The sequence below is a fragment of the Thiobacillus sp. SCUT-2 genome (assembly GCF_035621355.1).
Classification (GTDB): Bacteria; Pseudomonadota; Gammaproteobacteria; order Burkholderiales; family Thiobacillaceae; genus Thiobacillus; species Thiobacillus sedimenti.
In genome coordinates, this window is the sequence record NZ_CP141769.1 from 1,177,313 (window position 1) to 1,233,656 (window position 56,344).

At 66.6% G+C, this 56,344-nt stretch carries 53 protein-coding genes (1 of these 53 only partly in view); 22 read left to right on the forward strand and 31 right to left on the reverse strand.

Annotation, left to right across the window (positions count from 1 at the left end; genetic code table 11):
- Positions 1–147 precede the first annotated feature (147 nt).
- On the forward strand, positions 148–396 hold the full coding sequence (locus VA613_RS05810; RefSeq protein ID WP_324780916.1) for a hypothetical protein: 249 nt from the start codon (positions 148–150) through the stop codon (positions 394–396).
- Positions 397–560: 164 nt separating this feature from the next.
- On the opposite strand, the gene VA613_RS05815 is transcribed toward VA613_RS05810, so the two are convergent.
- The 4 genes from VA613_RS05815 to VA613_RS05830 form a co-directional block, all read right to left on the reverse strand.
- Positions 561–2,780 carry a S8 family peptidase gene (locus VA613_RS05815; RefSeq protein WP_324780917.1) on the reverse strand — a complete coding sequence of 740 codons (2,220 nt, stop codon included), beginning with the start codon at positions 2,778–2,780 and terminating at the stop codon, positions 561–563.
- On the reverse strand, positions 2,781–3,965 hold the full coding sequence (locus tag VA613_RS05820; RefSeq protein ID WP_324780918.1) for an AAA family ATPase: 1,185 nt from the start codon (positions 3,963–3,965) through the stop codon (positions 2,781–2,783). It lies immediately after the preceding gene.
- A gap of 301 nt (positions 3,966–4,266) precedes the next feature.
- Positions 4,267–5,763, reverse strand: a complete 1,497-nt coding sequence (locus VA613_RS05825; protein ID WP_324780919.1) for an LA2681 family HEPN domain-containing protein — start codon at positions 5,761–5,763, stop codon at positions 4,267–4,269.
- 234 nt (positions 5,764–5,997) lie between these two features.
- Entirely contained in the window at positions 5,998–6,933 is a 936-nt protein-coding gene (locus tag VA613_RS05830; protein WP_324780920.1) for a diacylglycerol kinase catalytic domain-containing protein, read from the reverse strand.
- A gap of 387 nt (positions 6,934–7,320) precedes the next feature.
- Between VA613_RS05830 and VA613_RS05835 the strand changes: the two genes are divergently transcribed.
- The 4 genes from VA613_RS05835 (at position 7,321) to VA613_RS05850 (ending at position 10,871) form a co-directional block, all read left to right on the forward strand.
- Complete coding sequence (locus tag VA613_RS05835) at positions 7,321–8,010, forward strand: OmpA family protein (RefSeq protein ID WP_324780921.1); 690 nt, start codon at positions 7,321–7,323, stop codon at positions 8,008–8,010.
- 28 nt (positions 8,011–8,038) lie between these two features.
- On the forward strand, positions 8,039–9,046 hold the full coding sequence (locus VA613_RS05840; protein WP_324780922.1) for a glycosyltransferase family 2 protein: 1,008 nt from the start codon (positions 8,039–8,041) through the stop codon (positions 9,044–9,046).
- Between the two features lie 114 nt (positions 9,047–9,160).
- Positions 9,161–10,168, forward strand: a complete 1,008-nt coding sequence (locus tag VA613_RS05845; RefSeq protein WP_324780923.1) for an SGNH/GDSL hydrolase family protein — start codon at positions 9,161–9,163, stop codon at positions 10,166–10,168.
- 7 nt (positions 10,169–10,175) lie between these two features.
- The gene (locus VA613_RS05850) at positions 10,176–10,871 is read left to right on the forward strand and encodes an SDR family oxidoreductase (RefSeq protein WP_324780924.1); all 696 of its coding nucleotides are present in this window, start codon (positions 10,176–10,178) and stop codon (positions 10,869–10,871) included.
- Between the two features lie 33 nt (positions 10,872–10,904).
- On the opposite strand, the gene VA613_RS05855 is transcribed toward VA613_RS05850, so the two are convergent.
- The 4 genes from VA613_RS05855 to VA613_RS05870 form a co-directional block, all read right to left on the reverse strand.
- Entirely contained in the window at positions 10,905–11,477 is a 573-nt protein-coding gene (locus VA613_RS05855; RefSeq protein ID WP_324780925.1) for a Spy/CpxP family protein refolding chaperone, read from the reverse strand.
- A 57-nt stretch (positions 11,478–11,534) separates the two neighbouring features.
- The gene (locus tag VA613_RS05860) at positions 11,535–11,777 is read right to left on the reverse strand and encodes an SHOCT domain-containing protein (protein WP_324780926.1); all 243 of its coding nucleotides are present in this window, start codon (positions 11,775–11,777) and stop codon (positions 11,535–11,537) included.
- A 139-nt stretch (positions 11,778–11,916) separates the two neighbouring features.
- Positions 11,917–13,125, reverse strand: a complete 1,209-nt coding sequence (locus tag VA613_RS05865) for an alkaline phosphatase family protein (RefSeq protein WP_324780927.1) — start codon at positions 13,123–13,125, stop codon at positions 11,917–11,919.
- 153 nt (positions 13,126–13,278) lie between these two features.
- On the reverse strand, positions 13,279–13,617 hold the full coding sequence (locus VA613_RS05870; RefSeq protein ID WP_324780928.1) for a hypothetical protein: 339 nt from the start codon (positions 13,615–13,617) through the stop codon (positions 13,279–13,281).
- 99 nt (positions 13,618–13,716) lie between these two features.
- Between VA613_RS05870 and VA613_RS05875 the strand changes: the two genes are divergently transcribed.
- Positions 13,717–14,088: a diacylglycerol kinase family protein gene (locus VA613_RS05875; protein ID WP_324780929.1), complete on the forward strand. Its 372-nt coding sequence runs from the start codon at positions 13,717–13,719 to the stop codon at positions 14,086–14,088.
- A gap of 15 nt (positions 14,089–14,103) precedes the next feature.
- Here VA613_RS05875 and VA613_RS05880 read toward each other — a convergent pair whose 3' ends face one another.
- From VA613_RS05880 to VA613_RS05890, 3 genes are read right to left on the reverse strand one after another with little or no spacing between them, the layout of a single operon-like run.
- On the reverse strand, positions 14,104–14,646 hold the full coding sequence (locus VA613_RS05880) for a YcbK family protein (RefSeq protein ID WP_324780930.1): 543 nt from the start codon (positions 14,644–14,646) through the stop codon (positions 14,104–14,106).
- Entirely contained in the window at positions 14,643–15,569 is a 927-nt protein-coding gene (locus tag VA613_RS05885) for a L,D-transpeptidase family protein (RefSeq protein WP_324780931.1), read from the reverse strand. Before VA613_RS05885 ends, VA613_RS05880 begins: the two co-directional genes overlap by 4 nt.
- The gene (locus VA613_RS05890) at positions 15,569–16,663 is read right to left on the reverse strand and encodes a mechanosensitive ion channel family protein (RefSeq protein WP_324780932.1); all 1,095 of its coding nucleotides are present in this window, start codon (positions 16,661–16,663) and stop codon (positions 15,569–15,571) included. Before VA613_RS05890 ends, VA613_RS05885 begins: the two co-directional genes overlap by 1 nt.
- Positions 16,664–16,870: 207 nt before the next feature.
- On the opposite strand from VA613_RS05890, the gene VA613_RS05895 reads away from it, so the two are divergent.
- The 9 genes from VA613_RS05895 (at position 16,871) to VA613_RS05935 (ending at position 28,988) form a co-directional block, all read left to right on the forward strand.
- Positions 16,871–20,149, forward strand: a complete 3,279-nt coding sequence (locus tag VA613_RS05895) for an EAL domain-containing protein (protein ID WP_324780933.1) — start codon at positions 16,871–16,873, stop codon at positions 20,147–20,149.
- A gap of 78 nt (positions 20,150–20,227) precedes the next feature.
- Positions 20,228–20,497: a type II toxin-antitoxin system HicA family toxin gene (locus VA613_RS05900; RefSeq protein ID WP_324780934.1), complete on the forward strand. Its 270-nt coding sequence runs from the start codon at positions 20,228–20,230 to the stop codon at positions 20,495–20,497.
- Positions 20,494–20,817, forward strand: a complete 324-nt coding sequence (locus tag VA613_RS05905; protein WP_324780935.1) for a hypothetical protein — start codon at positions 20,494–20,496, stop codon at positions 20,815–20,817. Before VA613_RS05900 ends, VA613_RS05905 begins: the two co-directional genes overlap by 4 nt.
- A 125-nt stretch (positions 20,818–20,942) precedes the next feature.
- Positions 20,943–24,005 carry a formate dehydrogenase-N subunit alpha gene (gene fdnG, locus VA613_RS05910; RefSeq protein ID WP_324780936.1) on the forward strand — a complete coding sequence of 1,021 codons (3,063 nt, stop codon included), beginning with the start codon at positions 20,943–20,945 and terminating at the stop codon, positions 24,003–24,005.
- Between the two features lie 280 nt (positions 24,006–24,285).
- A complete protein-coding gene (gene fdxH, locus VA613_RS05915) occupies positions 24,286–25,152 on the forward strand; it encodes a formate dehydrogenase subunit beta (RefSeq protein ID WP_324780937.1) in 867 nt (288 codons plus the stop codon).
- Between the two features lie 47 nt (positions 25,153–25,199).
- Positions 25,200–25,817, forward strand: a complete 618-nt coding sequence (locus VA613_RS05920) for a formate dehydrogenase subunit gamma (protein ID WP_324780938.1) — start codon at positions 25,200–25,202, stop codon at positions 25,815–25,817.
- Positions 25,818–25,846: 29 nt separating this feature from the next.
- On the forward strand, positions 25,847–26,761 hold the full coding sequence (gene fdhE / locus VA613_RS05925; protein WP_324780939.1) for a formate dehydrogenase accessory protein FdhE: 915 nt from the start codon (positions 25,847–25,849) through the stop codon (positions 26,759–26,761).
- Positions 26,762–27,029: 268 nt separating this feature from the next.
- Positions 27,030–28,532 carry an esterase/lipase family protein gene (locus VA613_RS05930; RefSeq protein WP_324780940.1) on the forward strand — a complete coding sequence of 501 codons (1,503 nt, stop codon included), beginning with the start codon at positions 27,030–27,032 and terminating at the stop codon, positions 28,530–28,532.
- Positions 28,533–28,571: 39 nt separating this feature from the next.
- Positions 28,572–28,988 (forward strand): GFA family protein, encoded by a 417-nt coding sequence (locus tag VA613_RS05935; RefSeq protein ID WP_324780941.1) that lies wholly within the window; start codon positions 28,572–28,574, stop codon positions 28,986–28,988.
- A 184-nt stretch (positions 28,989–29,172) separates the two neighbouring features.
- Here VA613_RS05935 and VA613_RS05940 read toward each other — a convergent pair whose 3' ends face one another.
- The 16 genes from VA613_RS05940 to VA613_RS06015 all read right to left on the reverse strand — a co-directional run bounded on the left by VA613_RS05940 (position 29,173) and on the right by VA613_RS06015 (position 45,139).
- Positions 29,173–31,530, reverse strand: a complete 2,358-nt coding sequence (locus tag VA613_RS05940; protein WP_324780942.1) for a tetratricopeptide repeat protein — start codon at positions 31,528–31,530, stop codon at positions 29,173–29,175.
- Positions 31,527–33,344: a tetratricopeptide repeat protein gene (locus tag VA613_RS05945; RefSeq protein WP_324780943.1), complete on the reverse strand. Its 1,818-nt coding sequence runs from the start codon at positions 33,342–33,344 to the stop codon at positions 31,527–31,529. The genes VA613_RS05940 and VA613_RS05945 overlap by 4 nt, the downstream gene beginning before the upstream one ends.
- Complete coding sequence (locus tag VA613_RS05950; RefSeq protein ID WP_324780944.1) at positions 33,341–34,213, reverse strand: hypothetical protein; 873 nt, start codon at positions 34,211–34,213, stop codon at positions 33,341–33,343. Before VA613_RS05950 ends, VA613_RS05945 begins: the two co-directional genes overlap by 4 nt.
- 760 nt (positions 34,214–34,973) lie before the next feature.
- Positions 34,974–35,630: an OmpA family protein gene (locus VA613_RS05955; protein ID WP_324780945.1), complete on the reverse strand. Its 657-nt coding sequence runs from the start codon at positions 35,628–35,630 to the stop codon at positions 34,974–34,976.
- Positions 35,631–35,829: 199 nt separating this feature from the next.
- On the reverse strand, positions 35,830–37,356 hold the full coding sequence (locus tag VA613_RS05960) for a bifunctional aminoglycoside phosphotransferase/ATP-binding protein (protein WP_324780946.1): 1,527 nt from the start codon (positions 37,354–37,356) through the stop codon (positions 35,830–35,832).
- 29 nt (positions 37,357–37,385) lie between these two features.
- A complete protein-coding gene (locus VA613_RS05965) occupies positions 37,386–37,691 on the reverse strand; it encodes an HPF/RaiA family ribosome-associated protein (protein WP_324780947.1) in 306 nt (101 codons plus the stop codon).
- Between the two features lie 43 nt (positions 37,692–37,734).
- Entirely contained in the window at positions 37,735–38,133 is a 399-nt protein-coding gene (locus tag VA613_RS05970; protein ID WP_324780948.1) for a TraR/DksA family transcriptional regulator, read from the reverse strand.
- Positions 38,134–38,198: 65 nt separating this feature from the next.
- The gene (locus VA613_RS05975) at positions 38,199–38,915 is read right to left on the reverse strand and encodes an N-formylglutamate amidohydrolase (protein WP_324780949.1); all 717 of its coding nucleotides are present in this window, start codon (positions 38,913–38,915) and stop codon (positions 38,199–38,201) included.
- Positions 38,916–38,919: 4 nt separating this feature from the next.
- Positions 38,920–40,131 (reverse strand): carboxylate-amine ligase, encoded by a 1,212-nt coding sequence (locus tag VA613_RS05980; protein WP_324780950.1) that lies wholly within the window; start codon positions 40,129–40,131, stop codon positions 38,920–38,922.
- A 1-nt stretch (position 40,132) separates the two neighbouring features.
- Positions 40,133–41,602, reverse strand: coding sequence for a RimK family protein (locus VA613_RS05985; protein WP_324780951.1), 1,470 nt, complete (start codon positions 41,600–41,602; stop codon positions 40,133–40,135).
- Entirely contained in the window at positions 41,599–42,333 is a 735-nt protein-coding gene (locus tag VA613_RS05990) for a cysteine peptidase family C39 domain-containing protein (protein ID WP_324780952.1), read from the reverse strand. The genes VA613_RS05985 and VA613_RS05990 overlap by 4 nt, the downstream gene beginning before the upstream one ends.
- Before the next feature lie 43 nt (positions 42,334–42,376).
- Positions 42,377–42,871 (reverse strand): BCAM0308 family protein, encoded by a 495-nt coding sequence (locus tag VA613_RS05995; protein ID WP_324780953.1) that lies wholly within the window; start codon positions 42,869–42,871, stop codon positions 42,377–42,379.
- Positions 42,872–42,903: 32 nt separating this feature from the next.
- On the reverse strand, positions 42,904–43,800 hold the full coding sequence (locus tag VA613_RS06000; RefSeq protein WP_324780954.1) for a diaminopimelate dehydrogenase: 897 nt from the start codon (positions 43,798–43,800) through the stop codon (positions 42,904–42,906).
- A gap of 87 nt (positions 43,801–43,887) precedes the next feature.
- Entirely contained in the window at positions 43,888–44,397 is a 510-nt protein-coding gene (locus tag VA613_RS06005; RefSeq protein ID WP_324780955.1) for a type 1 glutamine amidotransferase domain-containing protein, read from the reverse strand.
- 52 nt (positions 44,398–44,449) lie between these two features.
- On the reverse strand, positions 44,450–44,611 hold the full coding sequence (locus VA613_RS06010) for a hypothetical protein (RefSeq protein WP_324780956.1): 162 nt from the start codon (positions 44,609–44,611) through the stop codon (positions 44,450–44,452).
- A 27-nt stretch (positions 44,612–44,638) separates the two neighbouring features.
- The gene (locus VA613_RS06015; protein ID WP_324780957.1) at positions 44,639–45,139 is read right to left on the reverse strand and encodes a hypothetical protein; all 501 of its coding nucleotides are present in this window, start codon (positions 45,137–45,139) and stop codon (positions 44,639–44,641) included.
- A 75-nt stretch (positions 45,140–45,214) separates the two neighbouring features.
- Between VA613_RS06015 and VA613_RS06020 the strand changes: the two genes are divergently transcribed.
- Complete coding sequence (locus tag VA613_RS06020; RefSeq protein WP_324780958.1) at positions 45,215–46,318, forward strand: hypothetical protein; 1,104 nt, start codon at positions 45,215–45,217, stop codon at positions 46,316–46,318.
- 6 nt (positions 46,319–46,324) lie between these two features.
- Here the strand turns inward: VA613_RS06020 and VA613_RS06025 are convergent, their stop codons facing one another.
- The gene (locus tag VA613_RS06025) at positions 46,325–47,311 is read right to left on the reverse strand and encodes a ribose-phosphate diphosphokinase (RefSeq protein ID WP_324780959.1); all 987 of its coding nucleotides are present in this window, start codon (positions 47,309–47,311) and stop codon (positions 46,325–46,327) included.
- An 88-nt stretch (positions 47,312–47,399) separates the two neighbouring features.
- On the opposite strand from VA613_RS06025, the gene VA613_RS06030 reads away from it, so the two are divergent.
- The 6 genes from VA613_RS06030 (at position 47,400) to hpf (ending at position 53,676) form a co-directional block, all read left to right on the forward strand.
- A complete protein-coding gene (locus VA613_RS06030; protein ID WP_324780960.1) occupies positions 47,400–47,570 on the forward strand; it encodes a hypothetical protein in 171 nt (56 codons plus the stop codon).
- 48 nt (positions 47,571–47,618) lie between these two features.
- The gene (locus VA613_RS06035; protein ID WP_324780961.1) at positions 47,619–48,233 is read left to right on the forward strand and encodes an isochorismatase family protein; all 615 of its coding nucleotides are present in this window, start codon (positions 47,619–47,621) and stop codon (positions 48,231–48,233) included.
- On the forward strand, positions 48,230–49,579 hold the full coding sequence (locus VA613_RS06040) for a nicotinate phosphoribosyltransferase (RefSeq protein ID WP_324780962.1): 1,350 nt from the start codon (positions 48,230–48,232) through the stop codon (positions 49,577–49,579). The genes VA613_RS06035 and VA613_RS06040 overlap by 4 nt, the downstream gene beginning before the upstream one ends.
- Positions 49,580–49,588: 9 nt before the next feature.
- On the forward strand, positions 49,589–52,003 hold the full coding sequence (locus VA613_RS06045) for a Lon protease family protein (protein WP_324780963.1): 2,415 nt from the start codon (positions 49,589–49,591) through the stop codon (positions 52,001–52,003).
- A 7-nt stretch (positions 52,004–52,010) separates the two neighbouring features.
- Positions 52,011–52,841 carry a hypothetical protein gene (locus VA613_RS06050; RefSeq protein ID WP_324780964.1) on the forward strand — a complete coding sequence of 277 codons (831 nt, stop codon included), beginning with the start codon at positions 52,011–52,013 and terminating at the stop codon, positions 52,839–52,841.
- A gap of 286 nt (positions 52,842–53,127) precedes the next feature.
- Complete coding sequence (hpf, locus tag VA613_RS06055) at positions 53,128–53,676, forward strand: ribosome hibernation-promoting factor, HPF/YfiA family (RefSeq protein WP_324780965.1); 549 nt, start codon at positions 53,128–53,130, stop codon at positions 53,674–53,676.
- On the opposite strand, the gene VA613_RS06060 is transcribed toward hpf, so the two are convergent.
- The 3 genes in view from VA613_RS06060 to polX are tightly spaced (at most 2 nt apart) and all read right to left on the reverse strand, a layout consistent with a single transcriptional unit that may run on beyond the window.
- Entirely contained in the window at positions 53,603–54,355 is a 753-nt protein-coding gene (locus tag VA613_RS06060) for an HhH-GDP family DNA glycosylase (RefSeq protein WP_324780966.1), read from the reverse strand. The two genes, hpf and VA613_RS06060, sit on opposite strands and share 74 nt — an antisense overlap.
- The gene (locus tag VA613_RS06065; RefSeq protein ID WP_324780967.1) at positions 54,352–55,338 is read right to left on the reverse strand and encodes a CapA family protein; all 987 of its coding nucleotides are present in this window, start codon (positions 55,336–55,338) and stop codon (positions 54,352–54,354) included. Before VA613_RS06065 ends, VA613_RS06060 begins: the two co-directional genes overlap by 4 nt.
- Positions 55,339–55,340: 2 nt before the next feature.
- Positions 55,341–56,344: the 3' portion of a DNA polymerase/3'-5' exonuclease PolX gene (gene polX, locus VA613_RS06070; protein WP_324780968.1), read on the reverse strand. The gene runs 721 nt beyond the window's last position; only the last 1,004 of its 1,725 coding nucleotides appear in the window; the start codon falls outside the window, past its right edge; it ends in the stop codon at positions 55,341–55,343.

The window sequence follows — 56,344 nt, forward strand, 5'->3', positions numbered from 1 at the left end:
CTGGCGTGACGCCGTCCCGCTGTCACGCAGCGTCGCTGCGGCGCGTCCGTGCGGGCGTGGAGAGCGGCGTCCTGGCGGGCGGTTATGATGGGCAGGGCTCGGCCATGCGCGCCAGCCCTTTCGATGACGGAGTGACAAGGAGGCCTGATGAGCAAAGCGATCTGGTTCGGGATGCTGCCGCTGCTGTGCGGCGCGGGCGTTGCAATGGCGCAGGCGGAGGCCCAAGGTGGAGCGCCCGCTGCGGAAGAAGCCGCAGCGCCGCCACAGGTATCGCCTGCCGGGCAACACGTGTCCCGGCACGCCGTCCGGCGCCAGGGCCAGGACATGCGGCGCTGCCTCAAGCTTGGAACGAATGCGGCGATCATTCGCTGCGCCGAGCCCGGCCGCAAGCCCTGAGGCGTCTGCGTGACGCCGGGGGCGCTTCGTCGCCCCGCCGGGCGAGTCTGCGCAGCGGCGCTGCGACGCGCGGCGGCGCCATTTGCTACCTGTTGCACAAACCCTTCTTTATCAGCAGGTTAACAAATGGCAAGCTGAGGCCTTGGCCTCGACTCACTTCTAGCTTACGTCCGAAGCGGCAGCGACACTTGAGGTTCCAAGGCTTGCAGCACAGCGTGTGCCGCTAGGATGTCTTGATGCAACTGGGCATGCTTCGGCGCCTGCACTGTGACAACCAAGGCATAGCGGATGGAGGGCGTTCCGGAAGATGCAAGACCGCCTGCTTCCCGGGCGTTGTAATGCACATCGAACACGGGTTCAAGCAGGCTACTGCCGTAGTAATTGTGCTCTGCGTGTAACACGGTTTCCCATTTGCCCAGATCCGCCCGCAACTCCGCCTCGGTCCGAAAATCGGCCGCAGGGAAAAAACTGGCCGACGAAGCATTCTTAGCTTTGCCCTTAAGCTTGCTACTATTGGGCCGGAAGGTAATGCCCAGGCCGGCCTTCGTATAGGCAGCGGCGTCCTGAGGGTCGACCGGACTAGCGTAGCAGAACGTTGCCCGCAAACGCACTTTGCCTTCCAGCTGGAAGGCTGGCAGGGGGATGGGCGCCCGCAGGAATTTGCCGGGACGCAGTTCACCCTGATAGATGATTCGGGCTTCCCCTTCACCGCAGGTAATCAGTCGGTTGATGTTGGCCGGCACGCGACCCCAGCCGACGTGATGGACATCGTGCTCCTCCTTCATTTCGCAGCCATGGATCAAAAGTGTTTTGATGGTCAATGGATGTACGGGATCACCCAGGATGGCACGGATGCCAACAGCCGAACGCAAGGCGAGCGGCGCTGCAAAGCTGGTTCCCAGGTTGGCGGCCAAGTTCGGCCGCTTACCGGGCGCGGCGACGTGGAAATATTCTTTCGGGGCGCCACCAAATGCCACAACATCCGGCTTGCGGCGCCCAGGGCTACGGCCAGGGCCTGTAGCGCTGTAGTTTGCACGCTTCCAGTCATCACCGCTCCCGTCAGCTGCGCCTACAGACAAGGCATTCACGCTATCGGATGGGACTTGGATACGGTTTAAACCAAGGGCTGAATCTAGAGCTCCATTGTTCCCGACTGCGACGGTCATCAGGGTTTCTCCGTCGCTCAGAATGCTGTCGATGACAGCTGTCCAAGCATGAACATCCTGATCCTCCACTGGTAGGTCCGGTCCCAGGCTGAGGTTGATAAACTGATATTGGCGGGAAAGCAGCACGGTTTCGACGTGACCGAGTGTGCGATACAACTCGTAGGGATCTTCCCCTTCAATTCTGGCATCCAGCACGCGATGATGGTCAACTGGCGCATAGGGGCGTTCCGCCGTTCCTTCCGGCTCGATCGGCCCGAACAGCAACGCTGACGTGACGCCAAGTCCATGCTCGGTGAAATCGGGTACATCGCTCGCTTCATCGTCAGCCAGAAAATAGCGGCGGACATACCCATCAAGAACATGCTCTGTCGGCAGGCCGCCATCGAGAATGGCCACCTTGGGTTCGCGGGAAAGTGGCTCGCCGCTTGGTAGTGAGAACGATACTGCAAGCGGCATGCTGCGGGTGACCGGACGGGCTGCCCGCAAGTGCGGCATCGGCCGAATTACTCGGGTCATAGTGAACTGGGCCAAGCTTTCGAGGTTAGCAGCGTCGCCTTCCACTGCGATGAAAAGCAGTCGGCCGGCTTCGAATTCGAACTCACCATTGACCTTGAAGCCGCAGTCCTTGGCGTAGTCGGCGAACATGGCACGAACATCGGAGGCATTGCCCTCTGGGGGTAGATGTAGGCCGACCTCGAAAACATGTCCGATCTCAGCACCCTCAAGATGCAGGCGATCGGCCGGTGTCATGGCCACAAAGGTCTCAATGCGGGAGAACTGCTCGGCGACCGGCATTTGTTCATTCAGGCTCCGGGCGAAGGTTGGGAGATTCCCCAATGCAGCCCGCGTGCCAGCCACGAAAAGTTCCGTGGTTTCCATCTCGGTTGGCGCCTTCTTCTGGGTCTGACGACGCGGCCGGATGCGGCGGGTACGTGACCCTACCGAGGCCAACCCCGCCTGATCGAGCAGCAGCTTCGGAAAAAAGGACTTCGCCAGGTAGGCCGGGTGCAATACCAGACGGGCCACCGCCAGATCGTCGGCGCAGGCCTTCGGTGGAAGGGCCTGGAAAATGCTGTTGGCTGCCTCGATCTCCGGGACGATGATGCGCTTGGCCTCGCCGAGCGTATAGGGGTGTACCTTGTCGCTGACTTTTTTCTTTGGGGCCTCGATTGGATAGGTCAGCAATTCTGCGCGGCCGATCAGGTATCGTGTAGTCATTTACTTGAGCCCCCTGCCTTTTCGGGGTGATGGCCCCGCGTGTTTGCGAATGGTGTCGCGCGCGACACCCGTCATCTGGCTGATCTGCATGTGCGTATGCTGGCCAGTCTTGGCCAGTTCGATCGCTAGCTGGAGACGTTCCGCCTTGCTCAACGCTTCCTGACGCTGGCCAAGCGCTGTACTGACCAGTTGTTCGAGCGGTGCCGTCTGTAGAGCGTGACCGCGACGCAAAGCGTTGATGCTGCGTTCCACGTCCGACAGCGATTGCCCCTGTAGGCCAGCGGCCAATACATCGACCCAGGATTCGAACAAATTCAGGTCGTCGCCTAGGAATCGCTTGATGGCCTCGGCAATCGCTGTTGCGTCGGGCGCATCGAACTTGAGGACCAGATCGAACCGTCGCCACAAGGCCGGATCAACCAGTTCCGGGTGATTGGTGGCGGCCAGTAGCAACCCGCTGTCCGGCCACTGATCGACTTCCTGCAACATCACGGTAACCAAGCGCTTCAGTTCGCCAATATCGGATTCATCGCTGCGTCGCTTGGCGATGGCATCGATTTCATCGAGCAATAGGACGGCCGCATGTTTCTTGGCATGATCCAACGCGGCCCGCAGGTTGTTTCCAGTTTTGCCGAGCAAGCTACTCATCACCGCCGTCAGATCAAGCACCCACAGAGGCTTGCCCAAGGCGCTGGCGATCCAGCGGGCCGAGAGTGTCTTGCCGACACCCGGGGGGCCAACGAGGATGGCCGAACGTGTCGGACTAATACCTCGGGCGGCCAGCCGTTCGCGTTCCTGGCGTTCGCGGATAATGGCGCCGATCGCATCATGCACGCTTCCAGGAAGAATTGGGGGCGCCAGTCCAGGGCGATCATCGAATACCCGAATCAATGCCAGGCGAGAGTCGCCATCGACAGGTAGTGGTACCTCATTGGATTCCACAACTGGTGCGCCTCGGCGCAGGATAGGATTGCCCGCGGATCGGGTCTGCGAAGTTTTCAGGTATTGGTCGAGGCGCGCGGCTAGTTCGGGGCGCTGTTGACGATACTTGCGCACAAGGCGCGCTAGTAGCAAGCGGGCATCCTCGTATGACTCTGACGCGGCGAGGCGGGCCAAATTGGCGAAGTCAACCTCAATATCAGAAACCTCGCCAATATCCTTTATTTCCGCCACAAAAAACCTCACGTGTAACGCCACTATTATGGCGAAGTTTATGGCGATAGGCCATATTTAGTCAATAAGATTTCTTGCGTCCTCGCCATTCTCTGGCTGGTCGCCGTTGTAAAGGTGATGCCACTTTCCTCATCCTGCATGAGGACACGCTTACGTCGCCAGAAATCCCCTGGCGGCTCGGCCACGCCGATGGTGGCGAGCGCCCCCGTTTCTGACTGAAGGCCAGTACGTCGGGCATGTGATGGCCTGTTTACGATGCAAGAGCCGCACGCCCACTGCACCGCATCGGCTCTAGGTACGGTGACAATATTGCTCAACGTTTCCACTCGTCAGGCAACGGGTCAAGCGATATCGTTGCCGTCAGCCCCCTTTTACCCTTAGCACGCTCGCGTTCCTCCCGGTGCATCCCAAGCGAGAGGTAGATCAACGCTGACCTAGCCAGTTGCATAAGCCGTAGCGTCCGCTGTTCGAGGTCGGATCGGCTGATCGAGTGGGCTAACGTGTCGCAAAACGGATGATCACCCACCCCAGGCCGCATTTCATGAACCTTCACGTACTTGTGTTCGAGATGATGCCGCAACTCAGCCAGGGCACGAGCTTCCGGCTCGGTCGAGTCCCGCATGTCCTCTTCGAATAGATCCTTGCTTAGCCAGAATAAACCACGAATCGGCCAATTCTCCGATTTCACAAAGCGATCACGCACCGGCCCGTTGTCTTTCTCGCGCCAAATCGTTCTGAAGCTGATGCGCTTCTCGGGAATGGCCAGCGCAAGGTAGTGGTTCAGAAAGTAAGCGATCTTGTCGAGGATCGAGTAGGCCATCCGAAATGCCATCTTCACCTTCTCAACCGACAGCCCGTACGATGGATAGTCCAGCGTGTTGTAGAGCAACACCTCACGGTCGGAGAAGTGCGGCTCTGCCGACTTAATCCCCTCCCACAGCATCCATCGCGCCGATACGAACTCCTGCTTCAGTGCGTTGAACATACCGGTCACGATCGGTGGCTCGTTGATCTCCGTGGTGAAGTCCGGCAGGCCCATGATGTCGTGCGCGGCGACAGAGGCCTTTTCGACATCGTTTAGCGGGTTGAGAAACAAGATGTTTTCGAGGCACCAGCGGCGATATGCGCGCTCCATCGCATCCCCACCCATGCCCCAGCCATCCGGATTGCACGCCATGCCGATTGCCTCGACATCGTAGTGATTCGCGATCTGTTCTGCCGATTGCATGAAGATAGGGGCCAGCCGACAGTCACCCAGATGCGGGTATCTAGCGGCTAGACCTACCGATTCGACGAGCTCCTGGTGGGCGTGGAAGGCAAATATCGCGTGGTGTCCCGGATCGTACAGCGCAGCGGCATAGTGCATGAGTGCACGCCCACGATTGGCGCGCGCCATCCAGAAGTTTGTGTCGATCGCGAGCGCGGCGCTCCAGTATGCCCGCGCCTCGACAAAACGGCCCAGCGTGTCGAGTTGATTGCCAAGGTTGGTGAGGATTTGACAGCGACGGATCGCGTCCATTTCAGTGAAACCAGAGCTGTTCACCGCGCGGCGCAACAAAAACACCTGTTGGCGCACCTCCGGCTGCTCGAAGTCCCAGACAGCTTCGCGGTCACCAAGCCGCTGCTTGTAGCGACACGCCCAAGCGTTGGCCCGGAAATAGTCGAGAAGCGCCATCTCAGACGGCCCAAGCTTGCGTGCAGCCAAATCATTCGCGAGGGAAAGCGCGTGATCAGCGAGGGCAAGATCGTCGGCGTCGGTAGCTTGATCCACAAGCTGCGCGATCAGATCAAGCGCGTCAGAATTGGACAAGCCGTTTATGATTGACATTTGCATGGTGTTCTATCGTGCCCTGGCTTCGTCCCGAGCGTCCTTGCTTGGCTAAGGAGGCGAATCAGCTGGAATACCGATTGGAACCTCTAGCCCCAACAACGCATTATCCCGATTGCCATCGAGATGACTATGCCTCCCATCGGTTGGAATCCGGGGGGCTAATTGGAGTCCTGACTTTTTTCACCAGAACACACATTTGTGAATTGGCGAGTTCTACGCCACCAGAATCCCCTTGCGCTCTGCTACGCCGATGGTTGCGAGCGTCCCCGAGTTGAACTCGATATAGTCTGCCTCGATACCGTCGCTGAAGATCACACCGTTCTCCGGCATCAGTGACGCCAGCCGCAGCGGCTGCCCCGGTCGGACGTGCCCGAACACGATGCTTGCTGCGGAGGACTTGCTCGGGAACGGCTCGCGCACTGCGAACGTGAGCGTGTCGGCATCCCATGGAACGGGCTGGTATGGCTCCTGCCGGATCTTCTGGTGCAGGGTCACGGCGATCTGCATCGCCCCGGTAACGATGCTCTTCATCCAGGCCGTCGACCCTAGCCCGGTCGAGACGATCAGCCCACTCGAGGACTGCACCTCTCGGCGATCGCCCAACTGGATCTCGTAGCGCACCGACGTGTGGGTGCGCGGCCCGATGAAGAGGTCGTTTACGGCATAGAGCGTCTGGCCGTCCGTGAGGGTCGCCTTGGCCATCGTGACCTCCCGCGCTACGAAGCGGTCCCGCAGCACGTCGGGCAGCACCTTCGGCACTGCCTGCGGCTCATATGGCAGCAGAATCCCGTCGTAGCGCGATGGCTCCGGGTTAACACCGACGAGCGGCTGGCCGTCGAGGTACTTCATCGTGTTAGCGACCAGGCCATCCTGGCCCAGTGCCATCACGATGTCGTCCCTGCCGAACAGGAAGTTCGGCAGGAAGCCCCGGTCGATTACCTGGTAACGGCCGTGCGCCTGCAGCGTGACCAGTACCTGCCGTTTCGCTTCGGCATAGGCTGCGTGCTCTCGCTCGTAGTCGGAGAAATCAGCACCCAGGTGCTCCACGTAGAACCTCGCCTGGGCCAGTGTGTGGAAGCGGGCGACGAGTTCCTCCAGCCGCGTGTGTCGTGTAACCAGCACGACCTTGCGTTCAGCGCTTGCGTCCATCGCCGGCCTCCCCTTGATCGGTTCTGGGGAGCAAGGCCTGCAAGAGTTCGGGCGACACGTTGACCAGCGATGACGTCGGCCCGTAGTAGACCATCGACAGGCCGGCGCCCGCGCGGACCACACGCCCGCCGCGGACCTGCATGAGATAGGTAGTGGGTACCTAATGGCGCGCGGCGGAGAGGAACCTCGCGCCGCATCCTGCCCTGGTGGGGTCGTAGCCGTCGCGTCCCCGCTGAATTGCATCTGCGGCGGGGCCGGCTATACGTAGAAAGGTGGGTTTGCCGCGATTGCGCGATCCCCCGGGGGTCGGTGCAGGGCGGCATTCTGACGACGCAATCAATCCCTCAGGTACGCCGGTTCGTTCCGGCTTCACGAAAGGAGCCCGACATGCGTTCTACCCCCTCACTGCTCGCCGCCGTCGTCCTCGCAACCGGCATGGCGTCGGCCACCGCCGCACCCGGCGTGTTCTACGATCCTTCCAACGTCGACAGCCCGACCGGGTTCACGACCGGCTACGAGCTCTTCCGGACCATCGGCTGCCCTGGGCGCCAGCTCCTGGACAAGCCCTGCGAGGTGCTCGACAGCGACGGCGATGGCGTCTACGACTACATGGACAAGTGCCCCGACACGCCGCCCGGAACCCGGGTGGACAAGGTCGGCTGTCCGCTTCCCGAGCGTGCCGGGCCCGCGGCTGCGCCGGTTCCCGCACCCGCGGCGCTCGCCCCGGCCGTCGCGCCGCAGATGCCTGATCTGCAACGCGTGAATTTCGATTTCGATCGTGCGACGATCCGCCCGGAAGATCGCGAGAAGCTCGATCAGGACGCCGCCACGCTGAAGGAATGGGGCGACGTGAAGGTGGAAATCGCCGGCTACACCGACAGCGTCGGCAGCGCGCAGTACAACCGGGGCTTGTCGGTCCGCCGCGCCGAAGCCGTGCGCCGCTACCTGATCGAGAAGGGCATCGCGGCCGATCGCCTGACGCTCAAGGGTTACGGCGAAGCCATGCCGCTTGCCGACAACGCCACGGCGGCCGGCCGGGCGATGAACCGCCGCGTCGAGCTGGCGCCGCTCCGGTAGGCCGGTGCAGGGCCGGGGCGCGGAGCGCATGAGTCCTGCGGCCTCGGACCCGGACGGTGCCGCGGCGGTGCCGGCGGTGACGGTCGTCATGGCGGCGTGCAATGCCCAGGCCTATCTCGCCGAGGCGCTGGACTCGGTGCTCGGCCAGACGCTCGACGACTTCGAATTGCTGCTGATCGACGACGCCTCGATCGACGGCACGCCCGATATCGTCGCGGCCTATGCCCGTCGCGATCCGCGGATCCGAGCGATTCGCCTGCCGCACAATGCGGGGGTGGCGAACGCCCGGAACCTCGCCCTGAACATGGCGCGGGCGCCCTGCGTCGCCATCTGCGACGACGATGATGTCCAGCACCCCGAGCGTCTTGCCGCCCAGCTCGCCAGTCTGCGGGCGCATCCGGACTGGGTGATGGTCGGGGCCCGTGTGCGGCCTTTCGGCGAGATCGCCCCGCATGCACCGCTCGCGTGGCTGCCGCTCGACGGCGTGCTGGCGCGCCCGCGCATCCTGTTCCAGGCGCTCTTCATCGACTCCGCCAGCATGTTCCGCCGGGACCTGGCGCGCATTCGCGGGCTGCGTTATCCGACCGCGAACGTGTGGGAGGACTGGGTGTTCCAGGCGCTGGCCTTGCAGGCCGGCGAGATCCGCGTCCTGCCGCGGATCCTGATCGACTACCGGCGCCATTCCGCCCAGCAGACGAGCCCGCGGCGCCTGTTGGCGGCAGGGCAACGCACGCGGGCGAGCATGCGGCGCATCCTGGAGATCGCCGGCGCGACATGCGGCTGCGCCGAGCTCGAGCTGCACCACGCGATCTCACCGAATCCGTTCGGCCTGGTGCCTGACCGCGCCTATCTGATTGACCATCGGCATGACGTCGTGTCCCGCGCAACGGCGTGGCTGGAAAGCCTCGGGCGCCAGGTCGTGCGCGCCGGCTGGACGACCGACGCGGCATTCGAGGCGGTGGCGGCGGTGATCCTGCGTCACCTGCACGGGATGCTCGCCCAGGTGCGGACGGAAGCGGAGAGCCGCGCGACCTGACGGCGTGCGCGATGGCGCCGCCGTCGCCGCCTCCGCGGAGGACTGCCTAGGCAAGCCTTCCGGCATTGCCTAGCATGGTCATAGCGACTCCCCGGCGATCCCCAAGGTGAACACATGAAGCGAGGCCTGATTTCCCTGGCGGCGTTCTGCATCGGCCTGCTGACGGCGGGCAACGTGTGGGCGATGGCCTACACCGGGCTGTACGCCCTCGGCGACAGCCTGTCGGACGCGGGCAACAGCCCGTCCGCCGTTCTCAGCATCTACAAGCTGCTGGGCGGCAACTGCGACCCCTATCATCCGTGTCCGCCCTACGACGGCGGGCGCTATTCGAACGGCCCCGTCGCGGTGGAGCATCTGGCGAACGCGGTTCTGGCGGGGGGCGCCACGCCGGCGAATTTCTTCGACTTCGCAGTCGCCGGTTCCACCACGGGGGTCGGCAATTACGGCGACGGCGGCAGCGCGTCCAGCGCGGGTGGCTACGGCCTCCCCGGCATGGCGCAGCAGGCGGGGATCTACCTCAGCCTCTCGGGCGGCGTTGCCGACCCGAATGCGCTGTACTTCGTCTGGGGTGGTGCAAACGATTTCCTCACGCTCGATTCCCCCGTGCTCGGCGCGCAGCGCATCGCGGGCTACGTCGGGGCCCTGGCCGCCGCGGGCGCGATGCACATCCTGGTGCCCAACCTGCCGGACCTCAGCCTCACGCCCTTCGTTCGGACCATGGGGCTGCAGGCCCAGGCGCAAGCCTTCTCGCTCGGCTTCAATGCCACGCTGGCGACGCAACTCGCGGGCCTGGCCGCGCTCTATCCGACGACCGACATCATTCCCTTCGACACCTACGCCTTCCTCAACGGCGTGGTCGCGAACCCGGCAGCCTACGGATTCAGCGACGCGCAGAACGCCTGCCTGGCTTCGCTGCCGGCCGGTCCCTGCGCGGATCCGGGCAGTTACGTATTCTGGGACGACTTCCATCCGACGACGCGGGCCGACGCGGTCATCGCCGCCGCCTTCGCGCGCGCCGTGCCCGAACCGGGCACGCTGGCGCTGGTCGTGTTGGGGCTGGCCGCGCTGGCCCTGGGCGGCGGCCGCAAACGCGGGAGAGTACCGGCCCCGCGGGCGTCATGAGCGAGCCATGCCCTGCGTGCTGATCACCGGCGCCAGCCGCGGCCTGGGACTCGAGTGGGCACGGCAGTATGCCGAAGCCGGCTGGCAGGTGCTGGCGACCTGCCGCCGTCCCGAGGAAGCGGACGCGTTACGGGAGTTGGCTGCGCGCCACGCCAGCGTCGGCGTGCATCGTCTCGATGTCACCGACAGCGAGCAGCTGCGCACGCTGCAGCTCGACCTTGCCGACCTCGCCGTCGACATCCTGCTGAATAACGCGGGAGTCTATCTGGACAAGTTCATGGGCGATCTCGGCGGCCTCGACTACGAGGTGTGGCTGCGCAGCTTCGCCGTCAACACCTTGGGCGCGGTGCGGGTGACCGAGGCCTTCGCCGGGCAGGTGGCCCGCAGCGAGCGCAAGCTCGTCGTGGCGATCAGCAGCCATATGGGGGCGATCGCGGAGATCGCGGAGCCCGGCCACTATGCCTATCGCTCCAGCAAGGCGGCGCTCAACGCCGCCATGAAGGGGATTGCGCAGGCGCTTGCGCCGCGCGGAATCGGCGTGCTGCTGCTCCATCCCGGCTGGGTCGGCACGCGCATGGGCGGGTCGCAGGCGATGCTCACGCCGGCCCAGAGCGTGCGCGCGATGCGTGCACTGGTCGACCATTTCGGACCGGGCATGAATGGGCGCTTCCTGCGCTTCAACGGCAGCGAGATTCCCTGGTAGGGGTGCGTCCCTCGTGGCGCGGGTGCCCCGCGCTCATTTTGCGGGTGCGGGCGCCCAGCCGCGCCGCCAGTAATTGCGCAGCTTCTCCTGCTGTTCCTTGGTAAGGATGGCCTCCATGCGTTTCTGCGCGTCCGCGGCGCTGTCATACATGCGCTGCTGCAGCTTGCCGAACGCCTGGTAGGCGGAGTCGATCGCGGCCTGGTCGCGTTTCGGCGCCTGGTAGAGGTCGCGCAGCCGGGCCTGCTCGTTCATCATCTCGCCCATCAGGGCCCAGTGCGCCTTGCGTGTCTCGTCCTGGATCCGGTTGATCTTCGCCTGCTGCTCGGGGGTGAGGTCGAGGCCGCTGCCCCAGAATGGGCTCATCATGCCGGGACCCATGCCGTAGCCCCCCATCATGCCTGGCCCCATGCCGTAGCCGCCCATCATGCCCGGCCCCATGCCGTAGCCGCCCATCATGCCCGGCCCGGCACCGTAGCCCATCATGCCCGGACCATAGGCCGGCGCGGGCGGCGGTGCCTGTTCGGCGCCGAGGGCAGGCAAGGCAGCGCCCAAGGCAAGGGCAAGGCCGCAGGCGGCAAGTCGTTTGGCGTGACGGGGGGCATTCATGGCGGGTCTCCTTTCGTGAGGGCTGGGGACGGATGCGTCGAACGCGTGGGCATGCGGCTATTTCTCGAGCAGGTCATCGCGCTTCTGCAAGAATTCGTCGCGGCCGATCTCGCCGCGGGCATAGCTTTCCTTGAGAAGGTCGAGCGCCGACTTCGGTTCCGGAGGGGCGGGCCGATCACCCGCGTCGCGTGTTCGCGTGAACAGGTACTTCAGCAGGGCGACGACCAGCAGCAGTGGAATGCCCCACATGAAGAGCATCCATGCGACGCCGATCAGAATGCCGGGGCCGCCGTCGAACATCCAGCCGTGAGCGTAGGGTCCGTACATGGGAAGGCGCGTCAAGGCAGGCAAATGCTGCGCGACGCTTGAAAGTGGACTGACCGTTCCACTTTAGACCGCCTGCCGGTGGATGCAAGGAAGTCGCGCTGCCGCGGCCGGCCTACGTCAGCGGACCGACGATCAGTGGAACGTTCATTTCTGCCGCGGACAGGCCGCCGTGCACACCGACGTGGGTATAGCGTTCCTCGCCCTGGAGCCAGTCGCGCAGGATGCCGCGCCCGCGGGGCACGAGAACGTAATCGCCGAGCCGGTCGTGCAGGCCGGGGTGGGCCGTGCCCGGGCCCAGCCAACCCTGCGCGAGAACGTCGGCGCTGCGCAGCAGGCGGATACGGTTGCCAAGCGCGCCCCGGACGTAATCCTCGAATGCCTGTGTCCGGCCGGCCCGCACGTAGGCGTAGGCCATGCGCGGCTCGCCGCACAGGGGCAGCAGCAGCGTCTCGCGCAGCGCCGGGTGGTCGTCCAGGTCGATGGCCTGGTCGGCCGGGCTGTCGATGAAGCCGTGGTCGGCCGTGACGATGATCCGGCTGCCGGTGCCGGCCGCGACGTCCAGCAGGCGCTCGAAAACCGCATCGAGCGTGGCAAAGGCCGCCGCCACGGGCGCGCTGGCGATGCCGTGTTCGTGGGCAAGGCTGTCGAGCTGCGGCCAGTAGGCATGCGTATAGCTCGGGGCCTCGCGGCGCAGCAGCGCGGTCACCACGTCGACCAGCTCGTCGAGGCTGGCGTACCCGTGGCGTTCGGCGCGGCCCGCCAGGGCGACGTTGAAATCGGAATGGACGATGTTGCGCGGGCTTACCACGTGGCAGGGCAGCGGCAGCCGGTCGGCGAGCGGGCTGAGGCCGAGCAGCGTCTGCGGCGTGACGCCGGCGTCGCGCAGCGCGTGGCGGCCGGTACGGACGCGGAACGGCAGCGGCGCGACGACGGCGCCGACCTCGCGGAAATACATGTTCCACCCGGTGAGCCCATGCTGCTGCGGCGCGAGGCCGGTGAGGAAGGTCGGGATCGCGCTCGCGGTCGTCGAGGGAAACACCGAGGTGAGCTGGCCGCGTAGGTGGCGGCGCAGCGTGCCGTCGCGCGCCTGCAGGTAGTCGAGGCCGAGGCCGTCGACCACCAGCAGCACCAGGTGGCGGGTGCCGGCGAGCGTGTGCGGCGGCAGCATTGCGAGCGGCGGGTAGGCGCTCGAGCCGCCGAGGGCGGTGGCGATCGAGCTCATGAGGTTGACCAGGCTGCCGCCGCCATAGTCGGGGAGGCAGGTCTCGCCGTCGTCGGGCGCCGTTCGTGCCGGGCTGGCCGCCTGGTCGCTCGCGCTCACTTGTCTCGCTCCCTCGGTTATCGTGATCATGGGTGCGGATAGCCCGCTCGGGACACTGTAGCGAGGGGGCACCGCGGGCGCAATCGACGCGCCCCCTCGCAACGAGTCCGTCGCGCGTCGTCGCGCCGACTGCGAGGGACGGCCGCGATGGTCTCAGGCGTAGGGCGAACGCCGCCCGAAGGCATAGGTGACCGCCAATACCGCGACGGCGGCGAGCGTCGGCACCCAGTAGATCAGGTCGTCCCGATAACCGTTATAGTGGGCGAAGCGCTCGGCGGCGACCAGTGCCACGTTGACGGCGAGGAGCGCGAGCCCCGACGTGATCAGCCAGGCGCTGTGCAGGCTCTCGACGAAGAGGCCCCAGAGCAGGAAAGGCATCAGCACCGCGACGAGGACGCCGGGCTCGAGCACGTAGCCGGCCTGGAAAAACGGCACGACCGACGCGGCCGTGGCATCGCCGGCCCCGAGCATCAGGATCACGAAAGCGGCCAAACGAGGATTCCAGTTGCTGAGCATGTTCGATTCCCCTTGTTGTCTGCCAGGAACCTGTTCGACTGTTGCGGGATGGGATGGGTTCAGCGGGCGGCAGCCATGAGTACGTTCCTCGTCCGACGCCTCAGGAGCATTGCCCATGCCCTGCGCGGGCTCGGCCATCTCGTCCGCACCCAGGGCAACGCGCGCGTGCACCTGGCCGCGACCGTGGCGGTCTGCATTGCCGGGCTGGTTTTCGGGATCGACCGCAACGAGTGGCTATGGCTGGTGGTGGCGATTTCGCTGGTGTGGAGCGCCGAGGCGTTCAATACTGCGCTCGAGCTGCTGGCCGATGCCGTCCACCCGGTGCGTCATCCCGGCATCGGCCGGGCCAAGGATGCGGCGGCCGCTGCGGTGCTGGTGGCGGCGGCGGGCGCGGCCGTCATCGGGCTGCTGGTGTTCCTGCCGCACCTCCTCGCCGGGTGGCGCTGAGCGGCAGGGAAGCGGTCAGCCGGCCCAGGTGCGCACGCGGCCGACGTCCAGGTGGACAAAATCGGACGCCGGGTAGTAGCCGACGCCGCCGCCCTTCAGCGCGAGTCCGGTGCGGCGCAGCTCGGCGAGCGGCACGCCCGGGATCCGGATGTCGATCGCCTTGCCTTCCATGTGCAGGCTGTGCTTCGCCACGCCGGAGGAGTGCTCCGACAGCATGTGGTTGGTGGCGGGAGAGCGGTAGCCTGAGATGACCTGCAACGGCTGCGCGGAGCCGAGCGCGAGCTTGACCCGGCTGAGCAGGTCGAGCAGCCCGGTGTCGATTGCGGCGACCTGGTCGGTGCGGAAGTCGCGCAGCACGTGGTTGATTTCTGCGAGCGATTCGGGGACGTATTCGCCCTGCACCCAGTAGGCGAGATCGAGGTTTTCCCCGGTGTGCAGGTTGTGGAAGCGCAGCCGGCGCTCCGGCGCGGCCTGCCAGGCTTGCGCCAGCGCGGGCAGCGGCAAGGTGGCGGCAAGCATGCCCAGTTTGATGAATTTGCGTCGGCTGAGGTGCTTCATGGGTGTCCTTTCGTGTTGCCCGGCAGGCGGCCCACTTCCTCGGCCAGCCCGTCCTGCGCTGCGATCACCGCGTCAACTTTAGGCCAGTCGATCGCCTGGCTCAAGCCATTTGCTTCGGCGAGGTCGCGCACGACCCGAGCGGGGTCGATGCCCTGCCTGTAGATGTCGCGGTGGACTTCGAGCAGGATGCGGCCGTCGTCGAGCACGGCAAGCAGAACCGGCTGGTAGATCAGCCGGCCAGGTGTTCCGACCGCCACATGCGCAAAAAGTTCGGCGATGTCGTCCGGATGCAGGCGGATGCAGCCATGGCTCCGGAAATGGTAGACGCTCGACGGCGCGATGGTGCCATGGATGCCGTAGCCCCACAGGCTGAGGCCCAGCCAGTAGGCGCCCAGCGGGTTGTCCGGGCCCGGGGGGACTTCCTCCCGCACCACCTGTCCTTCGCGGCGCATTTCCTCCTGGATCGAGCGCGGCACTTTCCAGGCCTTGTTCGCCTGCCGGTTGACGATCCTGAAGTCGCCCGGCGGCGTCGGCCACGACGGCTTGCCGAGGCCCACGGGGTAGGCGGCGACGAACCGGCCCTGGCTGAAATGGAACAGCATGCGCTGCGGGATGTTGATGAGAATGCCGTCGGCCAGTCCGGCCGGCACGATGTGAGGATTGTGGACGCGCAGGCGCTGGCCGGGATGGATCACGGCCTCGTAGCGGATGCCGTTCTGCCTGGCGAGCAGCGTGGGAGCGACGCCGAAGCGGGCGCCGATCGCGATCAGGAAATCCCCGCGGCGGACGACGTAGTCGCGGTCGCCGCCGGCGAGCTGGTGTGCCAGCGGGAAGCTGCCCTGCGCGACGGCCTGCAGGGCGTGCAGGGCGAGCAGGACGGCGACGGCGCCCCTGGCCAGGCGGGTGAGGCAGGGCAGATGCATCAGGGGGTCTCCTCCGCGCCGGCAGCCGGCTCGATGTGCAGCGTCTGCGTCGGGAAGGCGATTCCGGCGCCATGCCCGCGGATGATGTCGGCGATCTTCAGCAGCACGTCCTGCTTCACCTCGTGGTAGCGCACCCAGTCGCGGGTCCGCGTGAAGGTGTAGATGAGGACGTCGAGGGACGAGGGTGCGAAGCGGTCGAAGTTGACGATGAGCGTCGTGTCCGTGTCGATCTCCGGATGGGCCCGGAGCATGGCCTTGATGTCGGCGACGATGGCCGGCACCGCGTCGAGATCGGCGTAGCGAATGCCGATCGTTTCCTTGATGCGGCGGTGCGTCATGCGCGTGGGGTTCTCCACCACGATGGTGGTGAAGAGCGCGTTCGGCACGTAGATCGGGTTCTTGTTGAACGCGCGCACGCGGGTGTGGCGCCAGCCGATGTACTCCACGGTGCCTTCGATCGCCTTGTCCGGCGAGCGGATCCATTCGCCGACGACGAACGGCCGGTCGAGATAGATCGTGAGGCCGCCGAAGAAGTTGGCGAGCATGTCCTTCGCCGCGAAGCCGACCGCGATGCCGCCGATGCCGCCGAAGGCGAGCACGCCCGAGATGCTGTAGCCGAGATGCTGCAGGATCACCAGCGCCGCCATGATCACGACGCTGAAGCGCCCCAGCTTGGAAAGGGCGTCGACCGTGGTGCGGTCGACCGGGCGGCCGCTCTCGGCGCCGCGTGCGAGCACCTTGCGCGACGTGTTGCCGATCAGGCGCAGCAGGAACCACGCGAGCGCGACGATGACCAGGATGTCGCGCGTCGGCGCGACGTATGCGGGCAGGGGCGCGCCGCTGTCGCTGGCGATGATCTTCAGCGCGTAGACGATGCCCAGCGTCCACAGGATGAGCGTGAGCGGCTTGCGCGCGGCGTGGAGAAGGGCATCGTCCCACACGACCGAGGTGCGTGCCGCGAGCTTCTCGAGATGGCGAAGCAGGGTGTGGACGGCGACGTTGATCGCGAAGACGGCGCCGGCCACCGCCAGCACCTGCGGCAGCCAGGCGGCGGCCAGGAAATCGAGGCCGAAGCGTTGGGCCAGATCGTTCATGGAGTCGTGCGGGCAAGACAGGAATCCCCCGATTCTATTGGAAACGCGGCCGCATGCCTTCCGGCGCGGCACGTGGCTATCGCCGGGCGCCGGGGCGATGACGACCCGCTGCCATTCGTACTACTCGCCGACGGCTGTTATTGACGGTATGCCTGACGGCATCTTGCAGGTTAGGATGGCACATGATTCCCTAGAACATGCCGCCCCATGGCCCGTGCCGCGACGCCCCTGACCGAACCGCGTATCCGCCAGACGCGACCCGCTGCCAAGCCCCTCAAGCTGGCGGACGGCGGCGGCATGTACCTGCTGCTGCGTCCCGACGGCGCCCGCTACTGGCGGCTCGATTACCGCTTCGACGGCAAGCGCAAGACGCTTGCGCTCGGCGTGTATCCGGAGGTCGGGCTCGACGAGGCGAGGCGTCGCCGCGGCGAGGCGAAGGCGCTGCTCGCTGCGGGCCAGGACCCGGCGGCGGTGCGCAAGGCCGACCGGCAGCTGCGCACGGTTGCCGGCGGCGACGAACGCGCCTATGCGCTGGCGCTGATCGGCGAGGGCGTGTGGAACTGGGACCTGCGGGCCGGCGAGGTGCGCCACAACGCCCACTGGGCGCGGCTGATGGGCCTGTCGGAGCGCCGCGCCGCGCACGACTGGCAGACCGCGGTCGCGCGCCTGCACGATGAGGACCGCGCGATGGTCATGGCGGGACTCAAGGCCTGTCTCGACGGCGGCGCCAGCTTCGACTGCGAGCATCGCATCCGGCATCCGGACGGCACGACGATCTGGGTGCGCAACCGCGGCGAGGTCGTGGAACGCGACGGCGATGGCACACCGCTGCGCGTGGTCGGCAGCTTGCGTGAAGTTACCGAGCAAAAGCAGGAGGCCCTGCTCATGCAGCGCCGCAGCCTGTTCCTGGAGACGATCGCCGGCGTGAACGAGATGCTGATGGCGAACCTGTCGGAGGGCGAGCTCATGCAGCGCATCTGCCAGGCACTCGTGCGCGACGACCTGTTCCTCATGGCGTGGATCGGGCTTGTCGAAGCGGACGGCGTGACCGTGCGCCCGGCCGCCGCGGCAGGCCGGATCGACGGCTATCTCGACGACCTCGCGATCCGCTGCGACGACTCGCCGCAGGGGCGGGGCCCCACCGGTACCGCGATCCGCCTCGGCGCCACGGTGGTGAACAACGACACCGAGACCAACCAGCGCTTCGGCCCGTGGCGCAGCCGTGCGCGTGCGCTGGGATATCGCGCATCGGCCGCCGCGCCCTTGCACGTGCACGGCCGCGTGATCGGTGCGCTCAACGTGTATGCGGCCGATCCGCAGGCGTTCGGCGCGGGCAAGGTCATGCTGCTGGAAAAGCTGGCCGCCGACCTCGGCGTCGCCATCGGCCATCGCGCAACGCTGTCCGCGCTGCGCGAGAGCGAGGAGCGCTTCCGCCTGCTGCTCGACTCCTCGCCCGAGGCGATCTTCGGCGTCGACACGCAAGGCCGATGCACCTTCGTCAACCCCGCCTGCCTCGCCATGCTGGGCTACACGGAGGAGGAGATGCTGGGCAAGGGCGTCCATGCCCTGATCCACCACACCTATCCAGACGGCAGCCCCTACCCGAAGGAGCAGTGCAATATCCGCTGTTCCACGCTCGAGGGCAGGCCGACCCACGTCGACAGCGAGGTCCACTGGCGCAAGGACGGAACCAGCTTCCCGGTCGAGTACTGGTCGCACCCGATGTACCGCAACGGGGAACTGGTGGGGGCGGTGGTGAACTTCATGGACATCAGCGAGCGCAAGCGCATGGAGCAGGCCCTGCGTGACAGCGAAGCGCGCTACCGGCTGATCTCCAGCGTTTCCACCGATCTCCACTATTCGTGCGTGCAGACGGATGGCGGCTTCCTGGCGCTTGACTGGGCGACGGTCCCGGGCGACCAGATATTCGGTTATACGCTCGACGAAATCCTGCAGCGGGGATGCTGGCGCGGCCTCGTTCATCCCGACGATCTGGCCGAGTTCGACCGCAACATCACGCATCTCGAGCCGGGCCGGCGCAGCGAGTGCGAGCTGCGCGTGCTGGCGAAGGATGGCTCTACCCACTACATCCGTGCCTATTCGCTCGCGGTGGAGGCGGATGCCGCGCACGCGCGGGCGCGCCTGTACGGCGCCTGTCAGGACGTCACCGAACGCCGCCAGACCGAGGCGCGCATCGAATTCCTCGCCCATCACGACGCGCTCACGGGCTTGCCCAACCGCATCCTGGTGCGTGACCGCTTCGAGCAGGCGACGGCGCGGGCGCAGCGGTCGCGCAGGCAGGTCGCCATGCTGTTCCTCGATCTCGACAACTTCAAGGTGGTGAACGATACCCTCGGGCACATCGCGGGCGACAAGCTGCTGCTCGAGGCCGTGCAGCGCCTGGCGCGCTGTACCCGGGACAGCGATACCATCAGCCGCCAGGGCGGCGACGAGTTCATCGTCCTGCTGAACGAGATCCCCGACGTCGAGACGGTCGAGCGCGTGGCGGCCGACATCCTGCAGAAGCTGGCGGAGCCGCTCGAAATCAACGGCCATGCGATGAACACGTCGTGCAGCATCGGCATCGCGGTGTATCCGCAGGACGGCAGCGACTTCGATACGCTGCTGCAGAAGGCGGACACGGCCATGTACAACGCGAAGGACGCGGGGCGCAATGCCTACCGCTTCTTCGACGAGCAGATGAACCGGCGCGCGCAGGAGCACATGATGCTGCAGAACCGGCTGCATCAGGCGCTCTACCGGGCCGAGCTCCAGCTGCATTACCAGCCCCAGGTGAATGCCGCGGACGGACGCGTGACGGGCGTCGAGGCGCTGCTGCGCTGGCGGAACCCCGAGCTCGGCGAGGTGCCGCCGGCTCGCTTCATCCCGGTCGCCGAGGACTGCGGACTGATCGTTCCCATCGGGGCATGGGTGATCGAGCAGTCCTGCCGCCAGGCCCAGGCCTGGCGGCAGGCGGGCCTGCCGGACCTGACGCTGTCGGTCAACCTGTCCGCGCTGCAGTTCCGGCGCGCCGGCCTGATCGAAACGATCGCCGGGGCGCTCGAGCGCAGCGGGCTGCCGCCGCAGCTGCTGGAGCTGGAGCTGACCGAGTCGATCCTGCTGCAGGACGTGGAGAACACGCTGGAGGCGGTGCGGCAGCTGAAGGCGATGGGCGTGCGCCTGTCGATTGACGACTTCGGAACGGGCTATTCGTCGCTCAGCTACCTGAAGCGCTTCGCGGTCGACCGCCTCAAGATCGACCAGTCCTTCGTGCGCGACATCAGCACCGATCCCGACGACGCGGCGATTGCGCGCGCCATCATCCAGCTGGCGCACAGCCTGCGCCTGGGCATCATCGCCGAAGGCGTGGAGACGCAGGAGCAGCTGGCGTTCCTGCGCGAGGCCGGCTGCAGCGAGGTGCAGGGCTACCTGTTCAGCAAGCCGCTGCCGCCCGCCGAGCTCGAAGCCTTCCTGCGCAGGCGCTGATTCGCCCGCAGCGGCGCGGGGTCGCGTTATGGCCGCGGCGGTCTATCCTGAAAACGTGTCGCATGGCGACGGATCCTGATGAGCCACAAACACGAAATCCTGCTGAAGTCGATCCTCGAGGGCCCGGTCGGCGGAAATGTCCACTGGCGTGAGGTGGAAGCGATGCTGACCCATCTCGGCGCCCGCGTGGATCCGCATCACGGCGCGAGCTTCCGCGTCGTGCTGAACGGCGTCGAGGGTTTCATCCATCGCCCCCACAACAGCCCCACCTGCACCAAGCAGGAACTGCGGCACGTGCGTGATTTTCTCGCGTCGGCGGGCGTGGACCTGCCGACCGACCGCGCATGAGCGGCGTCATTCGCAGGGCGTGGGCCGTTGCCGTGCTGGCCGCGTCGATCGGCGGCGCGCCGCTTTGCGCGCATGCGGAGCAGCCGGACACCGTCAGCGGCGACCGGGCCACCGACATGGTGGTCGACGCGGTCGTGATGCGGCCGCTCGGCCTGGTTGCAACGGTCGCCGGCGCGGCGCTGACGGTGGTGGCGCTGCCGTTCACGATTCCCAGCGGCAGCGTCGGGCGGTCGGTCCACGAACTGGTCGTGCGGCCGGCCGAATATACCTTCAAGCGGCCGCTCGGTGATTTCAGCGACAGCGGCGAGGGGGGCGACTGAGCGAAACCTGCCGAGAGGGCCCTGGAAAATGCGCGAACGCATTTGTCAATAAAACTTTGGTATGCGTATTTTTGTTCCTATAGTTTTTTTATGCGCGGCTGACGCATAAAAAAGGAGGGACAAAAATGCACGTGACTCGAAGGCAGTTCTTCAGAATCTGCGCGGCGGGGGTCGGCAGTTCCAGCCTTGCAGCACTGGGTTTCGCGCCCGGCGAAGCGCTGGCGGAGGTGCGCGAATTCAAGCTCGCGCGTGCCACCGAAACCCGCAACACCTGCCCCTACTGCTCGGTCGGATGCGGCCTGCTGATGTACAGCCTGGGCGACAAGGCCAAGAATGTCGAAGGCAAGATCTTCCACATCGAGGGCGACCCGGACCATCCCGTCAACCGCGGCACCTTGTGTCCCAAGGGCGCGGGGCTGCTTGATTTCGTCAACAGCCCGAACCGCCTCAAATTCCCGGAATACCGGGCGCCGGGCAGCAAGGAATGGAAGCGCATTTCCTGGGACGAGGCCTTCGAACGCATCGCCCGGCTGATGAAGGACGACCGCGACAAGCACTTCGTCGCCAAAAACGACAAGGGCGAGACGGTCAACCGCTGGCTCACCACCGGCTTCCTGGCCGCCTCCGCTTCCAGCAACGAAACCGGCTACCTGACGCACAAAGTCGTCCGTAGCCTGGGGGTACTCGGATTCGATAACCAGGCGCGTGTCTGACACGGCCCGACGGTGGCAAGTCTTGCCCCGACGTTCGGCCGCGGCGCGATGACCAACCATTGGGTTGACATCAAGAACACGGACCTGGTGCTGATCATGGGCGGCAATGCCGCCGAGGCGCACCCTTGCGGCTTCAAGTGGGTGACCGAGGCGAAGGCGCACCGCAAGGCGCGCCTGATCGTGGTCGACCCGCGCTTCACCCGTTCGGCGGCGGTATCCGATTATTACGCGCCGATCCGCTCCGGCAGCGATATCGCCTTCCTCGGCGGGATCATCAACTACCTGCTGACGAACGACAAGATTCATCACGAATACGTGAAGAATTACACCGACTTCAGCTTCCTGGTGAAGGACGAGTTTGCCTTTGCGAACGGCGTGTTCACAGGTTACGACGCGGAAAAGCGCAAGTACGACAAGAGCGCGTGGGGCTACCAGATCGGCGAGGATGGCTACGTCAAGACCGACCCGACGCTGCAGAACCCGCGCTGCGTCTACCAGTTGATGAAGACGCACTACAGCCGCTACACGCCGGAGATGGTCGCCACTGTTTGCGGCACGCCGCAGGACGCGTTCCTCAAGGTGTGCGAGGCGATTGCCGAGACGGCGGCACCCAACAAGACCATGACCATCATGTACGCGCTGGGCTGGACCCAGCACTCGGTCGGCTCGCAGATGATCCGCACCGGCGCGATGGTGCAGCTGCTGCTCGGCAACATCGGCGTGGCGGGCGGCGGCATGAATGCGCTGCGGGGGCATTCCAACATCCAGGGGCTCACCGACCTGGGGCTGCTGTCCAACCTGCTGCCGGGGTACCTGACGCTGCCGAGCGACGCCGAGCAGGACTACAGGGCGTACATCGACAAGCGCGCCCTCAAGCCCCTGCGCCCCGGACAGCTCTCCTACTGGCAGAACTACAACAAGTTCCACGTCAGCCTGATGAAGGCCTGGTTCGGCGACGCCGCGACCGCGGAGAACAACTGGGGCTACGACTGGCTGCCCAAGCTCGACAAGGGCTACGACCTCATGCAGGTGTTCGAGGACATGGGCCAGGGCAAGGTCAACGGCTATTTCTGCCAGGGGTTCAACCCGCTGGGTTCGGCCCCCTGCAAGGTCAAGGTGGCGAATTCCCTGTCCAAGCTGAAATTCCTCGTCATCATCGATCCGCTGGCGACGGAGACTTCGGAGTTCTGGCAGAACCACGGCGAATACAACGACGTCGACCCCGCGAAGATCCAGACCGAGGTGTTTCGCCTGCCGTCCACCTGTTTTGCCGAGGAGGACGGCAGCCTGATCAATTCCGGACGCTGGATGCAATGGCACTGGACGGGTGCGGAGCCGCCCGGCGACGCCCTGTCCGACCATGCGATCATGGCCGGCCTCTTCCTCAGGATCCGCGCGCTGTACCAGAAGGAGGGCGGTGCGTTCCCGGAACCCATCCTCAACCTGACCTGGAAGTACAAGACGCCGGCCGACCCCTCGTCGGAGGAACTGGCGAGGGAGTTCTCCGGCAAGGCGCTGAAGGATGTGACCGATCCCAAGGATCCGGGGAAGATCCTGGTCAAGGCCGGCGAGCAGCTGAGCAGTTTTGCCGAATTGCGCGACGACGGCTCGACCTCATGCGGCTGCTGGCTGTTTGCCGGCTCCTGGAGCGAGAAGGGCAACCTGATGGCGCGGCGCGACAACGCCGATCCCTACGGCATCGGCCAGACGCTCAACTGGGCCTACTCCTGGCCCGCCAACCGCCGCATCATGTACAACCGTGCGTCCTGCGATCCGTCCGGCAAGCCGTACGACCCCACGCGCAAGATCATTGCCTGGGATGCCGGAGCAGGCAAATGGACAGGCGCCGACGTGCCCGACTTCAAGATCGATTCGGCGCCCGAGGAGGGCATGAACCCCTTCATCATGAACCCCGAAGGCGTCGCGCGCTTCTTCGCGGTGGACAAGATGGCGGAGGGGCCGTTCCCCGAACACTACGAGCCCTTCGAGACGCCGATCGGCACCAACCCCCTGCATCCCAAGGTGGTCAGCAATCCGGCGGCGCGCGTGTTCAAGGACGACTGGGCGACGTTCGGCAAGCCCGACAAGTTTCCGTATGTCGGCACCACCTACCGGCTCACCGAACACTTCCACTTCTGGACCAAGCATGCTCGCGTGAACGCCGTCATCCAACCCGAGCAATTCGTCGAAATCGGCGAGGAGCTCGCGAAGGAGAAGGGGATCAAGGCCGGCGATCACGTGCGGGTGAAGTCGAACCATGGCCACATCGTCGCGGTGGCGGTGGTCACCAAGCGCCTGAGGTCCCTCAACGTGGCCGGCAAGAAAACCCATACGGTGGGGGTTCCCATTCACTGGGGCTTCATGGGGCTGGCGAAAAACGGCTACCTGGCCAACACCCTGACGCCCTTCGTGGGCGACGCCAATTCCCAGACGCCGGAGTTCAAGGCGTTCCTGGTCGACGTCGAGAAAGTTTAGGGCATGTATACCCTTATTTCGCCCCCGCGGCGCGGACTGCTTGGGATGCAGCCCGCGAAGCAAGTCGCGCCGTTGTGTCGTTCACAACAAGCGGCTTGCGACAAAGGGATGCGCCCAAACAGTCTGTGTCCCGAAGGGTTGCAGCGAGAAAAGCGCGTCTACGGCGTTGCAAGGCTTGGGAATGGAATGACCATTCCCTGCACCTTGCGCCTTGTATCCATCGCTTTTTCGCTGCAACGCGGGGGCGAAATAAGGGTAAACGTGCCCTAAGGAGACGGCCATGGCACTGCAATCACTCGACATCAAGGCCCGTTCCGCCACCACCACGCATCCCCCCAGGGCGCGTGACCCCGTTCACGTCGCCAAGCTGATCGACGTCTCCAAGTGCATCGGCTGCAAGGCCTGCCAGGTGGCGTGCATGGAATGGAACGACCTGCGCGACGAAGTCGGCACCAACGTCGGCGTCTACGACAATCCGCGCGACCTCAGCGACCAGTCGTGGACGCTGATGCGCTTCTCCGAAGTGGAGGTTCAGCAGGGCAGGCTCGAATGGCTGATCCGCAAGGACGGCTGCATGCACTGCGATGAGCCGGGCTGCCTCAAGGCCTGCCCGGCGCCGGGTGCGATAGTGCAGTACGCGAACGGCATCGTCGACTTCCACGAGGAGCACTGCATCGGCTGCGGCTACTGCATCACCGGCTGCCCGTTCAACATCCCGCGCATTTCGAAGAAGGACAGCAAGGCCTACAAGTGCACGCTGTGCTCGGATCGCGTGGCGGTGGGGCTGGAGCCGGCCTGCATCAAGAGCTGTCCGACCGGTGCGCTGGTGTTCGGCACCAAGAAGGACATGATCCGCCATGCCGAGGAACGCGTCGCCGACCTCAAGGAACGCGGCTACGCCAATGCGGGGCTGTACAACCCAGAGGGCGTCGGCGGCACCCACGTGATGTACGTCCTGCAGCACGCCGACCAGCCGGAGCTCTATGCCAACCTGCCCAAGGATCCCGGCATCAGCCCGCTGGTCAGCCTGTGGAAGGGGGTGACCAAGCCGCTGATGAGCCTGGGCATCGGGGTCGCCGTTTTTGCCGGATTCTTCCACTACGTCACCGCCGGGCCCAAGGAGGTCGAGGAGGAGAAGACGGACTGAGGCCGTTCGCCGCCGTTGTTCCGTCATCCGAAACCCGAGGAGCGATCATGAGCACATGGATCCAACGCTACACGGCCAGGGAGCGCAGCAACCACTGGGTGGTCGCCATCACCTTCGTTCTTGCCGCGCTGTCCGGGCTGGCCCTGTTCCACCCGGCCTTCTACTTTCTCACCCACCTGTTTGGCGGCGGACCCTGGAACCGCATCCTGCATCCCTTCATCGGCGCGCTGATGTTCCTGTCCTTCCTGGGGCTGGCCGGGCGGTTCTGGAGCCTCAACCGGATGACGTCGGCCGACGGGCAGTGGATGACCCGCATCAAGGACGTGATCTGCAATCGTGACGAAGGCCTGCCCGAGATCGGGAAATACAACGCCGGCCAGAAATACCTGTTCTGGACCATGGTGGTGTGCGTGCCGCTCCTGCTGGTTTCCGGCATTGTCATCTGGCGGCCCTGGTTCGCACCGTATTTCCCGATCGGGCTGATGCGGGTCGCGGTCGTCGTGCATGCGCTGGCCGCATGGATCCTGATCCTCGGCATCGTGGTGCACGTCTACGCCGCCATCTGGGTCAAGGGCACGATGCGTGCGATGACGCGCGGCACGGTCAGCAGCGCATGGGCCAGGCACCATCATCGGGCCTGGTATCGGGAAATGACCGGCAAGTGATTCGGAACGACGACAGGACACCCTCGCGCATGACGACAAGCCTTCTGCAACCCGGCGACATCGAAGCCGCCGCCGGCGCCATTCCGGAACTGCGGCTGCCGCCCGGGGACCTGTTTCTCGCGCGGGCCCGGCGGCTCGAGCAACTGGCCGATGGGCACACCCTCGGCGACTACCTGCGCTTCGTCGCTGCGCTGGCGCGTGCCCAGCACGAACGGCTGGCGGCGGGGCAAGTGCCCCAGCTCCCCGGCGCCGAGCGGCTCGCGCAATGCCGCGAATACCAGATGCCCCCGCTGGCGCCGGCCGGCCTCGCGCATCCGCCGGCATGGCGCGGGATGGCACGCGAATTCGCGCGCGAGATGCAGTCGAGCCTCCCCGAGGCGGGGCGGGCGGCGATGCGGAAGGTCGCGTCCGCCGACGATGCCTGGCTGGACGAGCAGGCGACGCGCCTGCTCGAAGGCGATTACCGGGATCTGGATCCCGCCGCCGCCCCGGTGATCGGCGCGGCGCTTCAGGTGCAGTGGACGAAGCTCGCGCGGCAACTCGCGCCCGCGCAGGTGGCACGTCCGGAGCACCCCAATCTTTGTCCGGTATGCGGCTCGCACCCGGTCAGTTCTGTCGTCCGCATCGGCGGTGCCGAAAACGGCCTGCGCTACCTGCACTGTGCGCTGTGCGGATCGGAATGGCACGTGGTGCGCGCCAAGTGCAGCAACTGCGACAACACCCGCGGCATCGCCTACTATCATCTCGAAGGCGGCGACAGCGTGGTGCGGGCGGAAAGCTGCCCCGAGTGCCAGACGTATCTGAAGGTGATCCAGCAGGACAAGAATCCCCAGGTCGAACCGGTTGCCGACGATCTCGCCACGCTGGCGCTCGACCTCCTCATGGACCAGCAAGGCTTCGGCCGCAGCGGGGTGAACTGGTATCTGATCCAGGGCACCCCGTAAGGCGACGCGGTTCCGGTGCTTGCCGCGGCGCGCCGTCGCCGGCGTCGTCCCGCGTTGAAAGGGCGTCGCGCGGTTTGCATTTCCCATCCTCTCGCGATCGATCGGGCGCCCGACCAGGGCTCTAGCGTTTTCCACGTCTGCAGCATAGGCCTGCGCGCCGGTGGCGGGCGCACGGCGTCGGGTGCGCGGTCGACGATCGCGGTCGCAATGGCGCGACGCGCAGGCGAGACTAGAATGAGTCGGATCGATCGCCACCGGAGGAAAGGGCATGCCAGCCAGGCCGCGTTACCCCATCATCTACGTCCGCGGCTACGCGATGACGAAGTCGGAAATCAGCGAGACGACGTCGACGCCCTACATGGGGCTCGAAGCCGGATCGACCAAGGTGCGCCAGGCCTGGGACGGCGCGGTGAGCAAAGTCTTCTTCGAGTCGCCCATCGTGCGCCTGCTCAAGCTGGGTTACAGCGACATCTACCGGGACGGCCTGCAGATCGAGAAGGGGCCGATCCCGCCGCAGAGCATCATCATCCACCGCTACTACGACGTCGCCGACCCGGACTTCGGTTCCGGCAAGGTGCCGACGATCGAGGACGCGGCGAAGGGCCTCAGCGACCTGATCCTGCGCGTGCGCGACCAGGTGTGCAGCGGCGGCGGGATGACGCGCGACCAGTTCCGCGTCTATCTCGTCGCGCATTCGATGGGCGGGCTCGTCTGCCGCTGCTTCCTGCAGAACGCGGCGGCGGGCAGCGCCGAGGCGCGCAAGCTGGTCGACAAGGTCTTTACCTACGCCACCCCGCACAACGGCATCGAGATGGCCGGCATGAACGTGCCGGGCTTCTTCGACCTGTGGGACATGAACAACTTCAACCGCGGCGAGATGCGGAAATACCTCGCCATCCGCGACAAGAATACCGGCGTCAACTCGCTCGACGGCAAGTTCGACCCGCGCCGCTTCTTCTGCCTCGTCGGCACCAACAGCAAGGACTACGACGTCGCGCGCGGCGCATCGCGCCTGCTTGCGGGCGAACTCAGCGACGGCCTGGTGCGCATCGAGAACGCCTGGGTCGAGGGCGCGCCGCGCGCCCACGTCCACCGCAGCCATAGCGGGCCCTACGGCATCGTCAATTCGGAAGAGGGTTTCCAGAACCTCACGCGCTTCCTGTTCGGCGACGTGCGCGTCGACGGCGTTCTCGCGCTCGACAACCTGCCGCTGCCGCCGACCACACTGCTGCAGAAGCTGCTCGGCAAGAAGATCGGTTATTACTTCGAGGTCGTCGTCGCGACCCGTGGCGCGCTCGACTTTGATCTCACGCGGCGCACCATCGCCAACAATTGCGCCATGCTGCGCACGCGTGCCGAACTGTTCGACGACGCCGGCGCGCTCAAGCCCGACGCCCGGCAGCCGCATCTCTTCTCGACCTTCCTCGATTTGTCGAAGCGGCCCGAGGGGAGGGCGGAGATGATGTTCACGATCCAGATTGCGGTGTCGATGATCACCTATTCCGGCGAGGACAGCGAAGCCAACGAACACTACGTGCCGGGCGAATACCTGTTCCGCGACACCCTCGTCATCAGCGCCGTGCCGCCGGCCGATTCGACGGCGTCCTGGCAGGTCGGCTACGTGCTCGCCGACAGCGGCTGGTCGAGCGCCCGCATGACGCCTGCGAAGGGCGAGGTGGACGAACAGGGGCAGCCCTACGTGGCGATCCCCCTGCAGAACGACAAGGGCTTCAAGGCCACCCTGCGGCTCTATGGCTCGCACTGGGAATAGCCTGGCCCGCACCGACTCACCGATAGACCGGAGCATGGAATGAACGAAGTCACCCTGAACGGCAGTTGCCTGTGCGGCGCCGTCCGTTATGAAGTCACCGGCGATCCGCAGCGCTTCTACCATTGCCACTGCGCGCGTTGCCGCAAGTCATCGGGAACCGGGCACGCGACGAACCTCATGCTGACCGACGCACGGCTCGTCTTCTCGTCCGGCGAGGCGCTGCTGAAGCGCTACAAGCTGCCCGAAGCCGAGCGCTTCGCGCGGCAGTTCTGCAGCGAATGCGGCAGCGCCGTCGCCCGTGTCGTCCCCGAGCTCGGCGCCGTCGTCGTGCCCGCCGGCTCGCTCGACTGCCCGGCGCCGATCCAGCCGCAGGCGCGGATTTTCTGGGACTCGCGTGCCGAGTGGTCGTGCGACGATCGACCCTTGCCGCGGTACGCGGAATATCCGCCGGCTTGAGTCGGCCTCGGGGAAGACGGTGTCGTGATCGAGGCGAGCGTCGCGATTTCGGCCCAAGCACCCTTATCCCCAGCTAGGAAGATGGGGCGGCTCATGGCTCCTGAGGGAGCGGATGGAGGGGCGATCGGTTATATGTTCGCTTGCTCAAACAAGAACCCGACACCTGGCCTGCTTCGCAGGGGCTTCATTCGTTTGAGTGAACAGGCTTGGCTTTGCTGTCTAGGTTGTGACGAAGCGATCGCGCAGCAAGGGGGTCAAGTGTTCCCAGTTGGTTGATAGCCTGTAGCGCCGCATCCTTATCACCTTGGGCCAGATTGGCTTCTGCCAGTCTGCGCCAAATCAGTGGATTCCGTGGGTCGATGCGTATTGCTCGTTCGAGATGCTTACGGGCATTGCCTGGTTGCATCATCTGTGTGAAGGCTTCGGCCATATATAGGCGTGCGTCGAGCGCGTTGGGCGCCAGCTTGATAGCATGGTCCAACGTCTGTATTGCTTCCCCCAACTGCCCCTGGCGCAATTTTGCTTCACCCAGATTGATCCATGCGTTGGCGAAGTCCGGTTTCAGCCGGATGGCGGTTTCGAATGCTTTCACCGCACCCTCGTAACGCCCTAGCTTGAGCAGGGAATAACCCTTGTTACTCCAGTTCTCCGGAATGCCCGGGTGAAGGGCGATAGCGCGTTCCATGTATTCGAGTGACTTGGCGTACTCGCCACGTTGGCCATACACAGTGGCAAGAACCAGGAGGGAATTGACATCATTGGAATCGAGGCTGAATGCGCGCAGGGCGGCCGCCTTCGCATCGTCCAGCCGTCCGGCGCGAACAAAGGCGTTAGCCAGGCTGGACCAGCCTATGGCCTTGTCTGGCTGGATCACGGTCGCTTGCTTCCAGGCAGAGGCCGCGGCGATGAAATTGCCTTGCTGGAAACGGACTGAGCCCAAGCCCAGCCAAAGATCGACACCCTTGGGATTCAATTCGACCAGTTTGTTGAAACTCTGTTCGGCCTCGGCGTAGTGCTTGAGGCTTATTTGAACAGTGGCGAGGGAAGACCAGGCCATGAGATGTTCGGGATTCAGTCTTATCGCCTTGCGCAAACTGCTTTCCGCTTCCTCAGGATTGCCCAGCCTGCTTTGGGACCAACCCAGGTCAGCCCAGGCGTCCGCTGATTCAGGATTCAACTCCACCGCTTTGCGCCAGGCTTTGTCCGCCTCGGCCAAACGCCCGCGTTTCTGCTCGGCCACCCCTAGGGCGATCCAGTTTTCCGCGTCATTCGGCCGAGAAGCGGTGCGTGCTCCCAGCAATTCTGCCGCCTCGGTTTCTTTGCCTTGCTCCAGCTGCAGTCCGACCAGCGCCTTGTACAGATCGGCATCATCCGGCTTCAGCCGTAGCGCTTTGCGATAGGCCTTTTCCGCGCAGGCTAGATCTTTCCGCCTGGTGCAAGTGATGCCGACCATTTTCCACGCCACGGGATTGGCGGGGTTTAGACGAGCGGCGGTCTCGTAGGCCGTTTGCGCAGCGTCCATCTGACCGCTGTTGATCTCAACGTCACCCAGCGCGAGCCATGCCCGCGGCTCTTGCCGGTAGAACATGGACAAGGCGCGCTGAGCCAATTCGCGGGCTTCGGCGAAGCGTCCTTGCTGGGTCAATACAATGGCCTGGCTGCCGATTGCCGAGGCCAGATGAGGATCCAACGTGGCCGCACGCTGATAGTCCAGCATCGCCTGCGCCAATTGCCCCTGATTTCTCAAGGCATCCCCACGGTTGATGAGGGCCAGCGCGGAAGTAGGGTAGGCGGCTAGCCAGCGATCCGCCCAATCCTTAAGTCCTGGCCAGTTTCCTTGCCCGGACAATTTTCCGGCTTCGGCGAGCCAATCAGGATCCGGTGCTGGCTCAGGGGCGGAGGGACTGGTTGCCTGGCCACGTTTCTCCAGCTCTTCCAGCCAATCAGTGGGTAGGGCTATGTTGAAATTCTGTCCGTAGCTGAAAATGCTGGCGGTCAGCCCAACCAATCGACCTTGCCCATCGAACAGCCCGCCCCCACTTGAACCGGGCGACAGGGGGGCGCTCGTGTAGAGACGGGAATCGTGTTCCGCTTGGGGCAAGGCAGAAACCAGGCCGGAGCTGACCGTCAGTTCAAGACCGAGAGGATTGCCCACCGCATAAACGCTTTCCCCGACCTTCAAGTCCGCGCGCTTGCGCAGCGTGACCGGTTTGGCCGACAGGCCGGGTACGCTCAGCACGCATAGATCACGTGACAAATCGCTGCGCTGGAGATTTGCCGCCAGTTTTTTCCCTTGCCAGGTCACCTCGATGGCTCGGCCCTCGTCCACGACATGACAGTTTGTGGCAACTTGTTCAGAGCCGACGACAACACCACTCCCTTGATTCTCAGGTTGATGGTGCTCGTCGCGGGTCTCGATCGTGACGACTGCGGTTCGGACTTGTTCGAATACCTTTTCGGCTTCTCCCGCCCACGCGGGCGACACAGTCCATAGGCCAAGGACAGGCAGCGCACCGACAAGACCCATTGTGGCCGGCCTCATGGCTGTGCCTCCATAGGAAACACATAGTCCCGGTAGAACTGCTCGGCGTGTACGCCATCAAGTGCGCGCAGGCGCTGGTAAACGCGGTGTACGTCATCGGGTCGATCGGCGCGCGCGTAGGTCTCGCCCAGGGCATGCCACACTTTGGCTTGATCGGGTGCCAGACGTAATGATTGTTCGAGCGCGGTGATGGCCTCCGCGTAGTGTCCTGTCTTTGCCTGGACAAAGCCGATCTGGCGCCATGGGAAGGGGTCGTCTGGATATTTGGCGCGGAGTGCCTCGAACAGGGAGAGGGCTTCAGCGTCTTGCCCATCGTCTTTCAGCATGACTCCCAGCTCTGCTTGATAGGAATCTTGTTTTGGCGCCCGTTTGATGGCTTCGCGTTGAGCAGCGATCGCCTCGGGATAGAGGCTCAGTTGGTAATACGCATTGGCGAGTTGTTCCCATGCCCAGTCGGGCCTGCCCGGATTGGCTGAAATGCCTCGTTTGAGCGCCTCAATGGCAAGTCCATAAGCGCGCAGCTGAATGAGCGCCGTGCCGCGCCAGACATGCGTATTGCCATTGTCCGGTGCAATCCGTGCGGCGCGGTCTGCCGCCCTCAGCGCGCGATTCGGAAGTCCCAGGGACGTGTAGGCCTGGGCAAGGCGCAACCAATAATCCGGGCGCTCCGGCCCTATCTCGGTCAAATGAGCGGCGGCTTGGCGGGCGCTCTGGAAATCACGACGATTGAGGGCATTGTCGAACAACCTCTCCCAGGCTTTGGCATCGACGGGATCAAGCTCGACCGCTTTCCGGAACGATTTCTCGCTTGCATCGGCACGGCCCAATATCTGTTCGGCGACGCCCTGCGCGAACCACAGATCGGCAATCTCCCGGTTTTGCTCGATGGCCGCGTGCAGAACGTCCAGAGCCTTTTCCGCTTGGTTCAGGCGAAGCTGGTTTCGTACCAGGGCAAGGGTGATGGAAACAGAGGCCGGCATCCGGGCCAAGGATTTTCCGTAAGCATCGACCGCTGCCGGCCAGTCTTGCCTTCCCTCGCTTGCCAGGCCCAACCAGAGCCAGGGTTCATGATTTCCGGGCTGCCGGCGCGACCAGTCTGTTGCAAGCTCGGCCAGTGCCTTCCAATTTCCAGCCTGGGCCAGGTTTGCGGCCTCGCTCTGCAATTTCCCGAACGCGTTGGAAAATCCGGCTCGCTCGACAATCTGCGGCAGCCACGCGGCAGGGGCGGCGAAGTTGATGTTCTGACCATCCCGCTTCCGATAATCTGTCATGCCGAGCAAGCGGCCATTCTCGTCAAACAGGGCACCTCCTTCGGATCCCGGAGCAAGGGCGGCAGTGGTCTGGATCCAGGATTCACCGCCAATTTCACGGATGCCCGAGACCAAGCCTTCGGAAAGGCTAAGCCCCAGTCCCAAAGCGTTGCCAATGGCATAGACGCGTTGTCCGACCCGCACTTCTTCGAAGGGGACGACGCTGAGTTGGGCGGAGCGCAAGCCTGGTACGTCAAGTCGACAAAGATTTCGTGCTTCGTCACGCTGGCGGGGATATGCCGAAAAAACGTGACGATCCTGAATCACCACCCATTTGTCCGCCGTACCAAGCAGGTCGCATTGGGTGATGGCGGCATCGTTACCCAGCGACGTTGCGCTGGCTTGCACTTGAATCTTGTCTTGCGCATCCAGACCTTCAAGCACGAGAACATTTTGACGGGAACGATTGTAGATTTCGTTCGCAGTGGCAGCCAGAAGGTCTTGAGCACACAAACTCGTCAACGCGATGACGAACGTGGTGCGCACAAGAGCGGTCAACTTCATTGACCCTTGGCCGTGAGATCGACGAGTTTGTCTGCCATACGGGTCACGGCATTAACCATGGAGCGCTGTATGGCGTAGCCAAGCTGCCGTGAGAGCCAGCCCATGGGCTCGTTCTCGTGGACATGCACATATCCTTCCAGATCCTTCGATTCAATCTTGCGGCAGGCATATAGGGTAAGCAGTAGATATTCATTGGGCGCATTGGCATCGATTTGCTCGCGCAACTTGGCCAGCCTGGCCTCGCGGTCCGCTTCGGTCAGCATGCCTCCCAACGTTTTGCTGACCATTTCGTAGCGGGTGTCCGCGAGAATGCGAGAGCCGCCAGTGGCAGAGTCCAGCCGCTGTATCAATTGCACCCTGCCCGGGTCGGGCGGATGCTTCTGAAATCCTTTCGCATAGGCCGCTACCGCTTGCGGGGTAGTGTTCAGGCTTTCCGCAACCACGCGATGGGTGACCTTGAGATAGATCGGATCGTGCATGGCCGTGACCGCTGCAGCCAGGCGCTCCTTGTCGCCGCTGGCGGCAAGGGCGCTGGTGAGTTCCTGCGCAATGCGGCGGCCGTCCAACGCGGACTTGAGCACTTCCATAAGCTCGTCACGCTGGCCCTTGCTCAATTTTGCCAGCCGGGGGTCCGAGGCCATCTGCCGATCGAGGCTCTTGCCCAACCCCTCCAGGGTCTCTCGCGTTCCGGACAGATCCATGGCCTGTACAGCCAGATCGTCTAACTCGTCCGCTTGCGCTACAGACGCGCCTAGCAAGAGGGCAATAATTGCCAAACAGAGAATACGGAAAGGATTTGGCGTAGCAGGCAGCGCTATTGATGCAACCCCACGTACGCATTGCGCGCACGAACGCATTCCATTTGACATCGTTCCCCCTCCTCTTCGCGTACCACTTTGACTTGTTTTCGTTGTTTTCCGCGGGGCAGCTCGCGTGCGTTGCGCGGGCCATCAATTTTCTCGGACTCTATTCGAGCGTTTACTGATTTGTCAATTGCGCCAATTTTGCAGCGAGCATATGCCGCCGGGCTCACCTATGGTGAGCATGACAGGATCGTGGAGCGGGCGGGGATTGAGGCGTCATGCAAGTGTGGGTGGCTGCTGTTTCACATCGCAGGCATTCAAGCAGGGAACCATGACAGATCCCATTGGGCCGGCATTGTGAAGTCTTCGCTTTGGAAAGCGGACATTCACCTTGATTTGCCAATCTGATGGCCGGTGTGCAGGGTATGGCGGACCTGGTTTGATCAGAACGCGACCGGTTGCTTCGGTCGGATAAGAGTCGATTCGACGGCGCGTCTACGAGGCAGTCCGTTGCCGAAAGCAGACGGACATTCTCGAATCCGAATCTTCTGCGGCGATCGGGACGCCAGACAAGACAGCATCCTGTCGACTCACCGTCTGCAGCCATGACAGCGCCTCCCGCATCAGGGCCTGTCCGATTCCTGGTTGCGGATGGCCCGGCAACGCCCGAAGGGGGGCCGGGATCCTGCCAGCCCGGTGTGGCGCCAGAGGCGTTCAGGGGCGATTGGCGCACGCGATCGGCGGCACTGGGTCCCGGCCTTGGACGCCCAGCGAAAATCCTCGGCAATCCGGCAGCCGGCAGGCCGCTCCTCCGGACGATCGGCCGTCAGCGCGCGGGCTCGGCCACGAAAATCTCGACGCGCCGGTTCTTGGCGCGGCCTTCGGGCGTGCTGTTGTCGGCGATCGGTTCACGCGAGCCGTGGCCGCTGATGCCGATGCGGTTCCTCGCGACCCCGTGTTCGACCAGGTAATCGCGCGTGGCGGCGGCGCGATTGAGCGAAAGCGGATCGTTGATCGCATCCGTGCCGGTGCTGTCGGTGTGGCCGATGATCGTCACCGTCGTCACCGGGTTCTGGTTGAGCGTGGTGGCGAAGCGATCGAGAATCGGGCGCAGTTGCGGCTTGATCGCATAGCGCCCGGTGTCGAAGGAAATGTCGCTCGGGATGTCGAGCTTGAGCCGGTTGTCGGCGGTCTGGGTCACGCTCACCCCGGTTCCCTGGGTGGCCTTCTCCATCGCGGCCTTCTGCTCCTCCATGTGCTTCGACCACAGATAGCCGCCGCCTGCGCCGACCGCCGCACCGATGGCCGCGCCCGTCGCGGCGCTCTTGCCGCCGCCGGTCGCGCCGCCGATCACCGCGCCGGCCACGGCGCCGATCGCTGCGCCCGTCCCGGTCGTTTTCTGCGTCTCGGTCATGTTGGCGCAGCCGGCGAAGCCGCCGAAACCGAACGCAAAGGCGCTGAGGGATACGATCATCTTCTTCATGGGACGACTCCATCGCTGTTCGGGGAAGAATCATTATAGGCAGGCAAAACGCCTGCATCGTCCGGAACGCGGCGGCGGTGACTTCGCCGATTGCGTTCGCGTCGGCCGCGGTTTCGTCGCGCATCACGATTCGCGGGGTCATGGGTCTCCTGTTCCTCGTATCACGCAGGTCGCGGCATGCCGGCGCGCGCATGCGGCTTCACGGCGTGTGCGTGGCGTCGATGCATTGGGGCAATTCGTCGGCCCCGAGTGGCTGCTGCGTGTCGAGCTGGTGCTTCAGGACCGCGAGGTCGGCTTCGGAGGCATCGGTGCCTGCGCGGGAGCGCGCGACGATGCGTTCGCGCAGGGTGTCGATCGGCACCGGAAAATCGAGAATGCGGAAGTCGACCTGGCGCGCGCGCGCTACATTGCGCAGCAGGTCGCGCTGCCAGCGCGCGGTGAAGGTCGCGTCGACGATGACGGGCCAGCCGGCGTCGAGCGCCCGGCCGGCGAGCGCTGCCAGGTGTTCATAGGTGCGGCGCGTGGCGTCGGCGGCATAGAGTTGCGCGCCGACGCCGGAGCCGCTCTTCGCGAGGGCGTCGAGGCCGGCGAGCCGCTTGCGCTCGACGTCGGAGCGCAGGCGGATGGCGCCGGGGTGCTGCATCGCGCGGCGCGTGACGGTGGTCTTGCCGGAACCGGACAGGCCGTGCGTGATGTCGAGGCGCGGGGCGGGCGGCCGGGTCAGCGACGTGGCGAGCGCGAGCAGCGTGCGGACTTCTCCGAGGGCGGCCGCGCGCTCCGCGCCGCCGGTCTGCGCGCCGCGGATGGCGGCGACCTTGGCGCGCACCAGTGCGCGGTAGACCGTGTAGTAGCGCAGCAGGGCGAGGCCGGCGTAGTCGCCGGTGGCTTCGAGCCAGCCGTTCAGGAACAGCCAGGCCCAGTCGGCGTGGCCGCGCTGCAGCAGGTCCATGAAGCAGAACGCGATCTCCGACTGGATGTCGATCCAGCGCAGCTCGGGGTTGAACTCGATGCAGTCGAACACCAGCAGCCGGCCGTCGAACCAGGCGAGATTGCCGAGATGCAGGTCGCCGTGGCATTCGCGCACGAAGCCGTCGCGCTTGCGTGCATCCATCAGCGGGGCGAGCCGGGCGTGCTCGCACTCGCTCCAGTGCTGCAGTGCGTCGAGCAGCGCGCGGTCGTCGGCGTCGTCGAGGCGCGGCGCGATCTGCGCGAAGTTCTGCGCCACCGGCCGCCACACGGCGTCCGGGCTGCCCCAGGGGCTGTCGGCGTCGGCGCGGGCGCAGGCGTCGAGATGGAAGCGGGCCGCCGTGGCGGCGATGGCGTCGACGTGCTGCGCCGTCATGCCGCCTTGTGCGTCGAGCCGGTCGAGCGTGGCGTCGGCGGGAAACTGGCGCATCTTCACCGCGTATTCGAGCGTCTCGCCGCGGCCGTCAAGGTGCGGGGCGTCGGGCGTGCCGGTGACGGGGACGACGTCGAGGTAGATGTCGGGCGCGAGCCGGCGGTTGAGCCGAACTTCGTCGCAGCAGGCGTGCAGGCGCCGGGCGAGGGTGCTGAAGTCGAGGAAGCCGAGGTCGAGCGGCTTCTTGATCTTGTAGGCGAAGTCGCCGGTGAGGAGGATCCAGGAGATGTGGGTTTCGACCAGCCGGACGGCGCCGACCGGGTGATCGTAGCAGGCCGGGTCGCGCAGGCGGCGGATCAGGTCGGCCGGGTCCGGCGTCGCATCCATGCCCGCGTGACCGGCCGGGTCAGGCCCGCTTACAGCTGGCGGGCATAGTCCTCGAGCTGCCGCTTGGCGGCGTCGAAGGCGTCACGCACGGCCACGTAGGCGTCTTCGTTGGCCTGCTTGTCGACGACGATTTCCGAGCCCGGCACGCCGAGATCGATGCGAACGTTGAAAGGCTTGCCCTGCTGGTGATGCTTGGCCGCCTGCTCGACGACGACGCGGCAGCTGACGATGTCGGCGAAAATCTGTTCAAGTTTCTGCGCCTTGTCCCGGATGTGCGTGTCGAGCGCATCGGAATGGGGCATGTCGCGGAAAGTGATTTGAAGCGGGGTTTTCATGATGACTCCGTTGGGTTGAACGAGGCAGGCGCAGCCTGCCGGCTTACAGTTTGGGGTGGCTCTCCTGCGCATACTGCTTTTCGCGCTGCTCCTGGCAGACGATGCAGCGCTTCGCGGTCGGGTAGGCCTGCAGGCGCGTGAAGCCGATGTCGTCGCCGCAGTCGATGCAGACGCCGTAAGTGCCGTCTCCGACGCGCCGCAGGGCGGCCTCGATGTCGCGCATCTCCTGGACCTGCCGGTCGACGATCGCGACGTTGAAATCGGCCAGCGCATTGGCGAGCGACTCGTCGCCCGCGTCGCCCGGCTCGCTGTTGAGCAGGTCGATGCGGTGCTGGTCGCCCGTATTGTCCAGTTCCTCGCGCACTTCGCGCAAGAGCGTCTGGTAATCCTGCTTGAGCTTGCGGGTCAGTTGTTCGATCTGGGACTGCTTGAGTGCGGCCATCGGACCTCCTGCACACGTTGTTGTCGACGGATTCGCCTTTACTTCAAGGATAGCAATATCCCATTTCAAAGGCGACTGGATTCCACGCCGCTCCGCGCCGACTCGACCAACGCAGCCTGCAGCTCACGCCAGCCGCGCCCGCCCCGCAGCGCGTGCGTCTGGTTGACCTCGAGCTCGATGCCGACATAGGCGTCGGGCGGGAAGCGGCGACGCAGGTAGGCGGTCAGGCCGTCCGACCGTCCCGCGTAGGGATAGTTGCGGCGCACCTTGAGGTCCGGTCGCAGCGCGGCGAGGGCGGCCTGCCACGTGCGGCACAGGTCGACTTCGCCGCTGCGCGAGGGGTCGTAGAGGAGGCCGACGTCGGCGTTGCGGACGACGCCATCGAGCACGGGCGTGAAGCTGTGCGACGCCAGATGGATCACCCGCTGGCCGTGGGCGACCGCCGCAGCGACGTGCGCTTCGATGGCGCTGCGGTAGGGCAGGTAATGGCGGGCGAAAATCTCGTTCCGAACGGGGACGGGCGCGCTGCGTGTCGCCTCGGAATAGAGCCGGGGATGACCCGGCGAGCGGTTGAGGTCGATCAGCAGGCGGCTCGTCGTCGAGGCGAACAGGGGTGCCGAGAAGGCCGCGGCGAGCTTGCGGGCGAGGGCCAGCGCGCCGGGATCGAATCCGCGATGGCTGCGCAGCAGTGGCTCGAAGTCGGCGAACAGGGCGCGGTAGCGCGGCGGAATGCGGTTGCCGCCGTGCTCGCAGGTGATGAGGATCGAATCCCGTCCGGCCATCGCATCACGCGGCGAACAGCCGCCCCGCTTCGAGGCAGTCGCACAGCATCCGGTAGACCTCGTGCAAGCGCGCTGCCGACGGCGTCGGGCCGGTGGCGCGCAGGATGCGGCGGGCGAGCGGACCGTGGTCGAGGATTGCGCACAGCGTGCCATGCCAGGAGGCGTCGGGCACCCACGTTTCGACGAGGTGGCGCCAGAGGTCGCCGGCGCGGCAGGCGGACCGCGGGGAGCCTAGCAGGCGCAAGTAATCGGCATCGTCGATCCGCGCGGCGTCGGCCTCGCGGATGCAGACCTGCAGGATGGCCGCCAGGGCATCCGTGCCGATGGCCTGCTGTGCGGCGAGCGGGGCGGTCCTGACGTCGTACAGCGCGCGGACGACCGCGATCGTCGCAGCCGCGATCGCGACGTCGGCCTGCGGGCACTCCTGCACGTCGATGACACGGATCTCGATGGCGTCGCGATCGAAGCGCGGAATCGCGCCACGTGCGTTGAGCCATTCGTGGCGCAGGATGCCTTCTGGATCGAATGGCGAAACGTCCCGGTACATTCGCGCGAGCACGTCCGTCTCGTAGCCCGTGCGGCTGTCGGCCGTGTCGGGGATGACGCGCCCGATGACCGAGGGGGCGCGGCGCACCGCCGTGCCATAGGCCGCCATGCGGGTGTCGAGCGTTCCGCTCGGGTGGCCGTCGGCGATCGGCGAGCTCGCCGCAAGCGCGGGCAGGATCGGCAGCACGAGGCGCACCGCGGCGTGCAGGCGCGCAAACTCCCCGTCGTCGGCGAACGGCAGGTTGAGGTGCATGCTCTGCAGGTTGGCCTGGCCGTGCTGGCGGCAGCCGAAGACCCGATCGTAGGCCGCGTAGATCTCGCGATGCGCGTGCGGCCACAGCCGCGTCTCGGCGGCCGGATCCATCCACGGATGCATGCCGCCGGGCATGAGGCGCGCCCCCAGCGGCGCCAGCCGCGCCTCGATCGCGGCGATTTCCGCCTGGAATCCGGCGGCCAGCGGCGCCAGCGCGGGCTCGGGTCGAATGTTCTTGAGTTCGACCAGATGCCCCACGATCTCGTTCGACCAGCCGAAGCGGCCGCGTTCGATGTCGCCGGAGGGGTTCAGCAAGGCATCGGCGAGAGGCCTGACATCCAGGCTGTCGCGGTCGACGATCATGTACTCGAGTTCGATGCCGTAGCCCGCGAAGGCGTGCAGGGCGGGCGTCTCCATATCAGGCCGTGACCCGCTTGCGGGCTTCGATGCGGCGCACGAAGGAGCCCATGATCTCGCGGTAGAGCGCGTCCTTCAGCACGCCGTCCTCGTTGCCGGCGTCGACGTTGGGATTGTCGTTCACCTCGATGACGTAGCAGCGCCCGCCGACCTGCTTGATGTCGACGCCGTAGAGGCCGTCGCCGATCAGGTTGGCGGCCTTGAGCGCGAGCTTCACGACCTCATCCGGCGCCTCCGCCACGGCGACCGCCTGCACCGGGCCTTCCTCGTAGCCGCGCCGTCCCGGCTCGCGACGGATGATCTGCCAATGCCCGGCGGCCATGAAGTACCTGCAGACGAACAGCGGACGGCGGTCAAGGATGCCGACGCGCCAATCGAACTCGGTCGGCAGCCATTCCTGCGCGACGATCAGTTCGGATTTCTGCAGCAGCGCCTCGACCCGCGCCAGCAGTTCCGGCTCGGTCTCGACGCGGAGCACGCCGAGCGAGCCGGAACTGTCAGGCTGCTTCAGCACGCACGGCAGGCCGAGGTCGGCCACGATCTGGCCGACGTTGCCGTGATGCACCATCAGCGTCCGCGGGGCCGGCAGGTTGTGGCGCGCCAGCAGCTCGGCGAGATAGACCTTGTTGTTGCAGCGCAGGATCGAATCGGGGTCGTCGATGACGACGAGCCCCTCCGCGGCGGCACGGCGCGAGAAGCGGTAGGTGTAGTGGTTGGCGTAGGTGGTGTCGCGGATGAACAGCGCGTCGAACTCGGACAGCCGGCCGATGTCGGCACGCGTCAGGAATTCGGCCTGCAGGCCGACCTCCGCCGCGGCCTTCTCGAAATGCTGCATGGCGCGCGGGTTCGACGGCGGCTCGGAGTTGTCGGGGTCATGCAGGATGGCGAGATCGAAGCGCGGTGCCGGGCGCCTGGGCGCCAGCCGGCGGCGCCCCATGAAGTAGGCCGTGGCGGCCTCGACGGCGAACTCGTGGTGGGCCGGCGGAATGTCGCTGGCGGCGATCGCGCGCACGCTGCGCAGCCGCCACTGCTCGCGATGCCGCTCGAAATGGGCGCGCAGCAGCGGCGCCTGCAGGCGGCTGAAGAGCCGGCGGCTGAGCATCGCGTGGCGGCGGGCCACGTTGCGGCCGAAATAGATGCTGAGGTCGAAGCTGTCCGACTTGATCGGGGCGAGCGACTTCTGTACGAGCTCGTCGAGATCCTCGGTGAGCAGCCGCACCAGCGTCTGCGACTGCAGGTCCTCCATGGTGCTCACGCGCGGCAGCGGCTTGTGGCCGCGTGCCTCCGCCAGCAGCGAGACGTAGTAGCCGAGGCTCTGGTAGCGGTAGGAGCGGCACAGATCGAAGACCTTCACTGTGCGGTCCTCGCCGTAGGCAGGATCGGTCAGGTAGGCGCGCGCCGACACGACGGCGACGCCGGGCATGTCGAGCGGCCAGTCGCGCGGGTTGTCGACGACGATGAGGATGCTCACGGCATGCCTTCCGGCGCGGTGCGCGGCGGGTGGACGACGAGGAGGTTCGCGTCGTGGGTGACGATGCCGAGCAGCACCGCGCCGATCAGGCGGTCGATGTTGACCCAGTATTCGTGCGACGGGCTGTAGGGATGGCGCCAGTAGGGATCGGCCACCAGCACGCTGCGCCTTTCGCGGTCGTAGCCCGCGAGGACGACGAAGTGTCCGGCCGGCAGGCCGCGGATGTCGTCGGGCGTGTCGTCGGGGCCGTATTCGCGCGCGGCGCGATACAGGTAGGTGGAGCTGAGCCCGGTGATGATCGGCAGCTTGCGGCGCAGCAGGCCGCGGATCAGCGGGCGCGACAGGTCCCGCAGGCGCAGCCGACCGCCGAGGCGCAGGAATTCGAGGTAGCCTTCGGTGACGGCCTGCAGGCGGGCGTCATGCTGTTTTTCCTTGCGCTGGCGCTGCAGGCGTTCGGCGATGTCGACGCCCGGCGCGAACCAGGTGGGATCGAAGACGGTCAGGTTGTACGTGTAGAGCGTCGCCTGGTAGCCCTGGCGCAGCGCATCGCAGGCAAGGAAGATGGCGAAGGTGCCGCCGTGCTTGAGCTTGTGCGTGCGCGCGATCACCTCGGCAAGCGGCACCTGGCCGCCCCAGTAGGCGTAGACGGCCTGCAGGCAGGTGGGCCCGCAGGTCGTCTCGTCCGGCTGCGGCTGGATCGTCAGCGGGAGGCGCAGCGTGATGGGATGCATGGCGAGCCTCGCAGCAGGATTGCGCGTCCCCCGAACGTGCGCGCTAGCGCGCCCACACCACCCGCAGCAGGTTCTCCTGCTCGTTGTAGTGATACTCGAGCTCGCCCTGGTAGGCATGGTGCAGCGCCTCGCCGATGCCGCGCGCGAGATGGATGTCGGTGGTCGTCACCAGCGTGCCGTCGTCCTGGTCCTCGATCCTGACGATGCGCTTCAGCGGATGCTCGGCCTTGGCACGCGCCTCCTCGTTCTTCACCAGGCGCATCAGCTCGTCGCGGTGGGCCTTGAAGTAGTCGCCGCCCACGCTCACGAAGCCGGCGGGGTAGTCGTCCTGGATGCGATGGCAGGCCGGACAGGTTTCCTCGTGCGCCTGCGGCGGGCGCGGCAGCCATTGCCAGCGGCCCTCGTGGTACACGGCGCCGCATTGCGGGCAGACCGCCGGCTCGTGCAGCTTGTGCTTGGCCTTGTAGGCATCGTGCCGCGATTCCTGCAGCAGGCGGTCGCGGCGGACCGGATGGAAGTTGGTGAAACGGTTTTTCATGCCAGGCTCCTTTCCAGACGAACAGACAGCACTTACATCCACTCCTTTTCCGCGGCGCGCCACGAGTCGCCCCACAGCGCGCCGGGCGGCAGGTCGAGCAGCGTATGCGCGCCGGCCGCAAGAAACGGCAGGGCGCGCGCGGCGGCGAGCATCATCCTCGCCGCGAGCCCGGCCTCGTCGTAGCGGGCTTCCAGCAGGAAGTCGCCACTGCCGGCCTCGCCTGCTGCCGCATGGCGTTCCAGCACCAGCCCGCGGTTCGGCTGCTGCAGTGCGTCGATGCTCGGCACGGCGAAGACCAGCGTCTCCTCGTCGAGGAAGAGCGGGTCGCTGACCAGCGCCGCCTCGACGGCGGCGGCGTCGGCCGAGGGCTCGAGCTCGACATAAACGTAGCGCTGGAGGACACCGCCGCGCGGTTGCAGTTCGGTGGCCAGCGCCTTCTTCACGCCCGGGACGCCGGATGCGGCCAGGGTGTGGTGCAGGCTGCTTCCGGTGTGCAGGCGGGTTTCCGTGTGGCCGTGCGGCGCCAGCAGGGCGAACTGGCTGCGGAAAAGCGACAGGGCGCCCGGATCGCAGCCCGCACCGACGACCGCGGGGACCTTGTGGTGCAGCGCGACGCGATGGAGATCCGCCTTGTGCTGCGTGAACGCCTCGCCGTGCAGGCGGGCGCATTCGACGACGGGAATGCGGCCCTGCAGCAGCGCCGCCGCCGTTCCCGGCACGGCGTCGGCGGGCACGCAGACAAGCGCGGCGTCGACCGCGCCGAGCTCGCTCACATGCGTGACCGCCAGGGCCTTCAGCCAGGCGGCGGGTGCGCTCTCCGGGCGTCGCACGACGCCGGCCAGCTCGGCGCGCGGGTCCGAGCGGATGCTCTGAACGCACTGGCGCCCCAGACTCCCCAGACCGATGATGGCTAGCCGCATTTTCTTCATGTTGTCGATCCGGCCCGGCCGGCATATTTCAGACACGATGGTGTGATTCACTTTTCATACTAGGATGCGCCGCGGTCGCTGGGCGGTTTAGCGGATCGATTTCAGCTGGTCCATCAGTTCCCGCATGAAGGCCGGCAGGTCCGAGGGCTGGCGCGAGGTGACCAGCCGGCCGTCGACGACCACGGGAAGGTCGGCGTAGTGCGCGCCGGCCGTCTGCAGTTCCCCGGCCACGGTATGGAAACACGTGGCGCGCCGCCCCCGCATCACGCCGGCCGTGATCAGGATCTGCGGGCCATGGCAGATGGCGGCGACCGGCTTGTTCGCGTCCATGAAGGCGCGGGCGACCGCGATGGCCGCCGGCTCCTTGCGCAGCGTCGCCGGGGCCTGGCCGCCCGGCAGCACGAGCAGGGCGTAGTCGCCAGGCGAGACATCGCGCAGCGCGATGTTCGCGTCGACCTCGTAGCCGTGCTTGCCGTGGATCGCGCCGCGCGAAATCGACGCGACGTCGACCTGCAGTCCTTCTTCCTGGAGGCGGTAGAGCGGAACCAGCAGTTCGGTATCCTCGAATCGGTCCGCGCTGACGATCAGGGCCTTCAAGCCGGACTCCTGCGAGGCGGCAACGCGGCGGCGCGAGGGGGCTGCCCGCCGTCTAGGCCTTGTGCTCCAGCGCGATGCCGGCCAGTTCGACCGCAACGCCGAGGGCCAGAACGAGCAGGCCCCACCAGATATCGGGTGCCAGCGCCATCAGCACACCGCCGAGCACGACCAGCACGAGCGCGAGGCCGCGTCGCGTCTTGCGTTGTTTCAACATGCCGATCTCCCCGTTCCAAGGGTCGAATCACTCGTAGCGCAGCAAATCCTCGGCGAGCGTATCGGGCCCGAAGCGATCGATCAGGGCCTCGATTTCCGCCAGCAGCGTGTCATCCTCGTCGTCCTCGAGCACGCCGTCTCCCACCAGCCGTGCGCCCAGTCCGGCCAGCAAGGCATCGCGGACGACGGCCAGCGTCGGCGGATTCTCCCGGTTCTCGTCGTTGACCACGCGCTCGATCGCCCGCGACAGCGGTTCGCTCGCGTTGACCTGGGCGAAGTCGATCGCCAGCGCGGTCGCGCCGAACTCCTCGATCAGGGCGTCGAGCTCGTCGGTCAGCGATTCGCTGATGTCGAAGTGGTGCATGCGCTCCGCCTCGTTGAAGTCGGACGGCAACAGGTCTGAAAGAAAGCGGCGCACCGCCATCAGCGTGACGGGCTGCTCGTTTTCCGGATTGTTGATGCGGCTGTTGAGCAGGTCCGACAGCTGCGGACTCACGCGCGTGGCGACGTCGAGCGAATTTCGGGTCATGGCCTATCCTGTTTGTGCGTAGCGGCAGTCCTGCGTGAAATTTTCACGCCGGCCTTCTATATCGAGGTATAGCAGATGGCGCCGCGGCCTCGCGGCCGCCCGAACATCATGGACATGCCGCCCGACGCCCACCCCTCCGATTCCGTGCGCGTACCGATCCCGCCGTGCGAGGCGCCCATGCTGGCGGCAAAGGTCGCCTGGCTGAGCCGGCCGCAGGCCTACCCTGACGCCGCCGGCCCGGTGGAGGTGCGGGAAACGCACATGTCGTGGGTGTTCCTCACCGAGCGCCATGCCTGGAAGCTGAAGAAGCCGGTACGCTATCCCTATCTCGATTTCGCTACGGTCGATGCGCGGCGGCATGACTGCGAGGAGGAGGTGAGGCTCAACCGCCGCCTCGCGCCCGACTGCTACCTCGGCGTGGTGCCGCTGGTGCGCGACGCGGCCGGCTGCCTGCACCTGGGCGGCGAAGGCGAAACCGTCGACTGGCTGGTGCAGATGCGGCGGCTTCCGGCGGGGCGCATGCTCGACCGGCTGCTGGAGCATGGCACCGTCGCGCAGGCCGACATCGCGCGGCTGGCGACGCGGCTGGCGCGCTTCTACGCCGCGTTGCCCGCCGAAGCGATGGCGCCGCAGCGGTATCGGGAAGACCTTGCCGCATCGCTCGAGGCCAACGCGCGCGAGATTGCGAGCCCGGAATTCGGCCTGGACCCGGTGCCGCTGGCAACGCTGGTCGCGACGCTGCGCGGCATCCTGCAGGCGCGTCGCGGGCAATTCGATGCACGGGTCGCCGCCGGGCGCATCGTCGAGGGCCATGGCGACCTCCGGCCCGAGCACGTGTGCCTGCTGACGCCGCCGGCGATCATCGACTGCCTGGAGTTCAATCGCGCCTGGCGCGTCCTCGACGCGGTCGACGAGCTGGGCTACCTGGCGCTCGAGTGCGAACGGCTGGGGGCGCCGCATGTCGGCCGCTGGCTGCTCGACGCCTATCGCGATGCGAGCGGCGACGCTGCCCCCGCCGGCCTCATCCATTTCCATCAGGCGAGCCGCGCGCTGCTGCGTGCCAAGCTCGCCTTGTGGCACCTGCGCGACGACGGGCGCCATCCGCCCGAGACCTGGCGCGTGCGGGCGAGGGCGTACCTCGATCTGGCGCGGCGCCACGCCGACGCGGCGGCGCGCTGAGGCGGCTCAGTCCTGCAGCAGCTCGACCAGCGAGCCGCCGCCGTGCAGGCGGCGCACGGCCTCGGCAAGCAGCGGCGCCGTCTCCAGCACCTCGACGCGTCGGCCCAGCCACGCAGCCGGAATCCTGGACGGCGGGATCGAGTCGGTTACGAGCAGCTTGTCCAGCGCGGGTTCGGCCAGCGCCGTCTCCGCACCGCCGGCGAACACGCCGTGGGTGGCGGCCGCCAGCACGCGGCGCGCACCGTGCGTCCGGCAGGCCACGGCCGCGCGCGCGAGCGTCGTGCCGCTGCTGACGAGGTCGTCGACGACGACGGCGGTCGCGCCGGAAACGTCGCCGATCACGGCGTCGCCCGACACCACGCCCCCGCTGCGGTATTTCTCCAGGAAGGCGGAGCCGACGGCGCGGCCGAGCGCGCGCGCGAGCGAATCGCGGAGGGCCGCGGCGCGCTTGACGCCGCCCGCATCCGGCGAGACGACGACGATCGCCTCGTCGCCGAGATGCGCGGCGAACCACGACACGAACAGCTTGCGTGCCTCGAGATGCTCGGCCGGGATGCGGAAGGCGTTCTGATAGGCGGCGGGATTGTGGACGTCCAGCGTGACGACGCGGTCGCAGCCGACCGCCTCGAACAGCTGCGCGACGTAGCGGCTGCCGAGCGGGTCGCGCGGCTTCGTGCGCCGGTCCTTGCGCGCGTAGGCGAGGTAGGGACAGATCGCGGTGACGCGGGCGGCGGAGGCGTCCTTCAGGGTGGCGACGAAGAACAGCAGGCGGATCAGCTTGTCGTTGGCGCTCATGCCCGGTTCGCCGTAGAGCGAGTGGATCACGTAGGCGTCGCGGCCGCGGACGTTTTCCAGCGGGCGCATCTTGTGTTCGCCGTCCTCGAAGTCGCGCGCCTCGTGGCGGCAGAGGGCGAGGCCCAGCGCCGCGGCGACGCGTTCGCCGCAGGCGCGGCTGGCGTCGAGTGCGAACAGGCAGGGCGGTTCCGGGCGCATCGAAGGCTCCTTGCGGGCGACTCGCTGGCGTCGCGCCAGGAATATGCCAGACTTAAACAAAGCATCGCCCACCAGAAAGGCAAGCACCATGCAGCCCAAGGAATGTTTCTACCGCGACCAGTTCGGTTATTGCTGGCTGGAGGATGGCCAGTGGATGTTCCAGGCCGTCGACGTCCACGAGGAACCGGTCGGCGAACCGCTCAAGGTCGAGCTCGGGGACATCCTCTTCCATCACGACGAGGACGAGGAGCTGCACTGATCCCGCGGGGTGCCGCAGGCTTGCTCGGAGCCGCCGGAGGCCATCTGCATGAAACGCAATCCTGATTCTCCGGACCCCGGGCGCTGGCGCCCGCAGCCGTGCGACGTGCTGCTGGTGACCGACATCCAGAACGACTTCCTGGCCGGCGGGGCATTGGCGGTGAAGGACGGCGACGCCGTCGTGCCGGTGCTCAACGGCTACATCGACGCCTTCGTGACGCGGGGCTTGCCAGTCTATGCGACGCGTGACTGGCACCCGCCGGGCCATTGCTCGTTCCATGCCGAGGGGGGGCCGTGGCCGGTCCACTGCGTGGCCGGGACGCCGGGCGCGGCGTTTGCGGCGACATTGGCGCTGCCGCCGGACACGACGGTCATTTCCAAGGCGACGTCACTCACCGAGGAAGCGTATTCGAGCTTCCAGGGCACCGATCTCGACAGCCGGCTGCGCGCCGCCGGCGTGAAGCGCATCCTGATCGGCGGCCTCGCGACGGATTACTGCGTGCTCAATACGGTGCGCGATGCGCGGCGCCTCGGCTACGAGGTCATGCTGCTGGCCGACGCGATCCGCGCGGTGGAGGTCGAGCCGGGCGACGGGCGGCGCGCCGAGGACGAAATGGCGCGCCTCGGCGCGCAGCGCATCACGCTGGACGGCCTGGCTGAATGATCCCGGCGACCAGCGCCCTGCTCACCGATCTCTACCAGCTCACCATGCTGCAGGGCTATCACGACGCCGGCATGGCCGACACAGCGGTGTTCGAGTTCTTCGTGCGGCGACTGCGCCCGGTGCGCGGCTTCCTGCTGGCGGCCGGACTCGAACAGGCGCTCGACTACCTCGAGCAGGTGCGCTTCACCGCGCAGGAGCTCGAATGGCTGGCGTCGACCCGGCGTTTTAGCGCGGCCTTCCTCGCCTCGCTGGAGACGCTGCGCTTCACCGGCGACGTGCACGCCATGCCCGAGGGCACGGCGTTCTTTCCGAACGAGCCGATCCTGCGGGTGACCGCGCCGATCGCCGAGGCGCAGCTGGTCGAGACGCGGCTCATCAACCTGCTGCATTTTGCGACGCTGATCGCCTCCAAGGCCGCGCGTTCGGTGCTGATGGCGCCGGGAAAACTGCTGGTCGATTTCGGCCTGCGCCGCGCCCACGGCGCGGAGGCCGGCCTGCTGGCGGCACGCGCGAGCTACCTGGCCGGCTTTTCCGGCACCTCGACCGTGCTGGCAGGCGAGCAGTTCGGCATCCCGCTGTTCGGCACCATGGCGCATTCCTTCATCCAGGCGCACGACGACGAGGCGCTGGCCTTCGCCCGCTTCGCCCACGCGCAGCCGGACAACGTCGTGCTGCTGATCGACACCTGGGACACCGAGGCGGCGGCACGGCGCGTCGTCGCGCTGGCCCCGCGGCTGGCGGCGGCCGGCATCCGCATCAAGGGCGTGCGCATCGACTCCGGCGACCTCGCCGAGCATGCGCGCCGGGTGCGGGCGATCCTCGACGCCGGCGGGCTTCGCCACGTGATCGTCTTCGTCAGCGGCGACCTCGACGAGACCCTGCTGCGCGACATGCTGGCCGCCGGTGCGCCGATCGACGGCTTCGGCGTCGGCACCCACCTCGACACGTCGAGCGACCTGCCTTACCTCGATTGCGCCTACAAGCTGCAGGAGTATGCCGGCCGGGCGCGGCGCAAGCGCTCCGAGGGCAAGGCCACCTGGCCCGGGCGCAAGCAGGTCTACCGTCGCCATGGCGACGACGGCCGCATGCTCGGGGACGTCGTCACGCTCGAGGGCGACGACCAGGCGGGCGAGCCGCTGCTGGCGCCGGTGATGCGCGGCGGGCGGCGCCTGGCGCCGTCGCCGTCCCTGGACACGATCCGGAGCCGGTCGGCTGCCAGCCTCGCCGCGCTGCCTGAGCCTTTGCGACGTCTGGAGCCGTTCGGCTACCCGGTCGAGATCGCGCCGGCGGTGCGCGCGCTCGCCGTGGCGGTCGACCGCGATGCGATTCCCTTCCCGAGTGACTAGATTGAAGACATGACATCCCTCCAGCCGCTTGCGCCCGACCGACTCTACCGCCCCTGCGACACCGGGCGCTTCACCTTCGCCACCACCGCCGAGCTCGACGACCTGACCGAAGGCATCGGCCAGATCCGGGCGATCGATGCGGCGCAGTTCGGCATCGGCATGCGCCATGCGGGATACAACCTCTACGTCATGGGGCAGCCGGGCAGCGGCAAGCGCACGCTGATCCGCCAGCTGCTCGACCAGCGCGTCGGCGCCGAGCCCAAGCCGGCGGACTGGTGCTACGTCCACAATTTCGCGCAGCCGCACAAGCCCCATGCGATCCGGCTTCCGGCCGGGATGGGAGCCCGCCTGCACGCCGACATGCAGCAGCTGGTTGCGGAGCTGCAGGCGACCATCCCGGCCGTGTTCGAGGGCGAGGAATACCGGCGGCGGCTGGGGCAGATCGACGAGGAGTACGGCGAGCGCCAGACCCAGGCCTTCGTCGCGGTGGGCGACGAAGCGACCAAGCAGGGGATCACGCTGCTGCGGACGCCGAACGGCTTTTCCTTCGCCCCCGCGAAGGGCGACGAGGTGATGAGCCCGGACGAGTACGAGAAGCAGCCGTCCGAGGAAAAGACCCGCATCGAGCAGGCGATCGCGCGGCTGCAGGAGGAACTCGAGAAGGTCATCCGCCAGGTCCACCAGTGGCGCCGCGAGCGCATCGAGCGCGTGCGGAAGCTCAACGAGGAGGCGGTGCTGTTCGCGGTCGGCCACCTGATCGACGACCTGCGCAGCACCTACGCGGCGTTTCCCGCGGTGTGCAGCTACCTCAACGAGGTCCAGCAGAACGTCATCGAGAGCATGGACGAATTCCGCCACCCCAAGGAAGGCATGGCGGGACTGGCCGCGCTGACCGGGCAGATGCCCGACTTCAGCCGCTTCCGCGTGAACCTGCTGGTGGCGCGCGACGGCACGCAGGGCGCGCCGGTGGTCTACGAGGAGCATCCGACCTACCAGAACCTGCTGGGGCGGGTCGAGCATCTCTCGCAACTCGGCGCGCTGGTGACGAACTTCCTGCTGATCAAGCCCGGCGCGCTGCACCAGGCCAACGGCGGCTACCTGCTGCTCGACGCCTTCAAGCTGTTGAGCCAGCCCTTCGCGTGGGAGGGGCTGAAGCGCGCGCTGTCCACCCGCGAAGTCCGCATCGAGTCGCTGGGCCAGATGTACAGCCTGGTGAGCACGGTCTCGCTCGAGCCGGAGCCGATCCCGCTCGACGCCAAGGTGATCCTGATCGGCAACCGCATGCTGTACTACCTGCTCGCGCAATACGACCCGGAGTTCGGCGAGCTGTTCAAGGTGGTCGCCGACTTCGAGGACGAGGTCGGACGCAACGCGGACAACGACCTGCTCTACGCCCGCCTGGTCGGCACGCTGGTGCGCCGCGACAAGCTGCGCGCGTTCGACCGCGGCGCCGTGGCGCGCGTGATTGAGCACAGCGCGCGGCGCGCCGAGGACGCCGAGAAACTCTCCACCCACATCGAGAGCCTCGCCGACCTGGTGCGGGAGGCCGACTACTGGGCGGGACAGGGCACGCGCGACGTGGTGACGCGCGACGACGTCGAGCGCGCGATCGACGCGCAGATCCGGCGCGCCGACCGCCTGCGCGACCGTTCGCACGAGGCGATCGTGCGCGGCATCCTGCACATCGATACGGCGGGCGAGCGGGTCGGGCAGGTCAACGGCCTGTCGGTGTTCCAGCTCGGCGATTTCAGCTTCGCGCAGCCTTCGCGCATCACCGCCAACACGCGGCTCGGCGAAGGCGAACTCGTCGACATCGAGCGCGAGGTCAAGCTCGGCGGATCGATCCACTCCAAGGGCGTGCTGACCCTGTCGTCCTTCCTGGCGGCGCGCTACGCGGCGGAGCAGCCGCTGTCGCTGTCGGCGAGCCTGGTGTTCGAGCAGACCTACGGCCAGGTCGAAGGCGACAGCGCCTCGGTCGCGGAGCTGTGTGCGCTCCTGTCCTCGCTGGCGAACGTGCCGATCCGGCAGTCGCTCGCGGTGACCGGGTCGGTCGACCAGTTCGGCCGGGTGCAGGCGATCGGCGCCGTCAACGAGAAGATCGAGGGCTATTTCGACATCTGCCGGCAGCGCGGCCTCACCGGCGAGCAGGGCGTGCTGATCCCGGCGACCAACGTCGCGCACCTGATGCTGCGGCGCGACGTCGTCGAGGCCGCGGCCGCGGGCCGCTTCCACGTCTATGCCGTGTCGACGGTCGACGAGGCGCTCGAACTGCTGACCGGCATGGCGGTCGGGGCAGCCGACGTCGAAGGCAGCCTCGACCAGCGGGTGACCCAGCGTCTCAAGCATCTCGCCGAGCTGCGGCGGACCTTCGCGAAGAAGGCCGGGCCGGGCGCCGGCGGCAGCCATGAGCGCGAGAATGACTGAGTCGCGCATGCCCATCAGGATCTGGGTGACGCTCGACGAGTCACCGCGCAGTTCCGCCGCGCTGAGCGCCGCCGCGGCGCTGGCGGCGGAGCTCGACGCCGAGCTGGCGGGCCTGTTCGTCGAGGACGTCGACCTGCAGCACCTCGTTGGGCTGCCGTTTGCGCGGGAATTCAGCCTGCTGTCCGGTGCGGCGCGCACGCTGACGCCGGGCGAAATCGAACGCGGCTGGCGACGCGAGGCCGAGCGCATGCAGCGCCGGCTGGCCGAGATGGCCGGCACCAACCGCCTGCGCTGGTCATTCCGGGTGGCGCGCGGGCGGGTGACCGCCGAGGTGAGCTTGCAGGCCCAGGCCTTCGATTTCGTCGTGCTCGGCCAGCGGTGCGGCATCGGCATCGCGGCGATCGGACGCGCGACCCGGAGCGCCGCGGCGCCGGCCGCCCGCAGCGGGCCGGTCCTGGTCCTGTTCGAGGATCGCACCACGTCGGCGCGCAGCCTGCAGACGGCGGCCACGCTGGCGCGGCGCGACGGGGCCGAACTGGTGCTGCTGATCCCTGCCGGCGACGATGCGGCTTTCGGGGCCGCCTGCGCGGCGGCCCGCGAGGAACTTGGCCGCTCGGGTGCGATCGGCCGATGCGTGCGCATCGCCGCGCTCGACGCCACGGCGCTTACGCGGATGGCGCGCCGCGAAGGCGCGTCGTGTCTCGTACTCGCGGACACGCAGCGGTATCTGGCGCCGGGGGAGGCCGGGCGCGCGCTCGACGCCCTCGACTGTCCGGTGGTGCTGACGCGCCAGGGGACCGCAGGCGCCCCGTCATCCTCCGCGGCGTCGACGGCGTGAACCGCGGCGGCAAGGCCGTGCCGCGCCAGGACGCGACGGGCCCGGAAGCAGGCGATTCTCCCCTTACCGATATCGTTCCGGGAACTAGACTGAAAAGTGCAGCGCTCGACGGAAACGGGAGGGAGGCGAAGCTTCCGGCGGGCTCGCGAGCGGCTGCGGAAACCGGGAGACCCCGCCGAACGTCCATTCCGGAATGGTGACGACGACGCGACCGCCGCGCGCGGCGGCGTGCCGCACGACACCGGCGTGCGCCGGTGCGATGACAAGCTCAACCGAAGGAGACGAGATGAAGACGCCGCTGCAGATCACGTTCCGCGACATCGAGCATTCCGATGCGCTGGAGGTGCACATCCGCGAAAAGGCCCAGAAGCTGGAGACCTTTTTCGAGCCCATCATGTCCTGCCGGGTGGTGGTTGAAATGCCTCACCAGCACAAGCACCAGGGCAAGGTCTTCAACGTGCGCATCGACATCGGCGTGCCGGGCAGCGAGATCGTGGTGAACCGCGATCGCCACGAAGACGTGTACGTCGCGCTGCGCGACGCCTTCGACGCCGCGAAGCGCCAGCTCGACGACTACTCGCGCCGCCTGCGGCGCGAGACCAAGGCCCACGAGCCGGAATACATCGGGCAGGTGGTGCGGCTCTACCCGGAGGAGGGCTTCGGCTTCATCCGGCGGACCGACGGCGACGAACTGTATTTCAGCGCCGACAACCTCGTGAACACCACCTTCGGGCAACTCAGCGAGGGCGTCGCCGTGAAGTTCATCGAGGACCTGGCTTCCGAGGGGCCGCAGGCGAAGCGCGTGAGCGTCGGCCAGCACCAGCTGCCGGAATAGCGCGCGCTGCCCGGCGGGTGGCGAGCCGCCGCAGGCGCAGGCCTTCGCGCACCAGCGCCGTCTCGAATTCGGCGAACGTGTCGGCCCGCTCGCCGTCCGCCGTCCATGCCGTGCGCAGCGCGCGCAGGGCGCGGTTGCGATCGGCGGCGGCGGGGCTGAGATAGCCGTGCGTCCTGGCCGCGGCCAGCGCCAGCGGCGACAGAGGCGGGTCGGCGAGGCGCCAGACGCCGCGCAGCTCGCGCAGGAAGATGGCCGCCGTGGTGTCGCCGATTCCCTTGCCGAGGGCCTTGATCCGCGCCTCCAGGTCGCGCGGGCCGGCGGCGGCCGCGTGCAGCGCGTCGAGGCTGCCGCCATAGTCGCGCAGCAGGGCCGTGCAGACCTCGATGAGCTTGGTCGCGGTCTTGTAGTCGTAGCGTACGTAACCGCCGGCATCGAGGATCGCCACCACACCGTCCCAGCCGGTGGCGACCATCGCGTCCGGCGTCATCACGCCGTGTTCCAGGAAGGCGTGCCAGGTGCGCGTGGCGAGCGTTTCCGAAATGCGCGCGCCATAGAGCAGCGCAGCGATCAACCACTTGAAGCGTTCGCCGGCATCGGCACCCGCGAGATCGATTCCGAGCGCGGTCGCGTAGCGGCCGCCGCTTTGCTGCACGCGTTCCGACGGCGTCATGCGCTTCATGCCGAAGCCTCCCAGTGCAAGGCGTGGACGCCGCGCACCAGCGGCGTGCCGAATTCGGCGCACAGCCGCGTCATGCGCTCCGCGATCGCGTCGAAATCCTCGCCGTGCGCGAGCGCGACGCGCGCGAGGCGGAGCGTGACCGGGATAAGCTCGATGCGCTGCAGGCGGCCGTCCGCGAAGCGGACCTTGAACAGGCACGAGCGGTCGTTGCGCAGCACCGGATCGACCGCGTAGTCGTCGATGAAGTCGCCGGTGTCGTACAGGATCGGCCGGCCGCGGTGGATCTCGATGCCCTGGCAGAGGTGCGCGCTGTGACCGTGGTAGACGTCGGCGCCGAGCTCGATCACGCGGCGCGCGAAGCGCCGGGCGTCCGGTTCGGGGCGTTCGACGAAGTTGGCGCCGCGGTGGTTGGAGAACACGACCCAGTCGGCGCCGGCGGCGCGCGCTTGCTCGATCGTCCGCGCCACGTGCGCGAGCGTCGCCGCGTCCGGGATGGCAGGCAGATAGTGCGTGCCGGGCGCGTGCGCCGTGGCGGCGAAGTCGGGCTGGTTGTCGGTGCAGGCGATCAGCGCCACCCGGCCCGCCCCGGGGAGGTCGACGAAGGCCGGGGCGGACGCGGCTTCGAGGTCGCGCCCGGCGCCGGCATGGCGGATCCCGGCCGCATCGAGCGCCGCCAGGGTGTCGCGCAGGCCGGGCGCGCCGAAATCCAGCACGTGGTTGTTGGCGAGCGTGCAGGCGTCGATGCGCGCGGCCTGCAGGAAGCGGACGGCCGCGGGCGCGGCGCGGAAGTGGTAGGGTTTCCAGCTGCGGGTCCACGGCCGCGCATGCCGCGTCAGCGCACATTCCAGATTGGCAATGCGCAGGTCGGCATCGAGCAGGTGCGGCAGCACGTCGCCCCACATCTGCTGCGGCCGCAGGTGCCGCAGCGCGGCGGCGACGCCGCGGCCGAGCATGACATCGCCGAGCAGCGCCAGCGTCGGCATGGCTACATCGTGCGCCTGATCAGCCGCCGCAGCGCCGCCAGCGGGCGGGTGTTGAGGACGTCGTCCTTTTCCAGCCAGCCGCGCCGCGCCTGGCCGACGCCATAGCGCAGGTTGGCGAAGTCGTAGCGGCTGTGCGCATCGGAATTGATGCTGACGAGCACGCCTTCCTCCTTCGCCATCTGGCAGTGGCTGTCGAGCAGGTCGAGGCGTTCCGGATGGGCGTTGAGCTCGAGAAAACAGCCGCGCTGGCGCGCATGGCGGATGATGCGCAGCATGTCGACGTCGTAGGGTTCGCGCTGCTCGAGCAGGCGGCCGCTGGGATGGGCCAGCAGCGTGAAGTGCGGATGGTCCATCGCACGCAGGATGCGCTCGGTCTGCTTCGCGCGGGTGAGGTGGAAGCGGCTGTGCACCGCGCCGACGACGAGATCGAGCCGGCCCAGGACGTCGTCCGGCAGGTCGAGGCTGCCGTCCTCCAGGATGTCGACCTCGATGCCCTTCAGCAGGACGATGCCTTCGAGTTCCAAATTGAGGCGGTCGATCTCGTCGCATTGGCGCGTGAGGCGCAGCGGGTCGAGGCCGTGCGCCACGGTCAGGTGGCGCGAGTGCTCGGTGATCGCCAGGTAGCTCAGTCCGAGTGCGCGCGCGGCCTCCGCCATGTCGCGCAGGCTGTCGTGGCCGTCGGTCGCGCGGGTGTGCGCGTGAAGGTCGCCGCGCAGGTCGGACAATTCGACCAGCCGGGGCAGGCGGCCCTCCCGCGCGGCTTCGATCTCGCCGCGGTCCTCGCGCAGCTCCGGCGGGATCCAGGGCAGGCCGACGCCGGCATAGACCGACGTCTCGTCGTCGCCGGCGATCCGCTCGCTGCCGCGGAACACCCCGTACTCGTTGACCTTGAGCCCGCGCTTCTGGGCGAGGCGGCGGATCGCGATGTTGTGCGCCTTGGAACCCGTGAAATAGCACAGCGCCGCGCCGTAGGAAGGCGGCTCGACGACGCGCAGGTCGACCTGCA

What these genes read in the sequence shown, in the direction of transcription:
- VA613_RS05810 (WP_324780916.1), top strand. Translation starts at nt 148, where the DNA reads ATGAGCAAAGCGATCTGGTTCGGGATGCTGCCGCTGCTGTGCGGCGCG.
- VA613_RS05815 (WP_324780917.1), bottom strand. Translation starts at nt 2,780, where the DNA reads ATGACTACACGATACCTGATCGGCCGCGCAGAATTGCTGACCTATCCA.
- VA613_RS05830 (WP_324780920.1), bottom strand. Translation starts at nt 6,933, where the DNA reads ATGGACGCAAGCGCTGAACGCAAGGTCGTGCTGGTTACACGACACACG.
- VA613_RS05835 (WP_324780921.1), top strand. Translation starts at nt 7,321, where the DNA reads ATGCGTTCTACCCCCTCACTGCTCGCCGCCGTCGTCCTCGCAACCGGC.
- VA613_RS05840 (WP_324780922.1), top strand. Translation starts at nt 8,039, where the DNA reads ATGAGTCCTGCGGCCTCGGACCCGGACGGTGCCGCGGCGGTGCCGGCG.
- VA613_RS05845 (WP_324780923.1), top strand. Translation starts at nt 9,161, where the DNA reads ATGAAGCGAGGCCTGATTTCCCTGGCGGCGTTCTGCATCGGCCTGCTG.
- VA613_RS05850 (WP_324780924.1), top strand. Translation starts at nt 10,176, where the DNA reads ATGCCCTGCGTGCTGATCACCGGCGCCAGCCGCGGCCTGGGACTCGAG.
- VA613_RS05855 (WP_324780925.1), bottom strand. Translation starts at nt 11,477, where the DNA reads ATGAATGCCCCCCGTCACGCCAAACGACTTGCCGCCTGCGGCCTTGCC.
- VA613_RS05860 (WP_324780926.1), bottom strand. Translation starts at nt 11,777, where the DNA reads ATGTTCGACGGCGGCCCCGGCATTCTGATCGGCGTCGCATGGATGCTC.
- VA613_RS05875 (WP_324780929.1), top strand. Translation starts at nt 13,717, where the DNA reads ATGAGTACGTTCCTCGTCCGACGCCTCAGGAGCATTGCCCATGCCCTG.
- VA613_RS05880 (WP_324780930.1), bottom strand. Translation starts at nt 14,646, where the DNA reads ATGAAGCACCTCAGCCGACGCAAATTCATCAAACTGGGCATGCTTGCC.
- VA613_RS05885 (WP_324780931.1), bottom strand. Translation starts at nt 15,569, where the DNA reads ATGCATCTGCCCTGCCTCACCCGCCTGGCCAGGGGCGCCGTCGCCGTC.
- VA613_RS05890 (WP_324780932.1), bottom strand. Translation starts at nt 16,663, where the DNA reads ATGAACGATCTGGCCCAACGCTTCGGCCTCGATTTCCTGGCCGCCGCC.
- VA613_RS05895 (WP_324780933.1), top strand. Translation starts at nt 16,871, where the DNA reads ATGGCCCGTGCCGCGACGCCCCTGACCGAACCGCGTATCCGCCAGACG.
- VA613_RS05900 (WP_324780934.1), top strand. Translation starts at nt 20,228, where the DNA reads ATGAGCCACAAACACGAAATCCTGCTGAAGTCGATCCTCGAGGGCCCG.
- VA613_RS05905 (WP_324780935.1), top strand. Translation starts at nt 20,494, where the DNA reads ATGAGCGGCGTCATTCGCAGGGCGTGGGCCGTTGCCGTGCTGGCCGCG.
- fdxH (WP_324780937.1), top strand. Translation starts at nt 24,286, where the DNA reads ATGGCACTGCAATCACTCGACATCAAGGCCCGTTCCGCCACCACCACG.
- VA613_RS05920 (WP_324780938.1), top strand. Translation starts at nt 25,200, where the DNA reads ATGAGCACATGGATCCAACGCTACACGGCCAGGGAGCGCAGCAACCAC.
- fdhE (WP_324780939.1), top strand. Translation starts at nt 25,847, where the DNA reads ATGACGACAAGCCTTCTGCAACCCGGCGACATCGAAGCCGCCGCCGGC.
- VA613_RS05930 (WP_324780940.1), top strand. Translation starts at nt 27,030, where the DNA reads ATGCCAGCCAGGCCGCGTTACCCCATCATCTACGTCCGCGGCTACGCG.
- VA613_RS05935 (WP_324780941.1), top strand. Translation starts at nt 28,572, where the DNA reads ATGAACGAAGTCACCCTGAACGGCAGTTGCCTGTGCGGCGCCGTCCGT.
- VA613_RS05940 (WP_324780942.1), bottom strand. Translation starts at nt 31,530, where the DNA reads ATGAGGCCGGCCACAATGGGTCTTGTCGGTGCGCTGCCTGTCCTTGGC.
- VA613_RS05945 (WP_324780943.1), bottom strand. Translation starts at nt 33,344, where the DNA reads ATGAAGTTGACCGCTCTTGTGCGCACCACGTTCGTCATCGCGTTGACG.
- VA613_RS05950 (WP_324780944.1), bottom strand. Translation starts at nt 34,213, where the DNA reads ATGTCAAATGGAATGCGTTCGTGCGCGCAATGCGTACGTGGGGTTGCA.
- VA613_RS05955 (WP_324780945.1), bottom strand. Translation starts at nt 35,630, where the DNA reads ATGAAGAAGATGATCGTATCCCTCAGCGCCTTTGCGTTCGGTTTCGGC.
- VA613_RS05960 (WP_324780946.1), bottom strand. Translation starts at nt 37,356, where the DNA reads ATGGATGCGACGCCGGACCCGGCCGACCTGATCCGCCGCCTGCGCGAC.
- VA613_RS05965 (WP_324780947.1), bottom strand. Translation starts at nt 37,691, where the DNA reads ATGAAAACCCCGCTTCAAATCACTTTCCGCGACATGCCCCATTCCGAT.
- VA613_RS05970 (WP_324780948.1), bottom strand. Translation starts at nt 38,133, where the DNA reads ATGGCCGCACTCAAGCAGTCCCAGATCGAACAACTGACCCGCAAGCTC.
- VA613_RS05975 (WP_324780949.1), bottom strand. Translation starts at nt 38,915, where the DNA reads ATGGCCGGACGGGATTCGATCCTCATCACCTGCGAGCACGGCGGCAAC.
- VA613_RS05980 (WP_324780950.1), bottom strand. Translation starts at nt 40,131, where the DNA reads ATGGAGACGCCCGCCCTGCACGCCTTCGCGGGCTACGGCATCGAACTC.
- VA613_RS05990 (WP_324780952.1), bottom strand. Translation starts at nt 42,333, where the DNA reads ATGCATCCCATCACGCTGCGCCTCCCGCTGACGATCCAGCCGCAGCCG.
- VA613_RS05995 (WP_324780953.1), bottom strand. Translation starts at nt 42,871, where the DNA reads ATGAAAAACCGTTTCACCAACTTCCATCCGGTCCGCCGCGACCGCCTG.
- VA613_RS06000 (WP_324780954.1), bottom strand. Translation starts at nt 43,800, where the DNA reads ATGAAGAAAATGCGGCTAGCCATCATCGGTCTGGGGAGTCTGGGGCGC.
- VA613_RS06010 (WP_324780956.1), bottom strand. Translation starts at nt 44,611, where the DNA reads ATGTTGAAACAACGCAAGACGCGACGCGGCCTCGCGCTCGTGCTGGTC.
- VA613_RS06015 (WP_324780957.1), bottom strand. Translation starts at nt 45,139, where the DNA reads ATGACCCGAAATTCGCTCGACGTCGCCACGCGCGTGAGTCCGCAGCTG.
- VA613_RS06020 (WP_324780958.1), top strand. Translation starts at nt 45,215, where the DNA reads ATGGCGCCGCGGCCTCGCGGCCGCCCGAACATCATGGACATGCCGCCC.
- VA613_RS06025 (WP_324780959.1), bottom strand. Translation starts at nt 47,311, where the DNA reads ATGCGCCCGGAACCGCCCTGCCTGTTCGCACTCGACGCCAGCCGCGCC.
- VA613_RS06030 (WP_324780960.1), top strand. Translation starts at nt 47,400, where the DNA reads ATGCAGCCCAAGGAATGTTTCTACCGCGACCAGTTCGGTTATTGCTGG.
- VA613_RS06035 (WP_324780961.1), top strand. Translation starts at nt 47,619, where the DNA reads ATGAAACGCAATCCTGATTCTCCGGACCCCGGGCGCTGGCGCCCGCAG.
- VA613_RS06040 (WP_324780962.1), top strand. Translation starts at nt 48,230, where the DNA reads ATGATCCCGGCGACCAGCGCCCTGCTCACCGATCTCTACCAGCTCACC.
- VA613_RS06045 (WP_324780963.1), top strand. Translation starts at nt 49,589, where the DNA reads ATGACATCCCTCCAGCCGCTTGCGCCCGACCGACTCTACCGCCCCTGC.
- VA613_RS06050 (WP_324780964.1), top strand. Translation starts at nt 52,011, where the DNA reads ATGCCCATCAGGATCTGGGTGACGCTCGACGAGTCACCGCGCAGTTCC.
- hpf (WP_324780965.1), top strand. Translation starts at nt 53,128, where the DNA reads ATGAAGACGCCGCTGCAGATCACGTTCCGCGACATCGAGCATTCCGAT.
- VA613_RS06060 (WP_324780966.1), bottom strand. Translation starts at nt 54,355, where the DNA reads ATGAAGCGCATGACGCCGTCGGAACGCGTGCAGCAAAGCGGCGGCCGC.
- VA613_RS06065 (WP_324780967.1), bottom strand. Translation starts at nt 55,338, where the DNA reads ATGCCGACGCTGGCGCTGCTCGGCGATGTCATGCTCGGCCGCGGCGTC.